This is a genomic window from Haemophilus parainfluenzae (assembly GCF_003252725.1).
In the GTDB taxonomy this organism is placed as follows: domain Bacteria; phylum Pseudomonadota; class Gammaproteobacteria; order Enterobacterales; family Pasteurellaceae; genus Haemophilus_D; species Haemophilus_D parainfluenzae_L.
Map to the genome: position 1 here is coordinate 1 of NZ_QEPO01000007.1, position 57,671 is coordinate 57,671.

The window sequence follows — 57,671 nt, forward strand, 5'->3', positions numbered from 1 at the left end:
ATAGCGGAGCAGAGAGAAATAGAAAAGTTATTAAAGGAATAATCCTGGCGGCGATAGAGCGGTGGTCCCACCTGACCCCATACCGAACTCAGAAGTGAAACGCCGATGCGCCGATGGTAGTGTGGGGTTTCCCCATGTGAGAGTAGGACACCGCCAGGTACTTTTTATTTTGTTAGTTTATTTTTAGAGTAAATTAACAAAATAAAAATTTTGGCAGCAACAGTGCAATGGTCCCACCTGAATCCATATCGAACTCAGAAGTGAAACATTGTTACGCCGATGGTAGTGTGGGGCTTCCCCATGTGAGAGTAGGTCACTGCCAATTATACCTTATTTAGCGGAGTGGTAGTTCAGCTGGTTAGAATACCTGCCTGTCACGCAGGGGGTCGCGGGTTCGAGTCCCGTCCATTCCGCCAATTCTTAATACCAATAGGGGCGTAGTTCAATTGGTAGAGCACCGGTCTCCAAAACCGGGTGTTGGGAGTTCGAGCCTCTCCGCCCCTGCCATTATTCCATATCAAATTATCTCTAATTTTTGTAAGAATATTGTCTATTTTGCTATTCGTTTTATACTAATCGCACTTTTAGTATTTCAGAGATATTCTTATGTATTATTCAATTCAAGATTTTATTCAATTAATTGCGCAATTACGTAATCCTAATGGCGGTTGTCCTTGGGATCTTAAACAAAATTATGAATCAATGATTCCCTGTTTAACCGAAGAAACTTATGAAGTCATTGATGCCATCCAAAAGAAAGACATTGCTAATTTAAGGGAAGAGCTTGGCGATCTTTTATTACAGGTTGTATTTTTTAGTCAGCTTGCTTCTGAAGATGGTTATTTCACATTTGATGATGTCCTTAATGATATTTCTAAAAAGATTGTGCGTCGTCATCCTCACGTGTTTGGAGATGCAACAGCAGGAAATGAAGAAGAGGCATTAGCTCGTTGGAATAGTATCAAAGCACAAGAGAAATCAGTTCAAGAAAAACGTTCTATTTTAGATGATATTCCGAATGCTTTTCCTGCATTGTTAAGAGCACAAAAAATGCAAAAACAATGTTCAAAGATTGGATTTGATTGGGATGATGTTGAACCTGTATTAGCAAAAGTTGAAGAAGAATTGCAAGAAGTAAGGGATGAAATCAATCAAACTCTTCGTAATCAGGAAAAAATAGAAGATGAAATTGGGGATTTATTTTTTGCAACGGTTAATTTATCTCGACATCTCAAATGTAATGCAGAAGAGGCTTTGCGTAAGGCGAATAATAAATTTGAACAACGTTTTCGTAAAGTAGAAGAAAAAGCATTGGAACGAGGTTCATCAGTTAAAGATCTTTCTTTAATTGAAATGGATATCCTATGGGATGAAGTGAAAAGAGAAGAAAAATAATTGAAATGGCAGAGGGAGTTTTCCTCTGCCATTTTTTTATTTTATAGCATGGATAAGTAACATATAGGCACTAATCACCAGTAAAATAATGCCTAATAGTTTTTTGACTAAGTGCGGTGATAATTTACCTCGGATTTTCATTGAGAAAAATCCGGTTACAAAAGCACTTAATACAACAATAATCACAATCGAAAAATTGACATAACCAATTTGCCAACCAAAGTGATAAGTTGAGTTTTTTGAAAGATAGCCATAAAGGCTACCTAGCCCACCAATAAACATCATTGCATTGGTATAAGGGGCAATTTGATGGACTTTAACGGATTTTAACTGACCAATTAAAGGTGCCATAATTGAGCCTCCTCCAATGCCGGTCATGCCAGCAATAAATCCACCTACCGTTGAAAGCCCTATCCCTTTAATCGTTTCATCTTCTGTAGATTGCTGAGTTATTGCGGTTTCTTTACTAAAAATAGTACGAATTGCCAATAGGGAAAGCGTGATAACAAACACACTGATAATAGCAATATCAGGTACATAAAAACTGGATTCGAATCCTAGCTGCACACCAATAATCATACTCACAGACCAAATGAGCATCGCTTTGTAATTAATCGATACTTTTTGTTTGTAAAAATAAATTAAGTTAATAAAGGATGATCCCATGACAATCGTCAATGATGTCGCAGCAATCATTTGTAAGGGAAACTGTGGGAATAAGGTGTAGAGAATAGGCACCATCAATACGCCGCCACCAATGCCAAAAATGGCGGACATAATATTTGTCATCACACCACATAAAATTAAAATAAAAATTAACTGTAAACTCATTTAAAACTCCTTTTTTGTGGGAGTACGGCATTATTATTCTTTTGGATAAATAAATAATTTATGATCTTGCTCATAATTATCTATAAAAACAGACTTTATTTTAATTTTGTGATCCTTCTCACACAATCAGTATGACAATTATCATATGCTCTTTATACACCTAGCAGTAGTCTATAAATGGAATTTAATAATGGCTTCTACAAGGAGGAGCGTATGCTATTAACAGTTTCGAGTTTCCTCATCGTAACGGCTTTAGTGGCCTATGTTTCATGGCTACGTACTAAAAACGATGATTTAACCACCTCGAAAGGTTATTTCTTAGCGGGACGAGGATTAAGCGGTATTGTGATTGGTTGCTCAATGGTGCTGACCTCTCTTTCAACAGAGCAATTGATTGGCGTGAATGCCGTTTCTTATCAAAACAACTTTTCTATTATTGCGTGGACAGTACCAACTGTGATTCCGCTTTGTTTCTTGGCACTTTATATGTTGCCGAAATATTTGCGTAACGGTTATACCACCATTCCAGAATTCTTTGAAAATCGTTTTGACCGACAAACTCGTTTGATTATGTCAGGGTTATTCTTAGTCTTCTATCTTTTAATCGTTATTCCGACCGCACTTTATACCGGAGCGATTGCCTTTAATAAAATCTTCAATCTAGAAACTATTTTCGGATTAAGTTATGCGCAAGCAATTGTCTATACTGTAATTGCTATCGGTGTAGTTGGTGCGATTTATGCGATTTTTGGTGGGTTAAAAGCGGTAGCCGTTTCCGATACTATCAATGCCGTAATTTTAGTGATTGGTGCATTGCTTGTGCCTGTATTTGCATTGCTTTATTTAGGTAATGGTAGCATTTCTGAAGGCTTGAATATTATCACTACCACTCACGTTGAAAAATGGAACGCCATTGGTAGCTCAACAGACTCTACTCCTTGGCCAACAATTTTTACCGGTATTATGGTTGTTCACTTCTTCTATTGGACAACGAACCAAGCTATCGTACAGCGTTGTTTAGGGGCGAAGGATTTAGCATCGGGTCAAAAAGGGATTTTGATTGCTGCACTTTTCCTACTCACATTACCGATTATTCTTAATTTACCGGGTTTATTGAGTTTCCATATTTTAGGTGAAGGCTTAAATCCAATAGATACATCTTATCCATTGTTGGTTAATAAAGTGATGCCGACTGCATTGCAAGGTTTCTTTATTGCGGCACTTTTCGGCGCGATTTTAAGTACCTTTAACTCATTCTTAAACTCTGCAGCGACCATTTATTGTAAAGACTTATTACCATCTATCAGTAAAAAACAACGTACTGATCAAGAATTGATCGTCTATGCGAAAAAAGTCTCTACCATTATGGCGATTGTGACCATGATTATTGGCCCACTTTTGATGTTTGGTACAGATGGTATCTTCTTAATCACTAAACGCTTTGCCGGTTTTGTGAATATTCCAATCGTGGCGCTATTTGCTGTGGGTTTATTTAATAAAACGGTTTCAGGCTTGGCTGCACGTATTGCTTTACTTGTACACGTAGTACTTTATTTCAGTATTGTTTGGGTGTTCAATGTGAAAATCAATTTCGTGTATGTGATGGGCGGATTATTCGTATTTGATGTTGTCTTCATGTTGATTTTAGGTCAATTCTTAAAACGTGAGCCTTATGTAGAAAATACCGTCAATAAAGGCGACGTGGATTTAACCAATTGGAAATACATTAAAGTGACGTCTGTTTCATTAATTCTTGGTTTAATTGCGCTTTATGCATTCTTATCACCAATTGGTATTGCTTCACCAGATGGCAATCCAATGTTAGTGTTGGAAGTGTATGCGGTATTACAACTCATCGTGTTGATTGTCTTTAGACCAAAAAATGAAAAAACAGAACATCAATTACATCTTTCTAACCAACATTAAGAAGTCGGGCGTACATCACGTACGCCCTTAAAATAGATAAGGATTGTGTATGAACATTATCTATATTTTACTCGACCAAGTGCGTAAAGATATGCTGGGTGCTTATGGTCACCAGATCGTTAAAACCCCGAATATCGATCGTCTAGCTAAAGATGGCGTGCGTTTTAATAATGCTTTTACACCAGCTTCCGTTTGTGGACCTGCACGGACATCACTCTTTACTGGTTTAATGCCGTCCACACATGGCATCATTCGTAATGGTGAAAAAGGCGGTACAGGTGAAGTGAGTGAAGCTGCACCAAATATCGGTAAACTAGATGGCTATAACACCTATGTCGTAGGAAAATGGCACGTTGGGACAAAATCCGTACCAGAAGATTACGGCATTAAAGGGCATAACTTTGATGGCTATGGTTATCCAGGCAGTGGCGTGTATAAAAATTTAGTGTTCAACCAACCGCCAACACATTCCAATCGTTATAAAGAATGGTTAGATGAAAAAGGTTATGAGATCCCTGAAGTGAGTCGTGCTTATTTTGGTGATAACCCACATTTACGGGTGCAAGAGCTTTGTGGGTTGCTTTCAGGCACAAAAGAACAAACCATCCCGTATTTCATTATTGATGAGGCGAAAAGCTATATCAGCCAATCGCTCACTGAAAATAAACCGTTCTTCACATGGATTAATTTCTGGGGACCGCATACACCCTGTATCGTGCCAGAACCTTATTATTCTATGTATCGAAAAGAAGATGTGGTACTAGATGAAAGCTTCTTCAAACCACTAGAAGGCAAACCAGGACACTATCGTACTATCTCTAAAATGTGGGGGATGTGGGAGGCGAGTGAAGATCATTGGAAAGAGGTTATCACAAAATTCTGGGGCTATATTACCCTGATTGATGATGCAATTGGTGAGCTCTTTGCTTTCTTAGAAAATAAGGGCATTTATGACCGCACTTTTATTGTGGCAACCGCGGATCATGGTGATGCGATGGGTGCTCATCGAATGATTGAGAAAGGGGAGTTCATGTTCGATACCACCTACAACATCCCGATGATTATCAAAGACCCGAATTCAAATCGTGTTAATCAACAAGATGATAATCTTGTCTATCTCCATGATTTAACCTCTACCGTTTATGATTTGGCTAATCAGCCGATTCCTTCTGCCTTTGAAGGAGAAAGTATTTTGCCGATCGTTCGTCAACATCAAGATAATCAACGCAAAGGGATATTGGCACAGTTAGCGGGGCATTTCGTCTATTTTGAACAACGCATGTGGCACCGTAAAGACTATAAATTAGTGTTTAATGCTTCGGACATTTGTGAGCTTTATGATGTGAAAAATGATCCAACTGAAATGCATAATTTGTTCTACAAACCAGAATATGAAGCGGTCAAAAAAGAGATGCTAGAAGAAATGCGTCAAGAAATGAAACGCTTAAATGATCCATTAGAAAACTGGGTATATCGGATTATCAACGAAGTGTAAAACCAATAAAAAAATGACCGCACTTTTAAGGGACGATTATGGAAAATTGCGCAATCAAGCCTACTGAGTTATCACATTGTCAGCTTACCGAGTTACATCACTTGCCGAAAGGCTCCTTCTTGTATCAACAAGGTGAGGCGGCACATGAGTTTTATTATGTGCAAGCTGGCTTGATTGGCTTATTTCATACCCTTGAAAATGGCAAGGAAAGCTTGGTGCGGTTATATTCCAAAGGGGATTATTTTGGTTTCCGAACCTTATTCTCCATGACGGATAAACACTATCATTGCAATGCTAAAGTCTTAATTGATGCAGAGATTATTCGCATCAAGCCCAATGTAGTAAGTGAGTTTTTTACGCATAATACGGTGATGAGCCAATGTTTATTGCAGATCTTGGCAGATGAACTACGCGAAGCCGAAGAGCGTTTGGCAAAAAGTGCCTATTTACGCACCTTAGATCGTGTGATGGATAGTTTATATTTCCTCAAACAAAACTTTCCTGATTATAATTGGACGTATCGCGAAATTGCAGAATATGCTGGCTGTGAAACGGAAACCGCGATTCGTATTGCAAAAGAACTCAAACAAAATGGCGCATTTGATCGAATATCAGGTCATGAATAATGTTGTAACAAAGGATGGTTGATGTCTGTTTTTCCACCACAAGCTCACTTTCACTTAATGGCGAAACCAAGCAGTTTTCACTGTAACATTCAGTGTGAATATTGCTTCTATTTGGAAAAATCAGAACAGTTTGGGCAACATGCGCCTTTTATGTCAAAAGACACCTTAAAACATTACGTCAAAAACTATATCCAATCTCACGCTGGCAATGTAGTTGAATTTGCTTGGCAAGGTGGCGAACCCACTCTTTTAGGCTTAGATTTTTATCGACAAGCCGTTGAATATCAGCAGGAATTTGCTCAAGGTAAACAGATCTCAAACGCCTTTCAAACCAATGGTATTGCCCTTAATCAGCAATGGGCTGCATTTTTCAAACAGCATCATTTTCTCATTGGGCTTTCTATTGACGGTTTAAGTGCCGTGCATAATCGTTATCGAATTTCGGGTAACGGCAACCCCACTTTTGAAAAAGTCGTAAAAGCATTAAATCTGCTGCAAGAATATGGCGTGGAATTTAATACGCTTACCGTCATTAATGATCAAAACTGGCAAAAAGGAAGAGAAACTTATTTAGCGCTCAAACAGCTTGGCTCGGCTTATATGCAGTTTATTCCTATTGTCGAACGTCATGCACAAACACAATCTGTCACCGATTTTTCAGTACCATCAGAAGGTTATGGACAATTTCTCGTGGATGTCTTTCATGAATGGTATGAGCATGATGTAGGAAAAATTTATGTGTCGCAGTTTGATAATCTGCTTGGACAATGGCTTGGTTATCCTTCTACAACCTGTGTTCATCAACCTACTTGCGGGCAATCGCTTGTCACGGAAGCCAATGGCGATGTGTATGCTTGCGATCATTTTGTGTATCCCGAATACAAGGTCGGAAATTTAACTCAGCAACCTTTAACAGAGATTGTGCTTTCCAGTAAACAGCAACAATTCGGTTTAGAAAAATTACAAAAATTGACCGCACTTTGTCAGCGTTGTGAGTTTCGTAAACTCTGTTATGGAGGCTGCCCGAAACATCGTTTTGTTTCTCTCGAAAATGAACCCAATCCACATAATTATTTATGTGCTTCTTACCGTTATTTCTTTGAACAAACGGCGCCTTATATGCAAGCGATGGCTCGCCAAATTCGGTTACATCCATCAGCCACTTAAGGTAGAATAGCATTTTCTACTTTACGTTTTGATTGATATGAATCCTTGGACATTACTCGCTATTTCGATTTGCCTTGAAATTGTGGCAACGAATTTATTAAAAGTCAGCGATGGCTTTACCAAACTTTTACCTACAATTGGATCATTAACCTTATATGCCATTTCATTTTATTTTGTCTCTCTTGTATTCCGCACCCTTTCCGTGGGCTTGGTTTACGCCATTTGGTCGGGAGTTGGCATTGTTTTGACGGCCATTGTGGCGTATTTCGCTTTTGGTCAGAAAATCGATACCGCTGGGCTGATTGGTATGGCATTGATTATCAGCGGTGTTTTAGTGATTAACTTGTTTTCTCAAACAGGGCATTAATCCTCCAAATGAAATGTGGTCAAGCTCACAAATTTTATTTTTCTTCAAAATAAAATTATGTTGGTAATCAATTCATCGCTATAATTCTCCAGCATTTTTAACCGCACTTTGTGCAACTTTAAAGGAAATTCTATGAAAAAATTACTTTGCTCATTATTTGCGCTTTCTGCAATTAGTACTGCAATGGCGCAAGAAGTGAATATTAAATTATTAGGGACCTCCGATGTTCACGGTCGTATCGTACCTTGGAGCTATGGTGCAGACGTAGAGGACAAATCAGGTTCTTATGCACAAATTGCAACTTATGTGAAAGATGTACGTAAAAATAATAAAAACGTGGTGTTAGTGGAAGTTGGTGATGCGATCCAAGATAACCAAATCGATGTGTTCGCAAAAGATAAAAAATATTACAAAGATCACCCAATTCCAAAAGTATTAAACGAAATGAATTATGATATTTTCGTATTGGGTAACCACGAGTTTAACTTTGGGATGAAAGCATTAGATGAAATCCTAAAAGATATCAAAGCGAAAAAATTAACTGCAAACTTCTATCATAAGAAAAATGACAAACGTTATATCGATGCGACAACCATCATCGAAAAAGATGGCGTGAAGTTAGGGATTATTGGTTTAAGTACCCCAATGTCAGCAAAATTTGAAGAAGACACGGGCAACTTAAAAGACATGAAATTTACTTCACCGACAGAAGAAGCGCGTACACAAGTTGAGAAATTAAAAGCAAAAGGCGTGGATGCGATTATTGCGGTGACCCACATGGGTATCGATAATGAAAACAATATTCCTGATACCGGTATGCGTGATGTGATCAATGCAGTAGATGGTATTGATGTGGTTATTGCAGGTCACATGCACAAAGATGTACCAAGTGAAACCATTAAAAATACACTAATCACTGAGCCACACCGTTACGGTACCGTGGTATCTGAAGTGGATTTAACTTTTGATATCAACGATAAAAAAGAAGTGAAATTAGTGAAGAAAGAATCTAAAACGGTTCCAGTTAAAGCACTTGAAGCAGATAAGAAAATTGTGGAAATCTACAAACCTTATCACGAGAAATTACGTGAATTAAACAACGTAGTAATCGGTCAAACAGCGAATGAAATGGTACCTCAAGAGACTAAACACGGTGTATCTGCTGCATTCTCAAAAGATACTGGTTTATCTTCATTTATTAATGATGTTGAACAATATTACAGCGGTGCAGATGTGGTGACTTTCTCTTTCGACCATCAAAAAGCACGTATGGATAAAGGCGATATCAAGAAAAAAGACATCATCTTTAACTATCGTTATGCTGGCGGCGATGTCACCGTTTATGAAATGACCGGTAAACAGTTGAAAGAATATATGGAATGGTCGGCTAACTACTTCGATACCATCCAACCGGGTGACACCGAATACCGTTACAATGCGGAACGTAAAAAATCAAAATATGTGACTTATGACATTTTTGGTGGCGTAAATTACAAAATTGACTTACGTAATCCACAAGGTAGCAAAATCGTTGATTTAACCCTTGCTGACGGTAAACCGGTAACTGATGATATGAAATTAAAAGTGGGCATGAACTCATATCGTTTCGCTCAATTAAACGGTAAAGGTGGTATTTGGGAAGGCCAACAAATTCCAGTACTTTGGGAATCTAAAGTGGCAATGGGCCGTGAAAAAGGCACGATCCAAAATATGATGATCGATTACATCACCAACGTGAAGAAAGGTAAAATCGATGGTCAATCTCACAACCGTTGGGAAATCATTGGATTAAACTAATCTAAATAAAACACCGAAGGCACAAGCTTTCGGTGTTTTTTTATGCGCTTCCCGAACTTTCGTTTTTCCTGGTAGTCAGACGAACAAGATTTATCAGTAAGGATATTTTAATGAAAAAAGCCACTTTTCTTGCAACCTTTATTGCACTTACACTTTCAACCTCAACACTTGCTATGCCAAATAAACCCGATCCTCTAGCCAATACCCCTTATTTTAATCAAACAGACAAGGGATTCGATCTTAAATTTACCCCAAAAAACTACCGCACTTTAGAGATAAAAGTAGGGGATTCATCAGTTAAATTCCGTGCCTTTGAAAAGATTGTGTACGTGGCAAATCCTATCGAGCCAGATTATCAAACCTTAAATATTTATGTTCCGGAAGCTTATTTTAAGGGTGAAAAAATAAATGGTTATTCAGCTGAAACGGCGCCAATCTTTTTACCTAATGCAGTCGGTGGCTATATGCCGGCTAAAGCGGCAACTTATGATGCTAAAGGTTTTGGCAGTGGCGATAAACCGAATGCCATTGTGACTGCACTTTCTAAAGGATATGTGGTAGCGAGCGTAGGTGCGCGTGGCCGTACTTTAGAAAAAGACGGTAAATACACGGGTAAAGCACCTGCAGCAATTGTTGATTTAAAAGCTGCCGTTCGTTATTTGCACGCGAATGATAACGTGATGCCAGGTGATGCGAAGAAGATTATTTCTAACGGTACCAGTGCGGGTGGCGCATTATCTGCTTTACTAGGTGCAAGTGGTGATAGCAACGATTATGCCGATTATTTAAAACAAGCTGGTGCAGCCGAGGCGAGCGATACTATTTTTGCGGTATCGGCTTATTGTCCTATTACCAATTTAGAGAATGCAGACAGTGCTTATGAGTGGGAATTTAACGGTGTAAATGAATATAGCCGTATGGATATGAGCCGTTTGAATGCCAATAGCTATAATGACCGTTCGCGAGTAGAAAAAGCCAAAATTGAAGGGACATTGTCTGCAGATGAAATCAAGGTTTCTGATCAACTTAAAGCGGCGTTTCCAGCTTACTTAAATAGCTTGAATTTAAAAGATGAAAAAGGCAACGCCTTAACGTTAGATGCACAAGGAAATGGCTCTTTCAAAGATTATATGCGTTCAGTGATTGCTTCATCTGCAGATAAAGCCCATAAAAACGGTGCCTCTTTTGATGGTAAACCTTGGGTGAAAGTCAGTAAAGATGGTGTAAGCGATATTGATTGGGATGGCTATGTTCACTCCGAAAAACGAATGAAATCTCCCCCTGCGTTTGACGCATTGAATTTGAGTTCTGGCGAGAATAATTTATTCGGTACGGAAACGGTAAATAATAAACATTTTACTGCATATTCACTGCAACACAGCACTGAAAAAGGTGAAATGGCGGATAAACAAATCGTGAAACTCATGAATGCTATGAATTATCTCGATCAGAGTAAAACGCAGCATTGGCGCATCCGTGCGGGAACATCAGATCGTGATACATCTCATGCGATTAGTGCGATCTTAGCAGTGAAATTACGCATGAATGGTAAGCAAGTTGACTATCAAACTCCTTGGGGTGTACCTCATTCAGGAGATTATGATCTCGATGAATTATTTCAATGGATTGATAGCATTTCAAAATAACTGAAAAACCAACCGCACTTTGAGGCAATTGAATCAAGTGCGGTTATTTTTTCTTTGTTTTCAGCTAAAACTTGCAAATAATCAAGGTAAAATTGAGTTCAACGTAGTAAACTACAAGCACTTTTATCCTTTAGGAGATGACAAATGAAACCTTATTTAATCGCCCCTTCTATCCTTTCTGCAGATCTTGCTCGTCTTGGTGATGATGTGCAAAACGTATTGAATGCCGGTGCGGATGTAATTCATTTTGATGTAATGGATAATCACTATGTGCCGAATTTAACCTTTGGCCCCGCCGTGTGTAAAGCTTTGCGTGATTACGGTATTAAAGCACCTATTGATGTGCATTTAATGGTGAAACCCGTCGATCGTATCATTCCTGATTTTGCCAAAGCCGGTGCAGATTACATTACATTTCATCCTGAAGCCAGTGAACATATTGACCGCTCTTTACAGCTCATTCGTGATCACGGTTGTAAATCTGGTTTAGTGTTTAATCCAGCGACGCCATTAAGTTATTTGGATTATGTATTAGATAAGGTGGATGTGATTTTGTTAATGTCCGTGAATCCAGGATTTGGTGGTCAATCTTTTTTACCTTCCACATTGAAAAAATTACAACAGGCACGTCGTCTGATTGATGAAAGTGGTTTAGATATCCGTTTAGAAGTTGATGGTGGGGTAAAAGTAGATAATATTGCAGAAATTGCCGCAGCCGGTGCAGATATGTTTGTGGCAGGCTCAGCGATTTTTGGTAAACCAAATTATAAACAAATCATTGATCAAATGCGTACGCAATTAGCGTCAGTAAAATAAAAGGTAGTATTAATGAAGACTCAATTTAAAGTTATCGGTTTTGATTTAGATGGTACGCTCGTGAATAGCTTGCCGGATTTAGCATTATCTGTGAATTCAGCATTAGCGGATTTTGGTTTTGCACCAGCATCAGAAGCACAGGTTTTAACTTGGATTGGTAATGGCGCACCTGTATTAATTGCGCGTGCTTTAAAATGGACGGAAGAGCAAACAGGTAAAACATTCTCTGAGGCTGAAATCGAGCAAGTGAAAGAGCGCTTTAATGTGCATTATGCTGAAAATCTTTGCAATGTGAGTCGTTTATATCCAAATGTAAAAGAAACATTGGAAACTTTGAAAGCTCGTGGTTATACCTTAGCTGTAGTAACGAACAAACCAACTCGTCACGTTCAGCCTGTATTGGCGGCATTTGGTATCGATCATTTATTCAGTGAAATGCTTGGTGGACAATCATTACCGGCGATTAAACCACATCCAGGCCCATTGTATTATTTGTGCGGTAAATTTGGCGTAGAACCTCGCCAAGTATTGTTTGTAGGTGACTCTCGAAATGACATTCTCGCGGCACATTCAGCAGGTTGTCCGGTTGTGGGGTTAACTTACGGATACAATTACAACATTCCGATTGCTGAATCAAACCCAGATTGGGTGTTTGATGACTTTGCGAAGTTATTAGAGATTCTTTAATCTATCTTAAAGCGTAAAATGCGGTCAAAAATGACCGCATTTTTTCTTAAACCTCCCACCAAATCAACGCCCATTTACGTTGTCCGTGTTTTATCGGTTCATTGGTTATTTGTTTTTGTTGATAGAATTTTGCTAAATCTTGTTTTTCTTTTTCAGTGAGATTGCCGAGAGAAAACTCCACAGAATTTAATAAATCCTCAAAGGTTTCACCTTGGAAATGGCCTGATTCGGTTTCAATAAAACTCACATTCGCGTGAATGCCTTTTTGGTAAAGGCGATTAACTAAATAAATATAAGTCGGAAAGCCCACATCATCACGACCAATGGCTTCAAATACGCCTTCATCGAGAAAATGACGTTGTGTCACCGAGGTTAAAAAGACGCGTTTTTTCGCCTTACTTTGCAGCTTTTCAATCATGTCATCCAAATCATCCACAAGCGTCGAGCGAGAGGCGAGTATCACATCCGCTTGAGGCACATCATCCCAGTTATCCGACCATGATTTATGTAGAAGGGTAATATTATTCAGTTGATGCTTCTCTTTATATTGCTGCACCATATCCAACATTCCTTGGCTGTAATCGAGGGCATACACAGCTTGGCATTGTTGGGCTAAAGGAATCACAAAGGTGCCGGGGCCACAGCCGATATCTAATACGGTTTCATTGGGTTGCACATTCATGGCTTTAAGTAAGGTCTCGTTATAACGACTTGGTTTGCCTACTAAATTCTCAGCCATTTTAGGGGCTTTTTTATCCCACTTTGTGGACGGAAGATTATAGTGATTACAGTCTTTCAGATGTTGTTGATAGAGATCGTTGAAATTGATGTCATTGATGATCATAGTGACGCCCCAAAGTGCGGTTAGTTTTAGGATTGTTTTAAATTGCTTGATGATTATATGCTTTCTCCCATTTAAAATCATTTGAAAATGATTGACGCAAACGTTTTCGTTTTGGTGTTTTTCCTTTATAATAGCCCGCGATTTTTACCTCAAACACAACTCAAAGGTACCCGTATGTTTCAAACTTTTCGTGGCTCACCCGCCCTTTCTGAATTCCGTATCCAAGGCTTAATGCAAAAATTCCAACAAAATCAATTACCGGTGAAATCGGTTTATGCTGAATATTTGCATTTTGTGGAATTAAATCGACCGCTTGTTAGCGAGCAGGAAGCTAAGTTAAAAGCATTGTTACATTACGGCCCAACCTTGGCTGAACACGATGCCAAAGGCGAAACTTTTATCGTGATTCCACGCGTTGGCACGATTTCTTCTTGGTCTTCTAAAGCGACCGATATTGCGCATAACTGTGGTTTAAGTGAAGTGGAGCGTATTGAGCGTGGTTTGGCGTATTATTTTGAGTTAAGCCAACCGCTTGATGAAAAAACAACAGAAAAATTGACCGCACTTTTACATGACCGAATGATGGAAACGGTGGTGCGCAATCCGCAAGATGCGGAAATTTTATTCCGTCATCAAGATCCGAAACCGTTTAAAACGGTCGATATTTTAAAAGGTGGACGTGAAGCCTTGGCCACAGCCAACGTAGAATTAGGTTTGGCACTGGCAGAAGATGAAATTGATTATTTGGTGGAAAACTTCACCCAATTAGGGCGCAATCCGCACGATATTGAACTTTATATGTTCGCACAAGCCAACTCTGAGCACTGCCGCCATAAAATCTTTAATGCGGATTGGATTATCGACGGCAAAAAACAGGGTAAATCCCTGTTTAAGATGATTAAAAATACCTTTGAGAAAACCCCTGATTTCGTGCTTTCAGCCTATAAAGATAATGCTGCAGTAATGGAAGGCTCAAAAGTCGGCCGTTTCTTTGCTGACCAAGATGGGCAATATCGCTATCACAATGAAGATGCACATATCTTAATGAAAGTGGAAACCCACAACCATCCAACGGCGATTTCGCCATTTCCAGGTGCGGCAACAGGTTCAGGCGGTGAAATTCGTGATGAAGGTGCAACAGGTCGTGGTGCAAAACCTAAAGCAGGTTTAACCGGTTTCTCTGTATCAAACTTAGTCATTCCAAACTTTGAGCAACCTTGGGAAAATCCACTTTCCAAACCAAACCGTATTGCTTCAGCCTTAGATATTATGATTGAAGGCCCATTAGGTGGCGCAGCATTTAACAATGAATTTGGTCGCCCTGCGTTATTGGGTTATTTCCGTACCTATGAAGAGAAAGTCAACAGCTTCAACGGCGAAGAAGTGCGTGGTTATCACAAACCGATTATGTTAGCGGGCGGTATCGGTAATATTCGTGGCGAACATGTTCAAAAAGGCGAAATTCCAGTCGGTGCGAAATTGATCGTATTAGGTGGCCCAGCAATGAACATCGGCTTAGGCGGTGGGGCAGCTTCTTCCATGGACAGCGGGAAATCAAAAGAAGATTTAGATTTTGCCTCTGTTCAACGTGAAAACCCAGAAATGGAACGCCGCTGCCAAGAGGTGATTGACCGCTGCTGGCAATTAGGTGATGAAAACCCAATTCTCTTTATTCACGATGTGGGTGCTGGCGGTTTATCCAATGCGATGCCTGAATTGGTGCACGATGGCGAACGTGGCGGTAAATTTGATTTACGCTCCATCCTTTGCGATGAAAAAGGCATGTCACCATTGGAAATTTGGTGTAACGAATCGCAAGAACGTTATGTCTTAGCGGTTGCGCCAGAAAAACTCGAATTATTTACCGCACTTTGTGAACGTGAGCGTGCGCCGTTTGCGGTCATTGGCGAGGCAACTGAAGAAAAACATTTAACCTTACACGATAGCCATTTCGACAATAATCCAATTGATTTGCCAATGAATGTGTTATTAGGTAAAACCCCGAAAATGACGCGTGAGGTTTCGTCAAAAACTGTCGAAAATCGACCGCTTGCAACGGAAAATATTCAATTAAAAGAAGCCTTCCATCGCGTATTACGCTTACCGGTGGTGGCAGAAAAAACTTTCTTAATTACTATTGGCGACCGTTCGGTAACGGGTATGGTGGCGCGTGATCAAATGGTCGGTCCGTGGCAAATTCCCGTGTCTGATGTGGCTGTCACAACTGCATCATTAGACAGCTATCACGGTGAAGCCATGGCAATGGGCGAACGTGCACCCGTGGCATTATTAGACTTCGGGGCTTCTGCACGTTTAGCGGTAGCAGAATCCATTACTAACATTGCTGGCACCAACATTGGCGATATTAAACGTATCAAACTTTCTGCAAACTGGATGTCGGCAGCGGGTCACGGTGGTGAAGATGCCGGCTTATATGAAGCCGTAAAAGCGGTGGGTGAAGAACTTTGCCCAGCATTAGGTATTACCATTCCAGTGGGTAAAGACTCTATGTCGATGAAAACAACTTGGGAAGAAAATGGTGAGAAAAAATCAGTAACAGCTCCGCTTTCTCTAGTGATTTCATCTTTTGCCCGCGTGGAAGATGTCCGCAAAACCGTGACACCTCAATTACGCACAGACAAAGGCGCAAGCCGTCTATTGTTAATTGATTTAGGCGAAAGAAAAAATCGCTTAGGCGCGACTGCACTTGCGCAAGTGTATAAACAATTAGGTGACAAACCAGCCGATGTGGTGAACGTAGCCAAACTGAAAAACTTCTTTGATGCAATGCAAGCATTGGTGGCAGAACGTAAATTATTGGCTTACCACGACCGTTCAGACGGTGGTTTAATTACTACGCTTGTAGAAATGGCATTTGCGGGTAACTGTGGCGTGGATGTGGATATTTCTGCATTAGGCGACAATGATTTAGCCGTGTTATTCAATGAAGAATTAGGTGCGGTGATCCAAGTATCAGAAAGTGAATTAAGCGCCGTGCGTGAGGTATTAAAAGCCCATGACTTGCTTGGCTTAACTTATGAACTCGGTTCTGTAAGCTCAGAAGATCGTTTTGAAATCACGCGCGGTAGCAAAAAACTATTAAGTGAAAAACGTTCTGAATTACGCGGTATTTGGGCAGAACTCACTCACCAAATGCAACGCTTACGTGATAACCCAGAATGTGCTGACCAAGAATTTGAAGCGAAAAAAACAACGGACAACAAAGGCTTATCCGCTCATTTAACTTATGATGTGAATGAAGATATTGCCGCGCCGTACATCAGCAAAGGCGTGAAACCGAAAGTAGCCGTATTGCGTGAACAAGGCGTAAACAGTCATGTTGAAATGGCAGCCGCTTTTGACCGTGCAGGCTTTGCGGCGATTGATGTTCACATGAGCGATTTAATGGTAGGCCGTTACAACTTAAACGACTTCAACGCGATGGTGGCTTGTGGTGGCTTCTCTTACGGTGACGTATTAGGCGCTGGCGGCGGTTGGGCGAAATCCATTTTATTTAACCCACAATTACGCGATCAATTCAGCCAATTCTTCGCCAATGAAAACACCCTTTCATTAGGTGTATGTAACGGTTGTCAATTTATCTCCACCCTGGCGGAAATTATCCCTGGTGCAGAAAACTGGCCACGTTTCGTGCGTAATAAATCAGAACGTTTTGAAGCCCGTGCTGCGATGGTGAAAATCAACGACACCAACTCATTGTGGTTTAAAGGCATGGCAGGTTCACATATGCCGATTGCAGTTGCTCATGGTGAGGGGCGCGTAGAATTCAAAACGCCTGAGAATTTGACCGCACTTCAAGCGCAAAACTTGATTGTGGCGCAATATATCGACAGCCATTTAAACGTGACTGAAACCTATCCGGCTAACCCGAACGGTTCGGCATTAGGTATTACCGCAATTTCTAACGTGGACGGTCGTATTGCCGCGATGATGCCACACCCAGAACGTGTATTCCGTGCCGTGAGCAATTCATGGTATCCAGAAGATTGGTCTGAAGATGGTGCTTGGATGCGAATTTTTAGAAATGCGAGAGTGAATTTCAAATAATGTGAAATTGATCACGGAAAATTAATTAAAAATAAGAGATACTAAGAAATTGGTATCTCTTTTTTTATTGCATAAATCTGATCAATAAAAAATACCAACAATATTAGCGAGTAATATTGTTAATGATTTATATAAATATTTTATATAAAAATTCTTGGACATTACGTCCGTTATATCAATTGAACTATATAAGGAGTTCTGAATGAGTAGTTTAGTTACATTGCTAGCTAATATTGTTGCGCCATTGCAACGTCAATTTATTAACTTTATCCGCATTGCCATTTGTGTTGTGATGGTTTGGATTGGTGGTTTAAAAGTTTGCCAATATGAGGCAGATGGTATCGCACACTTTGTGTCAAATAGTCCTTTCTTAAGCTTCCTTTACAAAAACGGTGCAAATGAAGTAACAAATGATAAGGGTGTTTTAGTAAAAGAATATACCTTATATAAAAACCCTGAAGGCAAAATGGTCGCAAAAAATATTGAGTGGCATAAAGCCAACGGCACCTATACCGCTTCTTATATTATTGGTGCAATCATTGTGACAATTGGTATTTTAGTATTAGCGGGCATTTGGTCTCCAACATTAGGTTTATTCGGAGGCTTACTCACCTTTGGTATGTCGATAGTCACGCTGTCGTTCCTGATATTTACGCCAGAAACCTGGGTACCTAATTTAGGCGGGGACTTCCCAACGCCTAATTATGGCTTCCCATATCTCTCAGGTGCTGGCCGACTCGTGATTAAAGATATTATTATGATGGCGGGTGGCTTAGTTGCTGCAGCAGAATGTGCGAAACGTTATTTAGAGAATAAAAAGCAGTTTGCTTAATAGCTAGATTTTAAAAGGCTTGCTGGGATAAATGGCAAGTCTTTTTTGTTATTAAGGAATAAAATTGAATAATAAAGAATGGTTTAATCGCATTCTCAAGCTAATCATTGTGATAATATCTCACCAATGTGTTCATAGTGGGTTATGAGTAATTCATGGTATCTACTAGATAAATTTTGAAAGGGGATCTAGATGCAGATTTTTAGAAATGTTAGAGTCAGTTTAAGTAGATAAATAAAAATAGCATATAATTCATCTACTATTTTTATATTTTCTTATAATTTTAAAATTGAGTTTATTATGTTCAGTTATCGTCATTTTAAGAAGTATGTTAAGAGATTTTTCCGTGAGCTTCCTAAGATAGCATTTATTTCATCTATTTTTGGATTTGTATTTTTTTGGGTTTATTTAAAAAATATATCTATGCTAGATGTATTTATGAAAATTGATATTTCAGCATATGGATTAGTTTGTGTCTTCATATTTTTTATGATGTTCTTTATCGTGCTTCTTTTACCTTTTTATAGTTTGGATATATTTTTTAGCGATAGAGATAGTTTTAATCTTGATAATAGGTTCGTTTACTCTATTAGCCAATCAATGATGATGTTGCTTCTACTCATTTTTTTATTTTCAATCACTTATGATTATCATAGTATAGGTTTTATTATTGTTGCTTTTGAGGCGTTGTTTTTTTCTTTGTTTATGGCTTTAATATCAATTTATATTAATTCTAGTATTGAAAATAGATATGAGATTTGTGATTTTATAAAAAGATATTTTTTATCTGGATTCTTGATTTTTCCTATTTTACTTTTTGTTTCAGATCTATCAGATAGAAATAATCAATTATTTTTATTTGTAACCTTATATTTTTTATGCCTCATTGTTAATGACTCTTTATCTTTAAAGTACTTTAAAAAAAGCGGTATTGGGTATTGTAAGTTTGCTGCGAGAGCCATATGTGTTTTCTTTATTCTTATAGTGAGTATTAATGGATTCAAAATACAGAGATTGGTACTGAAGTCATCTGGTTTAGCTCAGAAGCCAGAACAGGCAGGATGGTATTTAGTAAAAAATAAAGATATTTTAGATTTCTTTAATGCTGATTATTCTATTAAACTTCATAAAAATATAGCTGGTATAGAAAATTATTATATCAATGGATATCTTATATTTAATATTGGGAATGTAAGAGTAATCTGTCCAGATAATTTTGAAAAGATAGATGATAGAAGTTCTAATAATCAAGAATTGGATTTTTCTAAATGCTTAAATTTGACATCTGAAGATATCAAATTTATGGGAAAAGAAGCTCCTTTTGAGCTATAGGTTAAATGAAAAAAAGCGGTCAAAAATCACAACGAATTTTGACCGCTCTTTTTATTACTTTTACTTACGTATTATTTTTGTTTTTTCAAAAACTCAACGCCAGTATCTGGGAAGTCGGTGAATACACCGGTTGCACCAGATTTATTTAATAATGCATCGTACATTTGATTTACGTCAGTGAAGAATTCAGGTAACGCATCTTTACGCACGGTGTATGGGTGTAATTCCACTTTGTATTGTGCGAGTTCTTTCACTAATGGAGTGTACACGATGTTGCCTGGTTTAGATTTTTCTTTATCCACTAACATGTACCAGCCTGGGCCAACGCCATCCGCATATTTCACGACTTCTGCCATTGCACCTGGTTTGAACATCCAATCGTAATCGTAGTTCACCCATTTGCCTTTCGCGTCTTTTTCTTCAGTTTCATGCCAGTCGGTGTATGCCACTAATTGAACAAGTTTTAAATCCATGCCCATTTTTGGTAGCAATTCATTTTTGATACGTTTTAACTCATTGAAGTCGAAGGTTTGTAAGTAAACCATGTCAGATTTTTTGTCGTAACCGTATTTTTTCAACACTTTAAGGGTTTCAACTGAAATGTCTTTGCCGTTTTGGTGGTGGAACCAAGGTGCTTTGATTTCAGGATAGATACCCACTTTTTTACCAGTAGATTTTTCTAAACCTTGGATGAATTCTAGCTCATCTTCAAAAGTATGGATTTTGAAGTGGGATTTCCAAAGTGGGAAACGGCCTGGATATACTGCAACTTGTTTACCATCTTTGGTTTCAAAGTTTTCAGTCATATTTAAACTTTGAATTTCTTTCAAGGTGAAATCGATTACGTAGTAACGACCATCTTTACGATGACGATTTGGGAATTTTTTCGCCACGTCAGTTAAGCCGTCTAAGAAGTGGTCATGGATAACCACTAAACGACCATCTTTTGTCATCGCTAAGTCTTGTTCTAAGTAGTCTGCATGTTGTGCGAATGCAAGCGCTTTAGACTCAAGTGTATGCTCTGGTAAGTAACCACTTGCACCACGGTGAGCAATGATAATTTTGTCTGATTTCATAGTGTCCACAGAAGAGTGTGCGCTACATCCTGCAAGTACGCCTGCAGCTAATAAAGAAAGCGCTAAAGTTTTGAGTTTCATGGTGTGTTCTCCTTGATTTACTTATTACATCTTGGTTTCATGTCGTAAAAATAGATTTCACTAATTTCACGGTCATATCCTGGATAAAATCCTTTTGGCATCCCTAACACAATTTGTTTGCCTCGGTTTGCATGGACAAGTAGTTGTTTCGTTTTTGGATTAACATTCAAGCCTTCGACTTCGCCGACATCTCGAATGTCATTCAATGTTTTTTCTAAAACAACGCGAGCTTCATTATTTTTATCTGAAATTTCTACACGATAAATATGATCGGGTTCTTTTTCATCTGCCGTACCATCATCAGATGTGACGTAGAGATCTCCGTTATAGGCATAAACCCCTTGAATCCATTGTGGAACAGGTTGTAAATGCACTTTACGTTTATATTTACCGGTTGAAAGATCATATTCATATAAATAACGGCCACTTTCCTCACCAACCCAAGATGCCATCCAAACTGAATTGTGAACGGTATCTACGGTGATGCCGGAAACTTCGACTTGACCTGACTCAGGATTAAAATCAACTGATCTTTTTAATGCGAGGGTTTCGGGATCGTGAATCGCAATTTGAATATTTTTACCTACGCCGGCATCAAACCATTCGGAGGAAACATAAAGTTCATTGTTGTAGATATCAATGTCGCCAATGTGATTGGCTTCTTTTTGATAGCCGACAAAAGGATCTTTATTTTCTTTAATCAGTTTTCCATCCATATCGTATTTGGTGAGCGTTTTACTGCCCGATACATATAAATATTGACCATCAGTGGTAATGCCTTGACGTCCATTGACTTCAAGTACTTTGTCTAATTTATACGTATAAGCGGGGAGTGCTGAACGATAGGGCGCTTCACAAGTTTGATTTGCGAATGCTGCATTTGCCATAACTGCCGCGCCTAACATAATGGTTAATTTATTCAATTTCATTACATTATCTCCTTTTAAAGTGCGGTTAAAAATTCAGTTGTTTTTGTAATAAAAAAGGCGGCAAGCCTTCGCCTGTCGCCTTTAATTTATAGATTATTTACCGTAGGTATCACCTAATTTAGCTTTATGTTTACCTTCTTCAACCATTACGATGAAGAGTAATAACACCGCTAAGACACCACCACCGATCATGACGTAGAAACCGCCGTCCCAGCCATAGTGTTGTGCTGCCCAACCGATAACAGCTGATGCTGATACTGTACCGCCTAAGTAACCGAATAAACCGGTGAAACCTGCTGCTGTACCAGCTGCTTTTTTCGGTGCAAGCTCAAGCGCGTGTAAGCCGATTAACATTACAGGACCGTAGATTAAGAAACCGATTAAGGTCATTAATACGAAGTCAGTTAATTGATATGGGTTTTCATACCAAGCTGAGTAGTTTGCAAGCTCAGCTTCTGGTGTAGCTGGGTTCATCCAGTATGCTACAACCGCTGCTGTAGTTAAGATCATGAAGATGAAACCGGTTAAACCACGTTTACCTTTGAAGACTTTATCTGATACCCAACCACATAATAATGTACCTGGAACTGCTGCTAATTCATAGATTGTGTATGCCCATGCGGTACCTTTGATGTTGAAGTGTTTTACTTCACTCAAGTAAACAGGAGACCATTTCAATACGCCGTAGCGGATTAAGTATACGAATACGTTAGCAATCGCGATGTACCATAACAATTTGTTTTTCAATACATAAGTGACGAAGATTTCTTTTGTGCTTAAATCGTTTTCGTAGGTTTTTTCGTTATAGTCATCTGGGTAGTCATTACGCCATTTTTCGATTGATGGTAAACCACAAGATTGTGGAGTATCACGCATCACGAAGTAAACTGGAATTGCACAGATCATTGCCGCAATACCCGGATAGTAGAGGGATTGTTGCCAAATGTCTTTTGCTTGTGCTTCGATACCATGAGTGCTGAAGAATACGGCACTTGCTAATAGCACCATTGCACCCGGCATCATACCACCGATGTTGTGCGCGGTATTCCAGATAGATACGATAGTACCGCGTTCTGATTTAGACCACCAGTGTACCATTGTACGACCACATGGAGGCCAACCCATACCTTGGAACCAACCATTTAAGAAGATCATTACCCACATAATGGCAATGCCTGAAGTTGCCCATGGGAATAAACCCATCATGGTCATACAAAGACCAGAAAGCAATAAACCAAATGGTAAGAATACACGAGGGTTCGAACGGTCAGACATACCTGCCATGACGAACTTAGATAAACCATAGGCAAGACCGGCAGCTGAGCCGATAACACCTAATTCCGCTTTTGAGTACAAGCCGGCTTGAATTAAACCAGGTTGTGCCAAGTCAAAGTTTGCACGTACAAAATAGTAAGCGGCATAACCAAAGAAGATCCCTGCAAACACTTGCCAACGTAAGCGTTTATACGTGGAATCAATTTTCTCCGCTGGAAGTTCCGCAATATGCGGAGCGGGTTTAAATGGTCCAAACATAATTTCTCTCCAAAATCATTTTAATTATGAGTCCACCCCCATGATGGGGATAGCGTGCATGATAAAATAAAAATAGAAATTAAAAAGAGAAATAATTCAAAAATGTGATGTATTTCACAAAATATTTTTTAACAAATGAGCGAATTCGAAAATTGTGTGATCTATCTCACAAAATAGCTTTCTTTTTCGCTCAGAATGTTGTGAATTTAACCGCTCTCCCATACAATAGCCATGGAATTTGTAACAGTTTTTACGTTTCTTTTTATTAATATTTTGGCTTTGGGGGTAACAATGGGATTATCGCCTAATATGTATCGTGATGTGGGTGATTTTTCACCTATCTCGACGGATGTGATTATCATTGGTGGCGGTGCAACAGGAGCGGGGATTGCTCGTGACTGTGCATTGCGTGGAATTAACTGTATTTTATTAGAGCGTCGTGATATTGCGACAGGCGCAACAGGCCGTAACCACGGTTTGTTACATAGTGGTGCGCGTTATGCCGTAAACGATCAGGAATCAGCAGAAGAATGTATTAAAGAAAATAAAATTCTGCGCAATATCGCTCGTCACTGTGTGGATGAAACAGAAGGTTTATTTATTACCTTACCTGAAGATTCCCTTGATTATCAAAAAACCTTCATCGAAAGTTGTACCAAATCCGGTATTGAAGCTGTCGCCATTGATCCTAAACTAGCCCAAATTATGGAACCATCGGTAAACCCAGATTTAGTGGGTGCCGTTGTAGTGCCAGATGGTTCAATCGATCCTTTCCGTTTAACGGCTTCTAACGTGATGGATGCCACCGAAAATGGTGCGAAAATGTTCACTTATTGCGAAGTGAAAAGCTTAATTCGCGAAGGTGGCAAAGTAATCGGTGTGGATGTTTACGATCACAAAAATCGCGTAAACCGTAAATTCTTTGCGCCATTAGTCGTCAATGCTGGTGGTATTTGGGGACAAGGCATCGCAGAATATGCGGATCTCAAAATCAAAATGTTCCCGGCAAAAGGTGCATTACTTGTCATGGGGCATCGTATCAACAAAATGGTGATTAACCGTTGCCGTAAACCGGCAGATGCGGATATTCTTGTACCGGGTGATACTATTTGCGTTATCGGTACAACCTCTAGCCGTATTCCTTACGATCAAATTGACAACATGGAAGTGACTCCGGAAGAAGTGGATATCTTATTCCGTGAAGGGGAAAAACTCGCGCCGAGCTTGCGTCATACTCGTGTATTACGTGCTTATGCGGGCGTACGTCCGTTAGTAGCGTCTGATGATGACCCATCTGGTCGTAATGTGAGTCGTGGTATTGTGTTACTTGACCACGCAGAACGTGACGGCTTAGACGGCTTTATCACTATCACTGGCGGTAAATTAATGACTTACCGTTTAATGGCAGAATGGGCAACGGATCTCGTTTGTAAAAAACTCAACAAAACAGCACGTTGTACGACAGCTGAACGTCCATTGCCAGGTTCAAGCGAAAGCCGTGCAGAAACCAATCAGAAAGTCATTTCACTTCCAAGTACGATTCGTTATTCAGCCGTATATCGTCATGGTTCCCGTGCTACTCGTTTATTAGATAAAGAACGTCTCGATCGTTCAATGGTGTGCGAATGTGAAGCCGTGACAGCGGGTGAAGTCCGTTATGCCGTTGATGAATTAAATGTGAATAACTTAGTGGATTTACGTCGTCGTACTCGTGTGGGTATGGGGACTTGCCAAGCTGAGCTTTGCGCATGCCGTGCGGCGGGTTTAATGAACCGTTTTGAAGTGGCAACACCTCGCCAATCTACCATACAATTAACCTCTTTCATGGAAGAGCGTTGGCGCGGTATCGAGCCTATTGCATGGGGTGAAGCGATTCGTGAAGCCGAATTTACTTCGTGGATGTATGGCAGTGTGTTGGGCTTAAACGATGTTCAACCGCTTGAAACAGACAAACAGCAAGGGACGGATAACAATGAATTTTGATGTAGTGATTATTGGTGGTGGTCTTGCAGGTTTAACTTGCGGCATCGCCCTACAAGAACAAGGCAAACGTTGTGTCATTATTAATAACGGCCAAGCGGCGATTGATTTTGCATCTGGTTCATTGGATTTATTAAGCCGTTTACTAAATGGTGAGTTTGTTAAAAATATTCCTGAAAATTTGACCGCACTTGCAGCTCAATTACCGCAACATCCATACAGCATTATGGGTGCAGAACGCGTATTAGCGAAAGCGCAAGATTTTGAAAAATTGGCTGAGTCATTAAATTTGGATTTAATTGGCTCAAGTGCAGAAAATCATCTTCGAGTAACGGGTTTAGGTAGCTTACGTGGTGCATGGCTTTCACCAAATAGTGTGCCAACTGTACAAGGCGAAACACCATTCCCGTATAAAAAAATTGCAGTTTTAGGCATTGAAGGCTATCACGATTTCCAACCAGAATTATTGGCAGATAACCTTACACTCAATCCACAATTTGCTCATTGTGAAGTGAAAACAGGCTTTTTAAATATTCCTGAATTGGATCAGTTACGTGCAAATTCGCGCGAATTCCGCAGTGTAAATATTGCACAAGTTTTAGAATATAAACTGAAATTTGATGATCTTGTGGCTGAAATGAAAGAAGCCGCGAAAGGCACCGAAGCGATTTTCTTACCCGCTTGTTTCGGTTTAGAAAATCAAGAGTTTATGGAATCACTTCGCAAAGCAACTGGCTTGCCATTATTTGAATTACCAACCTTGCCGCCTTCTTTATTAGGTATGCGTCAACGTATTCAATTACGTCATCGTTTTGAGAAATTAGGCGGACTCATGATGAATGGTGATAGCGCATTAAAAGCACATTTTCATGGCAACAAAGTTCGTGCTATTCAAACGCGTTTGCACGAAGAGGAAGAAATCACGGCTGAGCATTTCGTCTTAGCTTCCGGCAGCTTCTTCAGTAAAGGTTTAGTCTCTGAATTCGATAAAATCTACGAGCCCGTATTCCATTCAGACATCATTGGTGTGGAAGGCTTTAAAGATACGGATCGTTTTACCTGGACAGATCATCGATTCTCAAATCCACAACCGTATCAATCTGCAGGTGTAGCGATTAATGCGCAATGCCAAGTCCAAAAGGGCGGTCAATTTTTAACGAATTTATATGCAGTGGGTAATGTGATTGGTGGTTTCAATGCACTGGAACTCGGTTGTGGTTCAGGCGTGGCAGTGGTAACAGCGCTTGCTGTTGCTGATGAAATTCTTCACAACACACATTAAGGAGGCGTTATGAACATTCAACAATTAATTGAAAATGCAAAACAATCCCTTAATGCACCACAACACCATCATGCCTTTGATGAGAGTTTTGAAAGTTGTATTAAATGTACGGCATGTACAGCAGTGTGTCCGGTTTCTCGTCAAAATCCAAACTACCCAGGTCCAAAACAATCGGGGCCGGATGGTGAGCGTTTACGCTTAAAATCAGCTGAGCTTTATGATGAAGCATTGAAATACTGTACTAACTGTAAACGTTGTGAAATTGCGTGTCCGTCTGATGTAAAAATTGGTGACATTATTGTTCGTGCAAGAAATAAATACCTTGCTCAACAACACAAGCCAGCCGTGCAAAAATTACGTGATGCGATTTTAAGTAACACCGATATTATGGGTTCACTTAATACACCGCTAGCACCGATTGTTAATACCATCACTGGTTTGAAAGCGACAAAATTTGTGTTGGAAAAAGCGTTAAAAATCAGCCGTCATCGTACGTTACCAAAATATTCCTTTGGTACGTTCCGCAGTTGGTATATGAAGAAAATGGTGGAAAGCCAACAAAAATTTGAACGCAAAGTGGCGTATTATCACGGTTGTTATGTGAACTACAATAATCCACAATTGGGTAAAGAATTTATTCAAGTGTTCAATGCTATGGATATTGGTGTGGTCTTATTGGAAAAAGAAAAATGCTGTGGCTTGCCATTAAGCGTCAACCAATTCCCAGAACGTGCGAAGAAAATCGCACAATTTAACACCGATTACATCAGCAAAATGGTGGATGAAAATGGCTTGGATGTGATCAGTGAAGCATCAAGTTGCTCCCTAAATTTACGTGATGAATATCATCATATTTTAGGTATCGACAATGCAAAAGTTCGTCCGCATATTCACATGGTGACACCATTCTTATATCAACTCTTTAAAGAAGGTAAAACTTTACCGCTAAAACCATTGAAATTGCGAGTGGCTTATCACACCGCATGTCACGTGGATAAAGCGGGGTGGGCACCATACACCTTGGAAGTGTTAAAACAAATTCCAGGCTTAGAAGTGGTGATGTTGCCATCACAATGTTGCGGTATTGCAGGGACATACGGTTTCAAAGAAGAAAACTACGAGGTTTCCCAATCTATCGGTAAAAACTTATTCGATAATATCAATGCAGGCGGATTTGATTACGTGATCTCTGAATGCCAAACTTGCAAATGGCAGATCGATATGTCATCTAATGTGACTTGTATCCATCCATTGACGTTATTGTGCATGTCTATGAATCAAGCTTAGTGAAAAGAGCGGAAACTGATAAAAAAGTGACCGCTCTTTTTGTTATTCAATCCAATATGGAGAATTAATTATGCAAAAAATCTTCAAGGTTTCCTTACTTGCTGTGCTTTCATCTCTTGCAGTAAACAGCTTTGCCAGCACGGCAGAAGTGAAAGTACTTGAGCCTCAATTAAACTATCAACAACTTCTTACTCAAAGACAGGTTGTGGATGAGTTGCTTGAACAAGCGGTGAAAATCCAAAACTCGCCAGCTCGTGTTTCAAATGCAGGTTTTACCGCGAAACTTCCTTCCAATATGGAGCGTATTGCGGATCTTTTATTAGAAGCGTATAAGCTTGAGCCTTATCGTGTAGATTTTTTGTTTGGTGCAGCGAATGCCAATATTTATAACGGCAATACAGATAAAGCCATTGAGCTTTACCAAAAAGTGCTTGATGTGGCGCCAGATGATGTGAAAGCACATACTTACTTGGCTGCATGGAATCGTTTTAAAGGCAACCAAGCGGAAGCGACAAAATATTTAGAGCGCTTAAAACAACTTTCCCCAGAAAGCGCAAGCAAATTAGAAAAAGTCTTTGCTGTGATTGATAAAGCGGCTAATCAGCCAATTACCGATAAACTCGAAACCAAGTTGCCGGCGCAATCGGCGATTATTACGTTGGGTTACGCTTTAAATCCAGATGGCAGCATGCATGATATTTTAGTGCAACGTTTAGATAAAACCTTAGAAATTGCGAATCAAAATCCAGATGCGTTAATTATTGTGACAGGCGGTGTGCCACAAAACAATAAAACAGAAGGGGATTTGATGAAGCAATGGTTGATTGAGAAAGGCGTTGATGCAAGCCGTATTTATTCGGATAACTATGCACGTTCAACAGTCGAAAATGCGCTTTTCTCTCGTTACTCTTTAGCGAAACACAAAATCAAACATGCCGTGTTGATTAGTTCAGGTAGTCATGTTCGTCGTGGACAAGCGTTATTTGAAATTGCGACGCAAGAATCCGGTCCACAAGGTCTTGTGATTGAAACAGTCGCTGCGTTAGATAAACCGTTAGATGAGTTACAAAAAATTACGGAGAAAGACTTGTTGGGTATTTATCGCGACAGCTTAAAAACAATGGGATTACCAATGTTTAACAGTGGTGCATTACAAGATTAATTAATTTCCTAAAAACAAAAGTGCGGTGAAATTTCACCGCACTTTTTATTTTCTCTTTCGATTAAAGAATATGTTGATATTGTTCTAACATTTCTTTTGGCCATACGCTTGATTGCACTTCACCAATGTGTTTTTTGTGAAGTAAAAGCATTGCCAGACGAGATTGACCGATACCACCACCGATGGTGAGAGGTAATTTGCCGTTTAATAAATCTTGGTGCCAATCCATTTTTAAGCGATCTTCATCACCGGTTAAACCAACTTGTAAACGTAATGCAGATTCATCCACACGAATACCCATTGAAGAAAGTTCAAACGCTTTACCTAACTCAGCGTTCCATACCAAAATATCGCCGTTTAAACCTTTGTAGCCGTTTTCTGATTCAGTTGTCCAGTCATCGTAGTCTGGTGCACGACCATCATGTGGTTTACCGTCTGATAATTCGCCACCGATACCAATTAAGAACACGGCACCATATTCTTTACAAATGGCGTTTTCACGCTCTTTGCTTGAAAGATCTGGGTAGCGTTTCACTAAATCTTCACTGTGAATGAAGGTGATTTCTTTCGGTAAGCTTGATGGAATGTCAAAGCGAGCTTCTACCGCTAATTCAGTTAAACGGATTGCACGATAAATAGAACGTACCGTTTCTTTTAAATAAGCAAAGTTACGACGACCTTCAGGAATGACTTTTTCCCAGTCCCATTGGTCCACATAAACAGAGTGAGTTTGATCCAATGAATCTTCATCTGGACGTAATGCTTTCATATGAACAAATAAGCCTTCACCTTCTTTAAAGTGGAAACGAGCGAGAGTATGGCGTTTCCATTTAGCCAATGAGTGAACCACTTCATAAACCGCATTTGGGATACATTTCACGTTTACTTGAACCGCTTTCTCAATGCCTGATAAGTTATCTTGCATACCGTTGCCAACTTCACTAAGGATTGGACCTTGTACTTCGATAATACCAAGTTGTTCAATCAAGTTTTGAGTAAAGGTGTTCTTCACAAAGCTAATTTCTTGTTGTTGTAAAATAAACGTCTTTTTCATATTTATCCTTCTTTTTATAATAACTGGTAAGATTTGTTGCGCATTATTCAATGAAATGACAAATTATTTCAAGTAATTTCTTTACATTGTTTTAAATGTTGAATATTATCAAAAATAAAGAAGATATTTTGAAAAAGATCTAATAAGGAGTGTTTTATGAACAATATCGATACACTTGATCGCCAAATTCTCCGTGTGCTGACTAAAGATGCACGTACACCTTATGCCGAAATGGCGAAAAGCTTTGGCGTGAGCCCAGGTACGATTCATGTTCGCGTAGAGAAAATGCGTCAGTCTGGTTTGATTGAAGGCACAAAAGCGATTATTGATGAGCGTAAACTGGGTTATGATGTGTGCTGCTTTATTGGCATTATTTTGAAAAGCGCAAAAGATTACGAAAAAGTGATTAAAAAGCTCGATACCTTTGATGAAGTGGTGGAAGCCTATTACACCACGGGGAATTATTCGATTTTTATTAAAGTAATGACACACACGATTGCGGAATTACATTCCGTGCTGGCGACTAAGATCCAGTTAATTGATGAAATTCAATCAACGGAAACCTTGATTTCCATGCAAAATCCTATTTTACGAGACATTAAACCTTAAATGTCATCGAAACAATAAAGGCGTGTTTGATACACGCCTTTGCTTTTTTTGATTAACGATAACGATCGAGGAATTTGTAATAGAGTACGCCGATCTTGGTGGCTAAGTTTTTGAGGGATTTTCCACCGTAAAACGAAGGCACTTTCAATCCTTCAAAAATTCTCAAACGTTCGTCATTACCTAAAATTGCTTCTGCAATAATGCGTCCAGCAAGTCCAGTGAGTGCGACACCGTGTCCAGAATAGCCTTGAGCAAAATAAATGTGCGGTGAGATACGGCCAAAATGCGGGCTTGCGTTGAGTGTCATATCAATCGGTCCTGCCCAGCCATAGTCAATTTGGACGTTTTCCAATTGAGGGAAAACATGCAACATATTACTGCGCATAATCTGCACCATATCTTTTTCAGAACTCGAGTCACTACCAAATAACAAACGGTTATCCGCACTCAAACGATAGTAATCGAGCAAAATATTATTATCGCAAACCGACATGCCATTATTGATTACGGAATCAGCCGTGGCTTGATCTAAGGGTTCGGTTGCAATAATAAAGCTTTCTACTGGCAAAATTTTACGATTAATGCCGTGATGAATGGATTTTGGTAGCGCATCAATATAAGCGTTGGTGGCTAAAATAACGTCTTGAGAAATGACCGCACTTTTATCGGTTTTAACTTCAATACAACCTGATTTTTCGACTAAATCCACAACGGGCGATTGTTCGTAAATCTGTACGCCTAAATCCAAGCAGGCTTTTGCTAAGCCTAAGCAATAGTTTAATGGGTGTAAATGACCAGAATTGCTATCGTATAAGCCGCCTACATAAATATCGCTGCCTAGATGTTGTTTTAGTTTGGCTTTATCCCAAAGTTGCATTTTGTCATAGCCAAAAGTCGCATGGCTGGCTTTTTCCATTTCAATGAGATCGTCCATACGACGTTCATTTAACGCCAATGTGGCATAGCCTTTTTTCCAATCACATTGAATACCATATTTCGCAATGCGTTCATCAATAATATCAATGGCTTCTAGCGACATATCCCAAAGTTTTTTCGCTTTATCAAAGCCCACTTGAGCAATATATTCATCAATGCCTTCTTCAAAACCATTGATAGCTTGACCGCCACTTCTGCCGGATGCGCCAAATCCTACTCTTGCGCCTTCTAATACAATGACTTTCTTGCCTTTTTCTGCTAATTCAAGGGCGGCTGATAAACCGAAGAAACCCGCACCAATAACACAAACATCCGCTTCTTCTTGCTGAGTGAGAGGCGGCAATTCGAAGGCTTGGTTTCGGCTGTCGAAATAATAAGATTTGATATGTTCTTGATGAGCGAATTCGAGCATGATTGATGCCTAATTTATTAACATAAAATTGAAATTGAGGGAATCTTACCCTGATGGGAAAATATGTCAAACCTTTTGCTAAAAAGGTGCTATACTCCCCCAAGTTTATACAAGTAAACGATTACTTAAGGTTTATTTTGATTGTCCTGAGGAGGTCAATAAATTGAAAAAAAATGCTGTTCAATACATCAAATCACTTTGTCTTTCTGCCGTTGCATTTGTAGCAACCTCTGCAGCATTCGCTGCTGAAAAACTTTATGTTTACAACTGGACTGACTATGTGCCATCTAATTTGGTTGCGGAATTTACCAAAGAAACCGGCATTGAAGTGATTTATTCGACATTTGAAAGTAATGAAGAAATGTATGCTAAATTGAAGCTGACCTCTAGTACAGGTAGTGGCTATGATTTAGTTTTCCCATCAAGCTATTACGTCAATAAAATGGCGAAAGAAAATATGTTACAAGAGCTTGATCACAGCAAATTAAGTAATTTTAAACAAATTCCAGCAAATTTATTAAACAAGGAGTTTGACCCAAATAACAAATATTCTCTGCCTTATGTTTATGGTTTAACCGGTATCGGCGTGAATGCGGATGATATTGACCCAAGCAAAATTACAAGTTGGGCTGATTTATGGAATCCAGAATTTAAAGGTAAGGTATTATTAACCAGTGATGCGCGTGAAGTCTTCCACATTGCATTACTTTTAGATGGTAAATCACCAAATACCACGAATGAAGAAGATATTAAAGCGGCTTATGAGCGTTTAGTGAAATTGTTACCAAATGTGGTGACCTTTAACTCTGACTCGCCAGAAGTTCCGTTTGTTCAAGGTGAGGCCTCTATCGGGATGTTATGGAATGGTTCGGCTTATTTAGCACACAAAGAAAATCCAAGTATCCAATTTGTATATCCAAAAGAAGGCGCGATTTTCTGGATGGATAACTACGCGATACCAAAAGGTGCGAACAATGTTGAAGGAGCTTATAAATTTATCGACTTCTTACTTCGCCCTGAAAATGCAAAATTAGTTGTTGAAAAAATGGGTTTCTCTATGCCAAATGAAGGCGTGAAAGCATTACTTTCACCAGAAATGGCGAATAACCCAACCTTGTTCCCATCAGCTGAAAATATTGAAAAAGGCATTATGCAAGGCGATGTGGGTGAAGCAGTGGATATTTACGAAAAATATTGGAATAAATTAAAAACCAATTAATCAAATATTGATGAAAAGTGCGGTGAATTTGACCGCACTTTTTCTTTGTAAAGGATGACAAATGAGTTTTCTTGAGCGACTTTTTCACGCAATCTTGTTTGAAACCACGGTTGTGTTGCTTTCCGTTTTCGCTTTGTATTTCTTTACAGAAGAAAGTGTGTCTATTCTCTTTGGTTCCATGGTGTTGGTTTCCTTAACAGCCATGTTATGGAATCTCATCTTTAATTATTTCCTTGATAAAGTATTTACGGGGCCGCGAGAAAAGCGAGGCGTCATATTTCGTACTTTACATGCCATTTCATTTGAAGGTGGTTTGCTTATTTTCACTGTGCCGATCATTGCTTACTTTTTAAAAGTGGATTGGATTACAGCTTTTATGATGGATTTCAGTTTAACGGTGATGGTGACAGTTTACACCTTTATTTTTAATTGGGTGTATGATCACGCACGATTGCTATTTATTAAGCGTGAATGATGAAATGGGAAATAGTAAAAAAGAATAAAAAGTGCGGTCAAAATCTCTAGTGTTTTTGACCGCACTTTGATTTTTTAGGGCATAAAAAGATGCTCTTTTATTTATTAAAGTTTTTCTACTAACTCTATGGCTGCACCGATGTAGGTGGCAGGGGTAAGTTGTTGTAAACGTGCTTTTTCATCAGCTGGAATATCCAGTTTTTCGATGAATTCACGCATTGCTTTTTCATCAACGCGTTTACCACGAGTGAGCTCTTTTAATTTTTCGTATGGTTTTTCAATACCATAGCGACGCATCACTGTTTGAATTGGCTCAGCTAAAACTTCCCAGTTGTGGTTGAGTTCATCACGGAGATGTTGTTCGTTCACTTCTAATTTGCTGATACCTTTACGCGTTGCAGCATACGCAATTAAACAATAACCTAAACCCACACCTAAGTTACGTAATACAGTAGAGTCGGTTAAGTCACGCTGCCAGCGAGAAATTGGTAATTTTTGACCAAGGTGAGTCATCACAGCATTGGCTAAACCTAAGTTACCTTCTGAGTTTTCGAAGTCAATTGGATTCACTTTATGCGGCATGGTAGATGAACCAATTTCCCCCGCAATAGTGCGCTGTTTAAAGTGATTTAACGCAATGTAGCCCCATAAGTCACGGTCGAAGTCGATGATGATGGTATTAAAACGTACCACGGCATCAAAGTATTCAGCAATGTAATCATGTGGTTCAATTTGAGTGGTATACGGGTTCCAATCTAAACCTAATGAAGTGACAAATTCTTCACTGAATTTGTGCCAGTTGATGTTTGGATAGGCCGATAAATGCGCATTGTAGTTACCCACAGCACCATTAATTTTCCCCAAGATTTCATTTTGTTGGAGTTGTTTGAATTGGCGTTTTAAACGGTAAACCACGTTCGCCATTTCTTTACCCACCGTACTTGGTGAGGCAGGTTGGCCGTGTGTACGAGAAAGTAATGGAATGGTTTTGTATTCGTTTGCTAAACGGGTGATTTCATCAATCAGTTTTTGCCATTCAGGTAAGATTACTTCTTCACGTGCTGTTTTTAACATTAAAGCGTGAGAAAGGTTGTTAATATCTTCAGAGGTACAAGCAAAGTGAATAAATTCAGAGACTTTGGCTAATTCTGGTAAAGCTTCACTTTTTTCTTTTAAGAAATATTCAACCGCTTTGACGTCATGATTCGTGGTGCGCTCAATTTCTTTGATACGTTCAGCATCTTGAAGACTGAATTCTTCCACAATTTTATTAAGGTAATCGTTTGCTTCTTTAGACAAAGAAGAAACTTCTTGGATTTCAGCGGTCGCCGCCAATTTTTGTAACCAACGTACTTCCACGGTGACACGGAATTTGAGCAAGCCAAATTCACTGAAAATACCACGTAATGCGGTGGCTTTATCTTGATAACGACCGTCAATCGGGGAAAGAGCGGTTAATGCGGAAAGTTGCATAAGAGTTCTCCAAGGATTAATTTAAAGTTGAGTAGAGTTGTCGTGCTGCTTGCACTAATTTTTTACGATGAAATAACAGTTGCCATTTGCTGCCACCTACTTGACGCCACAAAACGGCAGAACGAATGCCGGCAAGCAAACACGCACGAATTTTGTCTTGTACATTTTGTTGCTGTAAATGATATGCCGAACCAATAATATGAATGCGTTTGCCTAAAGGACTAATTGTATCGACATAAATGTTTGCCATGATTGAAAACATCTCATCATCAAATTGATTGTCGTGATAAGAAAGTTGTTCTGGTAAACGGGCAATTCGGCGGCCAAGTTCTTGTTTGATTTCAGGTCGCTTGTTTAATTTACTCTCTAACGCTAACAAGCTGCCCCAATAATTCAACAAATTTTTGTCGTTTAATTGAGTGAGTTGCTCAATAAGTGTGTTTAATCCCACTTTAAGATGTTGAACATCACCGCCAAATACGGCTAATGTATCTTCAGGTTGAGTGATGAGAAGAGAATGAATGGTGGTTTGGAATGCATCTTGATGATCAACTTCGCCTTTTTGTGCTAATTGACTGATTAATAAGACAGATTGACAAACACCGGCAAGTGCCAGAGCCATATCATTATAATTTTTCATTGGGATTATAAATTGTGAGCTGCAGAAATTTTTGGCGTAATATAGCATTTTTACACATTGTTTTGAACTCAATCATTAAAAAACGCCCTATCTTTTGTTATCATAGCGCCAATTCAGTTTACAGAATAAAAGGATAACCAATGACAAAACCAATTGTATTCAGTGGCGTGCAGCCTTCCGGCGAATTAACTATCGGGAATTATTTAGGTGCACTTCGCAACTGGGTGAAAATGCAAGAAGATTATGAGTGTATTTTCTGCGTAGTGGATTTACACGCCATCACGGTACGTCAAGATCCTGCAGCACTTCGCAAAGCAACGCTTGATGTACTTGCCCTTTACTTGGCTTGTGGTATTGATCCGAATAAAAGCACAATCTTCGTGCAATCTCATGTACCAGAGCATACTCAACTAAGCTGGGTGTTGAACTGTTACACCTATTTCGGCGAGATGAGCCGTATGACTCAATTCAAAGATAAATCAGCACGTTATGCCGAAAATATTAACGTGGGTTTATTTGATTATCCAGTTTTAATGGCAGCAGATATCTTACTTTACCAAGCAAAAAGCGTACCGGTGGGGGATGACCAAAAACAACATTTAGAAATCACTCGTGATATTGCGGCTCGTTTTAATGCCCTTTATGGTGATATTTTCACGATTCCTGAAATTTTCTTAGGCAAAGCAGGCGCGCGTATTATGTCTTTGCAAGATCCTGATAAAAAAATGTCAAAATCAGATGATAACCGCAATAACGTGGTGACCTTGCTTGAAGATCCAAAATCGGTCGCGAAAAAAATCAAACGTGCGGTAACAGACTCTGATGAACCACCTGTTGTACGTTATGACGTAAAAAACAAAGCGGGTGTGTCTAACTTATTAGATATCCTTTCTGCAGTAACCGATAAATCTGTGGCAGAACTTGAAAAAGAATTTGAAGGCAAAATGTACGGCCACTTAAAAACAGCCGTTGCAGACGAAGTGTCAAACTTACTTGCGGGTTTACAAGAACGTTTCTATCAATATCGTAACGATGAAGCACTTTTAGACGAGATTTTACGTCAAGGTGCGGAAAAAGCCCGTGCAAGAGCAAAAGCAACCCTTGATAAAGTGTACGAAGCCGTCGGCTTTGTTGCAGCAAAATAATTTTAAACTTAATAAGCCGTGTTCTATCACGGCTTTTTTAGATAAGGAGAAAAATATGGCCATTCAAACTGAAAAACCAATTGAATGTGTAGGTTGTAATACTTTCGATATGAAATCATTGTTTGATAACAGCGATTGTAGTTTACCTATCGAACAGTTTTACGCCACTCGTCAAGATGCAGAAGGTGCATTGGAATATTTCACGTTAAAAGCACGTGATATCGAAAGTGAACCTTGTCAAATTCAGTCTGAAATTCAACAGGTTGAAGATGGATACTTGCTTAAAGCAGTTTTCACATTCTGCTGCCAAGCGGAATTAGTGATTTTCCAAATGAAACTTTCGTAAGTGATGACTTACTCTAGAAAACAGCGTTTTTTGTGACCGCACTTTCAGATATTTATGTTCCCCTGCATCGTATTATTCCTTTTTCTAATGTAGAAGGGCAGGGGAATCGTACCAGTATTTTCTTACAAGGCTGTAAGCTAAACTGCCTTTATTGCCATAATCCAGAAACTATTCCTCGTTATGCAGAAGGGGCTCATCAAGTCAGTCTGCAGTATTTGTATGAGCAAGTAATGGATGCAGTACCTTTCATTCGTGGCGTGACGGTTTCTGGTGGGGAACCCACCATTCACCATAAAAAGCTCGTACCATTGTTCCAAAAACTACGTGAGGAAGAGCTAACTTGCTATTTAGATAGCAGTGGTTTTTTTGAATTTGAAGCAATTCGACCTTTAATTGATGTCACTGATAAATTTCTCTTTGACCTGAAAGGAGATGGGCTTGGCTTACAAAGTTTGTGCTTTGATAGACAAAATCGCCAAGGCATTGTCCCTAAAAATATCATTCCTACTCATCAACATATCAAGCAAGAAAATTTAGATCGCAATTTGAAGAACTTGGCGCAATTATTGCCATTAAATAAAGTGGAAGAAGTGCGGTTAGTTTATGTGGCGAATTTTTTTGATGCAGAAAAGTTGGTGGAAAAAGTCGCTTCCTTATTGAAAGATTATCCGGATGTTTTATTCAAAATTATCCGAATGCACACAAAAGGTGCACGAGATGCTGAAGGGCTCAGCCCTTATGTCCCAACTGTTGAGCAGACCCAAGAACTTGAAAACTATGCGAAATTTTGTGGTCTGACCAAAATTGTGACCATTTTATAAGCAAACATATCGAAAAGTAGCAAAAATATTCCGACTTTTTACCGAAAAACAAGTAGAATAGGACAATTTTATTCACTTACTTATCTAACCAACCTAGGGGAAAAAAATGGGTATTTTAGGTAGCGTTTTAGGCATTGTCGTATTACTGGTCATTGCCGTATTATTTTCAAATAATCGTAAGGCGATTAATTTACGTACTGTATTAGGGGCTTTGGCGATCCAAATCGGATTTGCGGCCCTTATTTTGTATGTGCCGTATGGCCGTGATGCATTACAAGCGACAGCAAATGGAGTGTCAAATGTTATTGCGTATGGTAACGAAGGGATTAATTTCGTCTTTGGTGGATTAGCAGATCCTTCAAATGCCGGCTTTATCTTTGCGGTGAAAGTGTTACCAATCATCGTCTTTTTCTCTGGTTTAATTTCTGTGCTTTATTACTTAGGCATTATGCAAGTTGTCATCAAAGTGATTGGTGGTGCATTGCAAGCGGCGTTAGGTACATCTAAAGCAGAATCAATGTCTGCAGCAGCGAATATCTTCGTTGGTCAAACTGAAGCACCTTTAGTGGTTCGTCCTTACATTAAAAATATGACCCAATCTGAATTGTTCGCTATTATGGCGGGTGGTACAGCTTCTATCGCGGGCTCAGTCATGGCAGGTTATGCAGGAATGGGCGTGCCGTTGACTTACTTAATCGCAGCATCTTTCATGGCTGCACCAGCAGGTTTATTATTTGCGAAAATTTTATTCCCACAAACTGAACAATTTAACGATAAACAACCTGAAACGGATGATAGCGAAAAACCAACCAACGTGCTTGAGGCCATGGCGGGTGGTGCTAGTGCCGGTATGCAATTAGCGTTAAACGTAGGTGCGATGTTAATCGCGTTCGTGGGTTTAATTGCTTTAGTTAATGGTATTTTAGGTGGTGTAGGCGGCTGGTTCGGTTACGGTGATTTAACATTACAATCAATCTTTGGTTGGATCTTCAAACCATTAGCCTACTTAATTGGTGTATCTTGGGATGAATCTGCAATCGCGGGTCAAATGATTGGTATGAAATTAGCCGTAAATGAATTCGTGGGTTACTTAGAGTTCGCGAAATACTTACAACCAGATACAGCAGTTGTATTAAGTGAAAAAACTAAAGCCATCATTACTTTCGCATTATGTGGTTTTGCTAACTTCAGCTCTATCGCAATCTTAATCGGTGGTATCGGTGGTATGGCACCAAATCGTCGTGGTGATGTTGCGCGCTTAGGTTTAAAAGCAGTTGTAGCGGGTACATTAGCTAACTTAATGAGTGCGACTATCGCAGGTTTATTCATCGAGTTAAGCGGCGTAGCAATGTAATTAAAATGTGGTGAATTTTGACCGCACTTTATCTCTCAACACCACGAATCATTCGTGGTGTTGTACTTTAAAGCAAGCGAAAACGTTTGCTTAAATGACTTTTTATTTATCAACAAGAGGAAAAAACAATGACTCCACATATTAACGCTCCTGAAGGCGCATTTGCAGATGTTGTGTTAATGCCAGGCGATCCGCTTCGTGCAAAATATATTGCTGAAACATTCTTAGAAGATGCGAAAGAAGTGACTAACGTTCGCAATATGTTGGGTTATACCGGTACTTATAAAGGTCGTCGTATCTCTGTTATGGGTCACGGTATGGGTATCCCATCTTGCTCAATTTATGCGAAAGAATTAATTACTGAATACGGCGTGAAAAAAATCATCCGTGTTGGTTCTTGTGGTGCCGTACGTATGGACGTTAAAGTACGTGATGTTATCATCGGCCTTGGAGCATGTACTGATTCAAAAGTAAACCGTATCCGTTTCAAAGATAACGATTTTGCTGCAATTGCTGATTTTGATATGGCACAAGCAGCGGTTCAAGCTGCGAAAGAAAAAGGTAAGCAAGTTCGCGTAGGGAATCTTTTCTCTGCAGACCTATTCTACACGCCAGATTTCGAAATGTTTGATGTGATGGAAAAATACGGCATCTTAGGCGTAGAAATGGAAGCGGCTGGTATCTATGGCGTAGCAGCAGAATATGGTGCAAAAGCACTTTGTATCTGTACCGTTTCAGACCATATTCGTACACACGAACAAACTACAGCAGAAGAACGCCAATTAACCTTCAATGATATGATTGAAATTGCGTTAGAGTCTGTATTAATTGGTGATAAAGCATAATTTATCCGATTGATAGAATAAAAAAGAGCGGTCAATTTGACCGCTCTTTTGTTTTCTATGCTTGCTATTTTTCATACCAAATTCGGTTTACATAGAGCACGACTTTGCCAGAGGGTGTTTCCACATGGATTTCATCGTCAACGCCTTTCCCGATTAAAGCACGTGCGACGGGAGAATCAATGGAGATCCAGTTTTTAGCGGGATCGAATTCATCGCAGCCGACAAGGCGATATTGCTTCACTTCACCCTCTTCATCTTCTAGCTCAACCCATGCACCGAAAAATACTTTGCCTTCTTGTTTTGGGCTGTAATCCACGATTTGTAGTACTTCTAATCGCTTGGAAAGAAAACGCACACGGCGATCAATTTCACGTAAGCGACGTTTGCCGTAAATATATTCCGCATTTTCACTGCGGTCACCAAGCGCGGCGGCATCTGAAACCGCTTGGGTAACTTTTGGGCGTTCTTCTTTCCACAAAAATTTCAGTTCTTGGCCAAGCGCAAGCCAGCCTTGACGGGTAATGTAATTTGATTTTGCCATAATAAAAATAAAAGAAATTTTTTTGAATTATATTTGAGCCTGTTGTCTAAAACCAGTATTCTATTTCCGTTTTTATCGAATCCTTTAATAACAAAGAAGTATGACAATGTTAAATCAACAAATTAGCCAAATTATTGCGGCAGAATTAACCGTTCAACCCCAACAAATCCTCGCGGCCATTCAATTATTAGATGATGGCAACACCATTCCATTTATCGCCCGTTATCGTAAAGAAGCCACTGGTGGCCTGGATGACACCCAACTTCGTCATTTTGAAACCCGTTTAATTTATTTACGAGAATTAGAAGATCGTCGTCAAACCATTTTGAAATCTATTGAAGAGCAAGGGAAATTGACCGATGAATTGCGTGACAAAATCCATGCGACACAAAGCAAAACCGAATTAGAAGATTTATATTTGCCATACAAACCAAAACGTCGTACAAAAGGGCAAATTGCGATTGAAGCTGGTCTTGAGCCATTGGCTGATTTACTTTGGAATGAGCCGAAAAATGATCCTGAAACGGCTGCCGCGGAATTTGTGAATGCAGATAAAGGCGTAACAGATACTAAGGTAGCGCTTGATGGTGCACGCTATATTTTAATGGAACGGTTTGCTGAAGATGCAGGTTTATTAGCGAAAGTCCGTGATTATTTAGCAAAAAATGCCGTTATCGTATCTAAAGTGATCGAAGGCAAAGAAACGGAAGGCGCAAAATTCCAAGATTATTTTGACCACCAAGAATTGTTGAAAAATGTGCCTTCTCACCGTGCATTGGCCATGTTCCGCGGACGTAATGAGGGCATTTTACAATTAAGCTTAAATGCTGATCCTGATGCGGAAGAGGGAAGTCGCCAAAGCTATTGTGAAGAGATTATTCGTGATTATTTAGATGTACGTTTTACTGGTCAGCCTGCGGATAAATGGCGTGAGCAAGTGATTGCGTGGACATGGAAAATCAAAGTGTCGTTGCATTTAGAAACGGAATTAATGGCAAGTTTACGTGAAAAAGCGGAAGAAGAAGCCATTGATGTTTTCGCTCGAAATCTGACCGCACTTTTAATGGCGGCACCCGCTGGCGCGAAAAGCACTATGGGCTTGGACCCGGGCTTACGTACGGGGGTTAAAGTCGCGGTGGTGGATAACACAGGTAAATTATTAGACACTACCACCATTTATCCACATACGGGGCGTGAAGCTGAAGCACAAGTGGCGATTTTCAGCTTAATCCGCAAACATAACGTGGAATTAATTGCCATTGGTAACGGTACAGCTTCTCGTGAAACAGAACGTTTTGCAAAAGAAGTCATTAAAGAAATTAAAGAAAATAAACCGCAAACCGTTGTGGTGAGCGAAGCGGGCGCATCCGTTTATTCAGCTTCTGAATTTGCGGCAAATGAATTCCCGAATTTAGATGTCTCTTTACGTGGTGCGGTATCTATCGCCCGTCGTTTACAAGATCCATTGGCAGAATTAGTGAAAATCGAACCGAAAGCCATTGGTGTTGGGCAATATCAACACGATGTAAACCAAACCCAACTTGCGCGTAAACTTGATGCGGTGGTGGAAGACTGTGTAAACGCGGTGGGTGTGGATTTGAATACAGCATCCGCGCCATTGCTTGCTCGCGTGGCGGGAATGACGAAAACTTTAGCGCAAAATATTGTGGAATACCGAGATGAAAATGGTCGTTTTGAAAGCCGTAGCGAATTGAAAAAAGTGCCGCGTTTAGGGCCAAAAGCTTTTGAGCAATGTGCGGGCTTTATGCGTATTGCAGGCGGGAAAAATCCACTTGATGCTTCGGGTGTTCACCCAGAAGCTTATCCTGTGGTTGAAAAAATCTTGCAAGCGACGGCACAATCTATCCAAGATTTAATGGGCAATGCCGGTGTAGTACGTCAGCTTGATGCAAAACAATTCATTGATGAGCAATTTGGTTTACCAACCGTTCAAGATATTTTCAAAGAGTTGGAAAAACCGGGGCGCGATCCGCGTGGTGAATTTAAAACTGCAGTATTCGCAGAAGGCGTGGAAGAAATCACTGATTTAAAACCAGGTATGATTTTAGAAGGTACCGTCACCAATGTGACTAACTTCGGTGCATTTGTGGATATTGGTGTTCACCAAGACGGTTTAGTACATATTTCATCATTAAGCGATAAATTCGTAGAAGATCCACATCAAGTGGTGAAAACGGGCGATATCGTGAAAGTGAAAGTGTTGGAAGTGGATGTACCGCGTAAACGTATTGCGTTGACGATGCGATTAGATGAAAGTGCGGTCAAAAATGACGGCAAATCTGACCGCACTTTAAGTGCAAAACCAAGAAGTAATGCACCTCGCCAAGATCGTCATCCAAGAGGAAATAGTGCAATGGGTAATGCCTTTGCCGATGCGTTGAAAAATTGGAAAAAATAATTTCGTCATTTAGATGAACATTGTGGCCAAATAGGCGTACAATGAAGGGGATTTGGTCAATCATCCAATCCCCTTTTTTATTTCAACGAAAGGAATATTCTTATGGAAAAAGGTATTCTTGGGCCGCATGAAGGCAAGGAGCTGGAATTAATGTTAAGGGGCGAAAAGCAAGTGGCATTATTCAATCAGGAGCTTGGTATTCCTGATGCCTTTCTCCCTTATCTTGAGCTAGGAATGCTTCATTCAAAAACAGTACAACGTCATGTAAATGATGTTTGCTTAACTGATTTTATTGTCTATTTACCTCAATCTCTTGCACTCGCTGAACAGATGGAAGTGTTACTTCCTGCAAGCACTGTGAATGGTTTTGATCCTAAAGTTGAACGTGAAATCGGTCGAATTCTTGGCTACCGAGAAAAAGATATCGAGTACTATATTCAGCATTTTCAAGATAATTTAGAGAAGTATCGGCAGCAGTATAGTTGATAGATTTAAATCCAAGTGTGAACAATAATTTTAAATATTAAAAAATATTCTCCTGGATGACGTTATATTTCTATAAAATATGGCTGTTTTATTATTTTCTATAAATTTATATTTAAGGTAAAAGATGATAGCAAAGAATAAGTATCTCATATCTTTATTTATAATTATTTATCTTGGAATACTTGCTTATGGAGTTTTGTCAGGAGGAATTTCTAAAAACTATACTAGAAAACAAGAGGGAGAGCGTCTTTATACGGCAATAAACCTTCAATTTAAAGATAAAATTCAATATCAAAATGTAGACTTCAGGTATGTTAAGGTTAGTTTGCATCTGCTCGGTGAGTTAAGTGATTATAAGGATTTTGTGTCTAAACGAGGTTATTCCGAAATTAGAGAAAATGTTTACTGTAAAAATGGTAATTTGATTACATTACACCACAATTTTCCTAATATTGAATTTCATTATGAATATGATTCTTCAGTATGTAAGTGATGTTTTAAGCGAGTTAATACTCACGTAAAAATTAAAATGTAGTACTTTTCAAATAAAAGTGCGGTCAAAAACATAAGAAATTTTGACCGCACTTTTGTTTCCAAAGATGATTATTCTAAGTAAACCTTATAATTTCACATTCACTTTTCTGTAGAAATATCACTATAGATAGAATAACAAGTCAAAGTGGTAAATTAGGTAATTGTTTAATGTATACTAGATCGAAAGGAACTAATATTATTGTTAATAAGGTAAATTGATATGACCAAACCTAAAGCTGCTTTTGTTAGAATTAATAAAGATTTCTTATTAGTTACCTCTTTTATTAGAGGAATGATTGCAATGACAGATCCAGATCAAGATTTTATTTTTAATGAAGTTGATATTTCTGATTTAGATCTAGGAAAGTTAATTAAAGAAAAGCTTAATGAAAGTAAAGAAATTTCGTTCGAAGAGTTTCAGGCTATCTTTAATTCTGAAAAAATGAAAGGATTACAAAAAAATCTCGAAGAGGAGATGAAAAAACGCTATGGATACAAAAATAAAAAATCGATCTATAAGGATATGTCTTTTTTATCTTTAGAACAAGAAGCTAGTTTTATAATTATAGCGCCACTTCACCAGGATTCTCTTGGTGGGTATTCAGGAATTTCACTTCCTGATAATTCACCATTAGAATTTAAATATGACAAGAATATTTCAGATGAAGAATTAGGAAAAGCTGTAAGAGAAGCCCTGACGTATTGTACGAGTATTTATCGGTAATATATTTCCTCAAAATATAAAGTGCGGTCAATTTCCAAAGAGTTTTTAAACCTCTCAAAAACTGACCGCACTTTCGTATTTTCAACGATGCTTATGTTAAGTGAATCAACTATTATAGCAGGTGTAGATAAATCAAATGGTAAAGTTGTGTTATTACCAGTTAGAGTTCCTAATAATAATTAGTCGTAAGAGGTGTAAATATGGAAAAGTATAAAGTTTTTTTAGGTAGTGATATTGCAAAGACTTACAGTGATGCAAAGAAATTCACTTTGGATAGGGTTGAAGAATATGTAGAATTTGACAATAAAAAATTGAAACTAGTATTGAGTCATATAGAAGAGTTCAATGGAAATGTATTTTCATTGATATTTTGGCTGAAAGATTATCATGTAGCATTAGCCTCTAAGCATTTATTAGAAAATGATATTTTAGGATTTAAAGAAAATGCTTCTATTGCGGGTTTCTTAGGTATTTTGTCTGAATATGATTTTCAATGGGCGTACAACGGAATTAATACAAATTTCTTTTTTATGAGTTTGCTTTCAGATAATCAAAAGTTGATTGATTATTTAATTAAACATCGTGATGAAATTGTGGATATTTCAGTCCCCTATAAACGAACTGATACGAGACCTTTTTTTAATGCGAACACTTTATTGGCATTAAGTGGCGATTGGCAATTATTAAAAGAACGCGCACTCACATTCTTAAATGATGAGAAAAAAGCCCGTGGTGATTTAAAGCGCATTCCTGATCATGAATTTTATGTGGCACTAGCAGATAAAAATATAAAAGGAATGCAAGAGGCTTTAGATAAATTACTCGAACTTAAGCTTGCTAAACGAGCAGCAAAAGACACCCTTTTACATTTTGATTTTTACTTGCAACCGCAAGTTTTAATGTATGCCAAAATCGCAGCAATCCACGGTTTTGATTTGGGTATTGATAGCCCTATAGCACCCAAAGAATTGATTGATATAAATCCATTAGCAGAATATAAAATTCCTTATGATTTTATGAAATTATTTGATTTTGATGCGCCCCATCAAGTTTGGGTAAATTATGTCAAACAAAGAATGGAAGAAGCGAAGCAAAAGAAAGTTGAAAATAAAAAAGGATTTTGGGCTTCATTATTTGGTCGATAGACAAGGAAAGGAATATCATGAAAGTAACTTCTGTAGAGCATTGGAGTTGGTTGCATAAAGCCTTAGTGTTAAATATTTAGAGATGATATGAGTCCAAAAGTTAGAAGATATATTGAAGTATATAGTAATGAAACAGATGAGTTGCTTTATTCTTATAAAATAACAATTCCTGATCATCTAGTTATTGAGATAGTTTCACCTGATGAGGATGATGAATTTGCATTTTTTTCATATATTCTGACTCAGGAAAAAGTTATTTCTCTAGGCGGTAAACATATTATAGATGAATATCATAACAAAGATGTTGGATATTATGTTGCCTGTTATCAAGCATAGGATATATAGATACCAAATAAAAGTGCGGTCAAAAACACAAGCGATTTTGACCGCTCTTTATTATTGGCTAGAAAGGATTATTCCGCGTCTTCTTTTGCCCATTCTAATGAGCGTTTAACGGCTTTTTTCCAACCTTTATAACGACGTTCACGTTTTTCTTCATCATTATCTGGTGTAAAGGTTCGTTCTACACGTGCTTTGTCGTGAAGCTCGTCTAAATCTTTCCAGAAACCAACTGCAAGACCAGCAAGGTAAGCTGCACCAAGTGCAGTCACTTCTTTCACCACTGGACGCTCTACGTTCACATCCAAAATATCCGCTTGGAATTGCATTAAGAAGTTATTGTTGGTTGCGCCGCCATCGACACGTAAATATTGTAAGCGTTGTCCAGAGTCAGATTGCATTGCTTCTAATACGTCACGGGTTTGGTAAGCAATAGATTCAAGGGTTGCGCGTACAATATGGTTACGGTTAGAACCACGAGAAAGACCGAAAATTGCACCGCGTGCATACGGATCCCAATATGGTGCACCTAAACCAGTGAAGGCTGGTACAACATATACCCCATTGCTATCTGGGACTTTTTGTGCGAAGTATTCGGAGTCGTGGCTGTCATGAACGATTTTGAGTTCATCACGTAACCATTGGATTGAAGCGCCTGCAATAAATACCGAACCTTCGAGTGCGTATTCAGGTTCACCTTTGGCGTTACAAGCGATGGTGGTTAATAGACCATTTTTAGAGGTAATAGCTTTATCACCGGTGTGAAGCAACATAAAGCAGCCTGTACCATAGGTATTTTTCGCTTGGCCTGCGCGTGTGCATAGATGGCCGTAAAGTGCCGCTTGTTGGTCACCCGCAATACCCGCAACAGGAATACGTACGCCACCTTTACCCCCGATGTTGGTTTGGCCATACACTTCGGACGAATTACGTACTTCAGGTAGCATAGAGCGTGGAATATTTAATAATTCCAACATTTTGTCATCCCATTTTTTCGTATGGATGTTAAATAACATGGTACGGGATGCGTTGGTGTAATCCGTTACGTGAACACGGCCTTGGGTTAATTTCCACACAAGCCAAGTATCTACAGTACCAAATAGAAGTTCGCCGCGTTCCGCTTTTTCACGTGCACCTTCTACATTATCCAAAATCCATTTCACTTTTGTACCCGAGAAATAGGGGTCTACTACTAAACCTGTGGTATTGCGGATATAGTCTTCATGACCATCTGCTTTAAGTTTGTCCGTAATATCTGCAGTACGACGACATTGCCACACAATCGCATTATAAATCGGTGTGCCGGTTGCTTTTTCCCACACAATGGTGGTTTCACGTTGGTTAGTAATACCAATTGCCGCGATTTCGTCAGAGGTAATGCCTGCTTTTGCAACGACTTCGTTTAATGTTGAACTTTGTGTAGCCCAAATTTCCATTGGATTATGTTCCACCCAGCCTGCGCGTGGATAAATTTGTGTAAATTCACGTTGGGCGATTTCGACAACATTCGCATTGTGATCTAATAATACTGCACGAGAACTTGTGGTACCTTGGTCCAAAGCGATGATGTATTTTTTGTCTGTCATGGTTCTATTCCTTAGAGTGCTTGGCACTCTCATTAAATGAATGAAGAAATTTTGAGCTTAAACGAACAAATTGCGAGCCTAACTTAATTGAATTCGAATCTAATTGGAACAAGCAATGTTTTGTTTTGTGATAGCTGTCACAGATTTCGCCCTGAAAATATATAAACGATTGCGTTAACGCACAAAATAATGTGATCGCTCTCTCATTTTTAGAAAATGGATCGGTTTTATCTATTGAATTAATTGGTTAAAACTAGATAATGAAACCACTCACTTTGAGTATCTCAATATTTGATCAAACAACGAAACGAATTGCAAATCAAGATTTCTTTAATGAAATCATTAAGTTAATCATTATTTGGAGATTCTCTTATGAATGCCTATTTTGCAGAATTTTTTGGCACAGCACTTTTAATCCTGTTAGGTAACGGTGTGGTAGCCAACGTATGTTTAAATAAAACGAAAGGGCAAAGTTCTGGTTGGATTGTGATTACTACCGCGTGGGCATTTGCAGTGTATGTGGCCGTCGTTGTGACAGGTCCTTACAGTGGGGCACACTTAAATCCAGCGGTAACACTTGGTGTGGCAATGAAAGGTGTATTTGCTTGGGAACTGGTCCCTGGCTACATCGCGGCACAAGTTGTGGGGGGCATGGTAGGTGCGTTGTTGGTTTACATTATGTATAAAGATCACTTTGCAGCGACCGAAGAAGAGGGCTTAAAACGCGCTTGTTTCTGTACTGAACCCGCAATTCGTAACTATCCAATCAACTTAGTGAACGAAATTGTTGGTACCTTCGTACTTGTCTTCGTAATTTTCTACCTTGCAGGGGCAAATATTACGTTACCTGGCACAGCAGAAAGTACGCCAATTGGTTTAGGTTCTATCGGAGCATTACCTGTAGCCATTCTAGTGTGGGCAATTGGTTTAAGCTTAGGTGGCACAACCGGTTATGCGATCAACCCAGCTCGAGATCTTGGACCACGTTTAACCTTGGGTCTTTTCCTTGGGGGCACATTAAAGGCCAAAGCAGACTGGGGATACAGTTGGGTTCCTGTTGTAGGTCCATTTATCGGTGCGGCTTTAGCTGCAGTATTCTACAACGCCATTATGTAATTCATTCGAATAGAAAGAGCAGTCAAAATTCATGGTGTTTTTTGACCGCTCTTTTTATATTTAGAAGTTTGATTAAATACAATAATCTTCGAATTCCATTGGCATTTTAGCTTGCAATAGGAATTGTTTGGTGCGATCTTGCTGTGGACGACTGAAGAATTCAACCGCGGTATTTTGTTCAACAACTTGACCATTTTCCATGAGAATCATGCGATCTGCTACGTCTTTGGCAAAGTTCAACTCATGGGTGACGATAATCATAGTCCAACCTTCTTGTGCGAGCATTTTGAGTGCCTGTAACACTTCACCAACGAGCTCTGGATCGAGGGCAGAAGTGGGCTCATCTAATAAGATAATATCGGGTTTAACTGCTAAAGCTCGGGCGATCCCGACACGTTGCTGTTGACCACCAGACAGTTGAGAGGGATATAAATCCGCTTTTGCTTTTAAACCAACTTTTTCCAATAATGCCAAGGCTTTTTCACGTGCAGTCTCTTTCGGTTGTTTTTGCACAACCACCATGCCCTCCATCACATTTTCGAGTGCAGTGCGATGGGGAAATAGATTGTATTGTTGGAACACCATTGAGGAACGTCGACGCAATTTTAGTTCATCGGATTTGCTGATCTTTTTGCTGAAATCAATAGTTAAGCTTCCATCAGTAAATGCTAATACCCCTTTTTCCGGGCGTTCGAGTAAATTTAAACAGCGTAAAAAAGTTGTCTTGCCTGAACCTGATGGACCCAGAATGGCAACCACTTCACCTTTATTAATTTCAAAATCAATGCCTTTTAATACATGGTGGCCATTAAAACTTTTCTGAATATTCGTGACTTTTAACATAACCAGTCCTTATAAATGGCGAGAAAGGCGTTTTTCTAAACGGGTTTGCCCCATCGACAGCACAAAACAGAATACCCAATAAATGAGAGCTGCTTCACTATAAATTAAAATAAACTCATAGTTTTCAGCCGTGATGTTTTGCGCCACACGGAATAACTCCGCAATCCAAACGAGTGAAGCCAGAGACGTATCTTTCACTGTGCTAATGAATGTGTTTGATAGTGAAGGGACGGAAATGCGTAAAGCTTGCGGCATAATGGTACGCACGAAAGCTTGTGTATAATTCATTCCTATCGCATAAGAGGCTTCCCATTGACCTTTAGGAATCGCAAGAATGGAGGCTCTCACGGTTTCTGCTGCATAAGCACCAATATTAATGGAGAAGGCAATAATTGCAGTTGGGAAAGGCTCAAGTTTGATGCCAACTTCAGGTAAACCGTAGAAAATAATGAAGATCTGTACCAACATTGGCGTGCCGCGAATAATTGAAATATAAGTGCGACAGATGCTCTGTAGAATTTTCGTCATTAAATTGGGATGCGGCAATGTGCAAATTACAGCCACGATGACAGCAATGAATAAACCGCAAAAGAAAGAAATGACCGCTAGGGGAATCGTATATAAAATTGCCCCTTCCATCATAGGCCAAAACGAGCTGATTACATAATCAGCTCGTTCTGCGGTCATAAATGGAAGGCTTGCTAACCAATTATTGAGTAATGTCATCGCCAAACCATTTGATTGAAAGTTGTTTTAAAGTTCCGTCTTTGCGTAGTTCTTCAAGTGCTTGGTTCACTTTCGCAATAAGCGGTTCTTCACCTTTCAAGAAAGCAAAACCGGTCGGGATTTTTTTATCACTTTCTACGGCAATTTTTAAACCTGCATTAGGTTGTTTTTTAAAATAATCTAATACTGCGAGTTTATCGTTTACTGTTGCATCAACACGGCCTTGTTTTACTGCTTCAAGGTTTTGTGCCAAGCTATCAACAGTCACAATAATTGCACCATTATCACGTGCATCTTTGCTCCAGTTACTGGTTGCAGATTGTGCAGATTTTTTACCTTTTAAATCAGGGAATGATTTAATGCTATCGTTATCGACTTTCGTCACGATGACGCCAGCAGAGTAGTTATAAGGTGCACTGTAATCATATTTTTTTAAACGTTCTGGGCTTGGATTGGTTTGGTTCGCAATAACATCAAAGCGTTTTGCATTTAAACCAGCATACATGCCATCCCAAGCGGTTTCTTTAAATTCAACTTTCCAACCTAATTTTTGCGCAACTTTTTCGATAATTTCCACATCGAAACCGGTTAACTTGCCATCTTTGTCGTGGAAAGTGAATGGTGCGTAAGTTCCCTCAGTACCGACTAATAAGGTTTTAGTTTGTTCAACGCGATCAGCAATTTCACCTGCGTTAGCAAAAGTAGAAAGAGCTAATCCAGCCGCTAAAAGTGCGGTGCTAAAAAATGATTTTTTCATAAGTATTCCTTTTTTAGATAAATAACGAAAGTGAAATGAATTATAAGAAGCGGAAAAGAAAAGAAAAGTATTATTTATTTATGAATTATTTCCTTTAGTTATATTAAATAGAAATTGTTTAATTAATAAACAAAAAAGGTCTGTAAAAACAGACCTTAGATAAAATGAATTCAATCAATAGATTAAGCCTCAATTCCTTCAAATAACGCCGTACTTAAATAACGTTCTGAAGCCGAAGGTAAGATCGCGACGATTAATTTATCTTGGAATTCTGGTAGTTTTGCTAAGCGGTCAGCCGCTGCCACAGCCGCACCAGAAGAAATACCCGCAAGAATACCTTCTTCAGCCATTAAGCGACGAGCAGTCGCAATTGCCGTATCGCTATCTACAGTTTCCACGCGATCAATTAATGATAAATCTAAGTTTTTCGGAATGAAGCCCGCACCGATACCTTGAATTTTGTGTGGACCTGGCTTCACTTCTTGGCCTGCAAGGGTTTGGCTAATAACAGGTGATTCTGCTGGTTCAACCGCCACAGAGGTGATTTTTTTACCGTGATCTAATTTGATCGCACGAGAAATACCGGTAATTGTACCGCCGGTACCGACACCAGCCACTACGACATCAACTTTACCTTCCGTATCTTTCCAGATTTCTTCACCAGTAGTTTGACGGTGAATGTCCGGGTTAGCCGGGTTTTCAAATTGTTTTAGCATCACATAATGATTTGGGTTAGACGCCACAATTTCTTCTGCTTTGGCAATCGCACCTTTCATCCCTTTTGAACCTTCAGTAAGCACAAGATTGACGCCCAAACCACGTAATAAACGTTTACGTTCAAGACTCATGGTTTCAGGCATGGTTAAGGTGATTTTATAACCACGTGCAGCAGCTACATAAGCTAAAGCAATACCGGTGTTACCGCTGGTTGCATCCACAATTTCTTTACCTGCCGTTAAAATGCCATCTTTTTCTGCTTGCCAAATCATATTGGCACCAATACGGCATTTCACGCTAAAGCTTGGGTTGCGACCTTCAATTTTTACGACAACGTTGCCATTGTGTCCGAAGTGTTTTAAACGAACTAATGGCGTATTACCGATTGAGTATGAGTTATCTGCATAAATTGTCATTTTACTGTCCTTTTATATTTGTGAATGAGTTGATGCAGTAGTTATAACACCGGTTTTTATATAAAAAAAATAGTTAATAGCTATATTTTATAACTAAATGCTATTTATTCACGATGCTATTTCCTGAAGGCTTAATTTCAGTACTACTAGAATGTGTCACAATTTGTGTTGAACCCGAAGTGCGGTCAAAATTCATATCAAATTTTAATTGTGAGCGATAATTTTCGACCCACATTACGGTCGCGCCACAGACTGCAACGGGAATAACGACTAAATTAACAATCGGTAATGCGGTACAAAGGGTGATTAATGCTCCGAATGTCAGGCTTTGTGTGCGTCTTTCGCCTAATGCATTTTTCATGATGCCAAAGGAAATCTTGTGGTTATCAAACGGATAGTCACAATATTGAATTGCCATCATCCAACAGGTAAATAAGAATGTCAGCACAGGAATAATGGTTTGTCCGATAACAGGGATAAAACTCAATAAGAACAAGCCTACAAATTTCGGTAAGCTGTACCATAGTTTTTGCCATTCACGATTTAGCATACGTGGCACATCTTTCATAATTTCGGCAAAACCATCATCATTAACTGCTTCTCCAGTTAGCATTTTTTCGACTTTTTCTGCTAACAATCCATTAAACGGCGCGGCAATAAAGCCTGAAAGCGTTGTAAAGGCAAAATAGAAAAATAAGAGAATTGAGCCAATAGACAACACAAGCAAAATCACGCTTAAAAAGCTTAGCCAATCTGGAATAAAGCTCATCACCCAGTCAATCATCGTGGAGATTTGTGAGACAAATAGCCAGAATAAGCCTGTAAGTAGAACGACGTTAAGTAAAATTGGCATAATCACAAAACGGCGTAGGCCTTTTTGTGTAATAAAATGCCAACCCATCACGAAATGATTGAAAGCAGATTTTATTTCATTTTGATCGATCATCATTGTTCCTTTAAATTGAAAAGTAAAAAATACAAAATGTCACAGAAAGACAATATTTTTTGAGAAAAATTCCATCTCATCCCTTTTAATCTCTTGTTTGCTTTCCTATTTTTTCACCTGTGGAAATGTGATAGGATTAGCAAAAATCATTGCGTTAAGGAGCAACAAGAATGGACTTAAATACCATTTTGATTATTTTAGGGGTAATTGCTTTAATTGCCTTAGTGGTACACGGATTATGGTCAAATCGCCGTGAGAAATCAAAATATTTTAAAAGCGCGAACACATTTAACCGCACTTCTAAAAACGGTGAGGTCAATCCTTTTTCGCAAGCTGCTGATCCTAATGCGGATATTCGTTTAACACATCGTGCTCAAGCGGCGCAGCCTGTACAACAACATGTTCAACCTAAAGTGGCACCACAGGCGACAAGCCAACAGCAATTTAATTTTGATGAGCAACGTGCTCAAGTGGATGCGCGTCAAATAGAAAAAAGCGTGGATGATATTAAAATCTCCTTACCAAATCAGCCGGTTTATGAGATGAATACAACGCAACCTGCTCCTGCGCCAGCTCCACAACCAGAACCCGTGGTTTATCCTGAAACGAATGTACAACCAAAACCGCGTGTAGCAGAAATGACAATCGAAGAATTAGAAGCACAAAGCAATGATTTTGACGGTGTGAATTCTTCTTCACCTGAATTGCGTGAGCAATTAGCTGAGATGTCATTAAATCCAACTCAAGAACCTACTCATGAGAACGTGCATTTTAACTATCACGAACCAGTACCAGTAGAAGTAGAAAAACCAAAACAAACCACCGGTTTTGTTCAACTTTATGTGATTTCGAATCAAAATCGTGAATTCTATGGTCCACAATTATCTCAATCTTTAGAAAACCTCGGTTTTATTTTTGGCGAGCGTCAAATGTATCACCGCCATTTTGATTTAAGTGTGGCAAGCCCAGTGTTATTTAGCGTGGCAAACATTGAACAACCAGGTACGTTTGATTATTACAATATGGCCGAGTTTTCAACCATGGGTGTAGTGCTCTTTATGCAGTTGCCATCTCCAGGTAATAATTTGGCTAACTTACGTATGATGATTCGCGCAGCGAAAACCATCGCAGAAGATTTAGGTGGTGTGGTATTGACTGATCAGCAAGAGATTTTTGATGATATGGCTGAGCAGGATTACTTATCTCGCATCGCATAAAAAGCATGAAAAAATAACCGCACTTTGGGCGAGCCGATGGTTCGCCCATTTTAATTCAATGAGTAAACCGTTAGAGAACATTATGAGCCTTCAGCAACAAATTGATACATTACGTCAGGATCTTCGTCGTTATGAATATGAATATCATGTATTGGATAACCCAACGATTCCTGACGCGGAATATGACCGTTTATTTCATCAACTTAAAGCCTTAGAAGCCGCCCATCCGGAACTCATTACGGCAGATTCACCTACTCAACGTGTGGGCGCCAAACCGCTTTCTGGTTTTGCACAAATTCGTCATGAAATTCCAATGCTGTCTTTGGATAATGCCTTTTCAGACGAGGAATTTTATGCATTCGTAAAACGTATTGAAGATCGTCTTATTCGTTTGCCTGAACCACTCACTTTCTGCTGTGAGCCGAAATTAGATGGTTTAGCGGTGAGTATTTTGTATGTAAATGGCGTACTGACTCAAGCCGCAACCCGTGGTGATGGGACAACAGGGGAGGATATTACAGCGAATATCCGTACAATTCGAAATATTCCCTTGCAGCTTTTAATGGACAATCCACCTGCACGTTTAGAAGTGCGTGGCGAAGTGTTTATGCCACATGAAGGCTTTGAGCGTTTAAATCAACAGGCTTTAGAGAAAGGCGAGAAAACCTTTGCTAACCCACGTAATGCTGCAGCAGGTTCGTTGCGCCAGCTTGATCCAAAAATTACGAGTAAGCGTCCATTGGTATTGAATGCTTATGGTATTGGTATTGCCGAAGGGGTAGATTTGCCGAATACGCATTATGATCGTTTGCAATGGTTGAAGTCTATTGGAATTCCGGTAAACCCAGAAATCCGTTTATGTAACGGCACAGATGAAGTGTTGGATTTTTATCGTGATATTCAAAATAAACGTAGTGCTCTTGGCTACGATATTGATGGTACCGTGTTGAAAATCAATGATATTGCGTTACAAGAGAAATTAGGTTTTATTTCCAAAGCGCCCCGTTGGGCGATTGCTTATAAATTCCCTGCACAAGAAGAATTAACTCGCCTAAATGATGTGGAATTCCAAGTGGGCAGAACGGGGGCTATTACACCTGTAGCCAAATTAGAGCCTGTATTTGTGGCAGGGGTAACGGTAAGTAATGCCACATTACATAACGGCGATGAAATTGAACGCTTGGATATTGCGATTGGCGATACGGTGGTGATTCGCCGTGCGGGAGATGTGATTCCACAAATTATCGGCGTATTACACGACCGTCGCCCAGCAGATGCGAGACCGATCATTTTCCCTAAAACTTGTCCTGTATGTGATTCGGCCATTGTTCGTATTGAAGGTGAAGCGGTAGCGCGTTGTACGGGCGGTTTGTTCTGTGCAGCACAGCGTAAAGAAGCGCTTAAACATTTCGTTTCTCGCAAGGCCATGGATATTGATGGCGTAGGGGGTAAATTAATCGAACAGTTGGTGGATCGTGAATTAATTCATACGCCAGCCGATTTATTCAAGTTAGATTTAACCACACTGACTCGTTTAGATAGAATGGGTGCAAAATCGGCTGAAAATGCCTTAGCCAGCCTTGAAAAAGCGAAAAATACGACGTTAGCACGTTTTATTTTTGCTTTAGGAATCCGTGAAGTGGGGGAGGCGACAGCATTGAATTTAGCAAATCATTTCAAAACCCTAGAAGCGTTGCAAAATGCAGATTTAGAAGCCTTACAGCAAGTGCCTGACGTGGGTGAAGTGGTGGCAAATCGTATTTTGGCGTTTTGGCATGAACCACATAATGTCGCGGTGGTGAATGATTTAATCGCTCAAGGCGTACATTGGGAAACCGTGGAAACCAAAGAAGTGACAGAAAACCGCTTTAAAGGCAAAACGGTGGTGTTAACCGGAACCTTAACTCAAATGGGACGTAATGAAGCTAAAGCCTTATTACAAGACATGGGCGCGAAAGTGAGCGGCTCGGTTTCAGCGAAAACGGATTTTGTGATTGCTGGTGATGCAGCCGGTTCTAAACTGACAAAAGCGCAAGAATTAGGTGTGGCTGTTTTAACGGAAGAAGAATTTCTGGCTCAGATTTAATCGTCTCAATCGAAAAAATACTAAAAAAATGACCGCACTTCATCTCATCTCAAGATTAAGTGCGGTTTAACTTTTCTTCTTAATAAACGATAGCAGACATTTTAAGCTCTTAATTTACTGGCTCCGCGTTCCAGTTGTTTTGCCAAGCATTCTTTTGAAGCAATAATCTGTTTACCAAAGCGTTTATATAAACGTTGTTTTAATTTTGCCAACCCTTTCACTTTAGCACTTTTTTCTGCCCCAAATAACTGCTTAATATGGAGTGTCACCTGACCAATTTCTTGTAAGGCAATACCTGTTTTGGCTTTTAATTCGTTTAATTGGAACGTGATTTTTTCCTGTACATTCTGTTCTAATCGTTGTGTTAATTCTGCCGTATCGGCGGTTTCATTTTGACACAACTGTTCAAATTCGGCGATTTCTGTACTGAAATCTAGCTGTAACCCTTGTTCCAGTTCAATTAATACTGCAGTGCCGTATTCCAATTGTGATGTTAATTGCTGTTGGCTCTGAACTAATTGATTTTGAATGGCTTCACTTTGCTCAATACATTCATTTAATGATTGTTTCATTTCTGTTTGTTGCT

Annotated in this window: 51 protein-coding genes, 2 tRNA genes and 2 rRNA genes (1 of these 55 running past the window's edge); 38 read left to right on the top strand and 17 right to left on the bottom strand. The window is 39.3% G+C overall.

What is annotated here, in order from left to right; genetic code table 11:
* Positions 1-43: 43 nt before the first annotated feature.
* The 5 genes from rrf (DPV85_RS08010) to mazG all read left to right on the top strand — a co-directional run bounded on the left by rrf (DPV85_RS08010) (position 44) and on the right by mazG (position 1,395).
* Positions 44-159 (top strand): 5S ribosomal RNA (rrf, locus tag DPV85_RS08010).
* A 50-nt stretch (positions 160-209) separates the two neighbouring features.
* Positions 210-325: ribosomal RNA gene (gene rrf / locus DPV85_RS08015) — 5S ribosomal RNA — on the top strand.
* Positions 326-339: 14 nt separating this feature from the next.
* A tRNA-Asp gene (locus DPV85_RS08020) sits at positions 340-416 on the top strand.
* A gap of 15 nt (positions 417-431) precedes the next feature.
* Positions 432-507, top strand: a tRNA-Trp gene (locus DPV85_RS08025).
* A gap of 99 nt (positions 508-606) precedes the next feature.
* Positions 607-1,395, top strand: coding sequence for a nucleoside triphosphate pyrophosphohydrolase (gene mazG, locus DPV85_RS08030; RefSeq protein ID WP_111327663.1), 789 nt, complete (start codon positions 607-609; stop codon positions 1,393-1,395).
* 36 nt (positions 1,396-1,431) lie between these two features.
* On the opposite strand, the gene DPV85_RS08035 is transcribed toward mazG, so the two are convergent.
* On the bottom strand, positions 1,432-2,226 hold the full coding sequence (locus tag DPV85_RS08035) for a sulfite exporter TauE/SafE family protein (RefSeq protein ID WP_111327664.1): 795 nt from the start codon (positions 2,224-2,226) through the stop codon (positions 1,432-1,434).
* A 213-nt stretch (positions 2,227-2,439) separates the two neighbouring features.
* Here DPV85_RS08035 and DPV85_RS08040 point away from each other — a divergent pair, with 213 nt between their 5' ends.
* The 9 genes from DPV85_RS08040 to DPV85_RS08080 all read left to right on the top strand — a co-directional run bounded on the left by DPV85_RS08040 (position 2,440) and on the right by DPV85_RS08080 (position 12,753).
* Positions 2,440-4,152: a solute:sodium symporter family transporter gene (locus DPV85_RS08040; protein WP_111327665.1), complete on the top strand. Its 1,713-nt coding sequence runs from the start codon at positions 2,440-2,442 to the stop codon at positions 4,150-4,152.
* A gap of 49 nt (positions 4,153-4,201) precedes the next feature.
* Entirely contained in the window at positions 4,202-5,647 is a 1,446-nt protein-coding gene (locus DPV85_RS08045; RefSeq protein ID WP_111327666.1) for a sulfatase family protein, read from the top strand.
* 38 nt (positions 5,648-5,685) lie between these two features.
* Positions 5,686-6,273 carry a Crp/Fnr family transcriptional regulator gene (locus tag DPV85_RS08050; protein ID WP_111327667.1) on the top strand — a complete coding sequence of 196 codons (588 nt, stop codon included), beginning with the start codon at positions 5,686-5,688 and terminating at the stop codon, positions 6,271-6,273.
* 21 nt (positions 6,274-6,294) lie between these two features.
* The gene (locus DPV85_RS08055) at positions 6,295-7,440 is read left to right on the top strand and encodes an anaerobic sulfatase maturase (RefSeq protein ID WP_111327668.1); all 1,146 of its coding nucleotides are present in this window, start codon (positions 6,295-6,297) and stop codon (positions 7,438-7,440) included.
* Between the two features lie 37 nt (positions 7,441-7,477).
* Positions 7,478-7,807 (top strand): DMT family transporter, encoded by a 330-nt coding sequence (locus DPV85_RS08060; protein ID WP_014064309.1) that lies wholly within the window; start codon positions 7,478-7,480, stop codon positions 7,805-7,807.
* Positions 7,808-7,939: 132 nt separating this feature from the next.
* Positions 7,940-9,604, top strand: a complete 1,665-nt coding sequence (locus DPV85_RS08065) for a bifunctional metallophosphatase/5'-nucleotidase (RefSeq protein ID WP_111327669.1) — start codon at positions 7,940-7,942, stop codon at positions 9,602-9,604.
* A gap of 110 nt (positions 9,605-9,714) precedes the next feature.
* Positions 9,715-11,250, top strand: coding sequence for a subtype B tannase (locus DPV85_RS08070; RefSeq protein ID WP_111327670.1), 1,536 nt, complete (start codon positions 9,715-9,717; stop codon positions 11,248-11,250).
* A 144-nt stretch (positions 11,251-11,394) separates the two neighbouring features.
* Positions 11,395-12,066: a ribulose-phosphate 3-epimerase gene (rpe, locus tag DPV85_RS08075; RefSeq protein ID WP_111327671.1), complete on the top strand. Its 672-nt coding sequence runs from the start codon at positions 11,395-11,397 to the stop codon at positions 12,064-12,066.
* Positions 12,067-12,078: 12 nt separating this feature from the next.
* The gene (locus DPV85_RS08080) at positions 12,079-12,753 is read left to right on the top strand and encodes a phosphoglycolate phosphatase (protein WP_032822351.1); all 675 of its coding nucleotides are present in this window, start codon (positions 12,079-12,081) and stop codon (positions 12,751-12,753) included.
* Positions 12,754-12,799: 46 nt separating this feature from the next.
* Here the strand turns inward: DPV85_RS08080 and DPV85_RS08085 are convergent, their stop codons facing one another.
* The gene (locus tag DPV85_RS08085; RefSeq protein ID WP_111327672.1) at positions 12,800-13,597 is read right to left on the bottom strand and encodes an SAM-dependent methyltransferase; all 798 of its coding nucleotides are present in this window, start codon (positions 13,595-13,597) and stop codon (positions 12,800-12,802) included.
* 174 nt (positions 13,598-13,771) lie between these two features.
* Here DPV85_RS08085 and purL point away from each other — a divergent pair, with 174 nt between their 5' ends.
* From purL to DPV85_RS08100, 3 genes are all read left to right on the top strand, one after another.
* The gene (gene purL / locus DPV85_RS08090; protein ID WP_111327673.1) at positions 13,772-17,665 is read left to right on the top strand and encodes a phosphoribosylformylglycinamidine synthase; all 3,894 of its coding nucleotides are present in this window, start codon (positions 13,772-13,774) and stop codon (positions 17,663-17,665) included.
* Between the two features lie 202 nt (positions 17,666-17,867).
* Positions 17,868-18,497, top strand: a complete 630-nt coding sequence (locus tag DPV85_RS08095; protein WP_005646193.1) for a YkgB family protein — start codon at positions 17,868-17,870, stop codon at positions 18,495-18,497.
* A gap of 300 nt (positions 18,498-18,797) precedes the next feature.
* Positions 18,798-19,829 (top strand): hypothetical protein, encoded by a 1,032-nt coding sequence (locus DPV85_RS08100; protein WP_111327674.1) that lies wholly within the window; start codon positions 18,798-18,800, stop codon positions 19,827-19,829.
* A gap of 71 nt (positions 19,830-19,900) precedes the next feature.
* Here the strand turns inward: DPV85_RS08100 and glpQ are convergent, their stop codons facing one another.
* The 3 genes from glpQ to glpT form a co-directional block, all read right to left on the bottom strand.
* Entirely contained in the window at positions 19,901-20,986 is a 1,086-nt protein-coding gene (gene glpQ, locus DPV85_RS08105) for a glycerophosphodiester phosphodiesterase (protein WP_111327675.1), read from the bottom strand.
* Between the two features lie 17 nt (positions 20,987-21,003).
* On the bottom strand, positions 21,004-21,915 hold the full coding sequence (locus tag DPV85_RS08110; protein WP_111327676.1) for a hypothetical protein: 912 nt from the start codon (positions 21,913-21,915) through the stop codon (positions 21,004-21,006).
* A 93-nt stretch (positions 21,916-22,008) separates the two neighbouring features.
* Complete coding sequence (gene glpT, locus DPV85_RS08115) at positions 22,009-23,448, bottom strand: glycerol-3-phosphate transporter (protein WP_070592571.1); 1,440 nt, start codon at positions 23,446-23,448, stop codon at positions 22,009-22,011.
* A gap of 291 nt (positions 23,449-23,739) precedes the next feature.
* Between glpT and glpA the strand changes: the two genes are divergently transcribed.
* The 4 genes from glpA (at position 23,740) to DPV85_RS08135 (ending at position 29,159) form a co-directional block, all read left to right on the top strand.
* The gene (gene glpA, locus DPV85_RS08120; protein WP_111327677.1) at positions 23,740-25,431 is read left to right on the top strand and encodes an anaerobic glycerol-3-phosphate dehydrogenase subunit A; all 1,692 of its coding nucleotides are present in this window, start codon (positions 23,740-23,742) and stop codon (positions 25,429-25,431) included.
* Positions 25,421-26,710 (top strand): glycerol-3-phosphate dehydrogenase subunit GlpB, encoded by a 1,290-nt coding sequence (gene glpB, locus DPV85_RS08125; RefSeq protein ID WP_111327678.1) that lies wholly within the window; start codon positions 25,421-25,423, stop codon positions 26,708-26,710. Before glpA ends, glpB begins: the two co-directional genes overlap by 11 nt.
* 9 nt (positions 26,711-26,719) lie before the next feature.
* Positions 26,720-27,997 carry an anaerobic glycerol-3-phosphate dehydrogenase subunit GlpC gene (gene glpC / locus DPV85_RS08130; RefSeq protein WP_054420328.1) on the top strand — a complete coding sequence of 426 codons (1,278 nt, stop codon included), beginning with the start codon at positions 26,720-26,722 and terminating at the stop codon, positions 27,995-27,997.
* A 70-nt stretch (positions 27,998-28,067) separates the two neighbouring features.
* Positions 28,068-29,159 carry an ElyC/SanA/YdcF family protein gene (locus DPV85_RS08135; RefSeq protein ID WP_111327679.1) on the top strand — a complete coding sequence of 364 codons (1,092 nt, stop codon included), beginning with the start codon at positions 28,068-28,070 and terminating at the stop codon, positions 29,157-29,159.
* Positions 29,160-29,220: 61 nt separating this feature from the next.
* Here DPV85_RS08135 and asnA read toward each other — a convergent pair whose 3' ends face one another.
* On the bottom strand, positions 29,221-30,213 hold the full coding sequence (gene asnA, locus DPV85_RS08140; RefSeq protein ID WP_111327680.1) for an aspartate--ammonia ligase: 993 nt from the start codon (positions 30,211-30,213) through the stop codon (positions 29,221-29,223).
* Positions 30,214-30,369: 156 nt separating this feature from the next.
* On the opposite strand from asnA, the gene asnC reads away from it, so the two are divergent.
* Positions 30,370-30,822 (top strand): transcriptional regulator AsnC, encoded by a 453-nt coding sequence (asnC, locus tag DPV85_RS08145; RefSeq protein ID WP_049367595.1) that lies wholly within the window; start codon positions 30,370-30,372, stop codon positions 30,820-30,822.
* Between the two features lie 52 nt (positions 30,823-30,874).
* Here asnC and DPV85_RS08150 read toward each other — a convergent pair whose 3' ends face one another.
* Positions 30,875-32,170, bottom strand: a complete 1,296-nt coding sequence (locus DPV85_RS08150; protein WP_111327681.1) for an NAD(P)/FAD-dependent oxidoreductase — start codon at positions 32,168-32,170, stop codon at positions 30,875-30,877.
* 163 nt (positions 32,171-32,333) lie between these two features.
* On the opposite strand from DPV85_RS08150, the gene DPV85_RS08155 reads away from it, so the two are divergent.
* Both DPV85_RS08155 and DPV85_RS08160 read left to right on the top strand, forming a co-directional pair.
* Positions 32,334-33,389, top strand: coding sequence for an extracellular solute-binding protein (locus tag DPV85_RS08155; protein ID WP_111327682.1), 1,056 nt, complete (start codon positions 32,334-32,336; stop codon positions 33,387-33,389).
* Positions 33,390-33,450: 61 nt separating this feature from the next.
* Positions 33,451-33,864 (top strand): PACE efflux transporter, encoded by a 414-nt coding sequence (locus tag DPV85_RS08160; protein WP_014064625.1) that lies wholly within the window; start codon positions 33,451-33,453, stop codon positions 33,862-33,864.
* Positions 33,865-33,968: 104 nt separating this feature from the next.
* Here the strand turns inward: DPV85_RS08160 and purB are convergent, their stop codons facing one another.
* Both purB and hflD read right to left on the bottom strand, forming a co-directional pair.
* A complete protein-coding gene (purB, locus tag DPV85_RS08165) occupies positions 33,969-35,336 on the bottom strand; it encodes an adenylosuccinate lyase (RefSeq protein ID WP_111327683.1) in 1,368 nt (455 codons plus the stop codon).
* 16 nt (positions 35,337-35,352) lie between these two features.
* Positions 35,353-35,976, bottom strand: coding sequence for a high frequency lysogenization protein HflD (gene hflD, locus DPV85_RS08170; RefSeq protein WP_111327684.1), 624 nt, complete (start codon positions 35,974-35,976; stop codon positions 35,353-35,355).
* A gap of 140 nt (positions 35,977-36,116) precedes the next feature.
* On the opposite strand from hflD, the gene trpS reads away from it, so the two are divergent.
* The 5 genes from trpS (at position 36,117) to deoD (ending at position 40,487) form a co-directional block, all read left to right on the top strand.
* A complete protein-coding gene (trpS, locus tag DPV85_RS08175; RefSeq protein WP_065243612.1) occupies positions 36,117-37,121 on the top strand; it encodes a tryptophan--tRNA ligase in 1,005 nt (334 codons plus the stop codon).
* Between the two features lie 55 nt (positions 37,122-37,176).
* The gene (locus DPV85_RS08180) at positions 37,177-37,467 is read left to right on the top strand and encodes a YfcZ/YiiS family protein (RefSeq protein ID WP_014064629.1); all 291 of its coding nucleotides are present in this window, start codon (positions 37,177-37,179) and stop codon (positions 37,465-37,467) included.
* Positions 37,468-37,499: 32 nt separating this feature from the next.
* Positions 37,500-38,288, top strand: coding sequence for a 4Fe-4S cluster-binding domain-containing protein (locus DPV85_RS08185; RefSeq protein ID WP_111327685.1), 789 nt, complete (start codon positions 37,500-37,502; stop codon positions 38,286-38,288).
* Positions 38,289-38,394: 106 nt separating this feature from the next.
* Positions 38,395-39,642, top strand: a complete 1,248-nt coding sequence (locus tag DPV85_RS08190) for a NupC/NupG family nucleoside CNT transporter (protein WP_111327686.1) — start codon at positions 38,395-38,397, stop codon at positions 39,640-39,642.
* A gap of 128 nt (positions 39,643-39,770) precedes the next feature.
* Positions 39,771-40,487 (top strand): purine-nucleoside phosphorylase, encoded by a 717-nt coding sequence (gene deoD / locus DPV85_RS08195; RefSeq protein ID WP_005697435.1) that lies wholly within the window; start codon positions 39,771-39,773, stop codon positions 40,485-40,487.
* A gap of 64 nt (positions 40,488-40,551) precedes the next feature.
* Here the strand turns inward: deoD and greB are convergent, their stop codons facing one another.
* On the bottom strand, positions 40,552-41,028 hold the full coding sequence (gene greB / locus DPV85_RS08200; RefSeq protein WP_111327687.1) for a transcription elongation factor GreB: 477 nt from the start codon (positions 41,026-41,028) through the stop codon (positions 40,552-40,554).
* Positions 41,029-41,134: 106 nt separating this feature from the next.
* On the opposite strand from greB, the gene DPV85_RS08205 reads away from it, so the two are divergent.
* The 6 genes from DPV85_RS08205 (at position 41,135) to DPV85_RS08230 (ending at position 46,672) form a co-directional block, all read left to right on the top strand.
* Entirely contained in the window at positions 41,135-43,447 is a 2,313-nt protein-coding gene (locus tag DPV85_RS08205) for a Tex family protein (protein ID WP_111327688.1), read from the top strand.
* Between the two features lie 102 nt (positions 43,448-43,549).
* Positions 43,550-43,933, top strand: a complete 384-nt coding sequence (locus DPV85_RS08210) for a hypothetical protein (protein WP_005694761.1) — start codon at positions 43,550-43,552, stop codon at positions 43,931-43,933.
* Positions 43,934-44,057: 124 nt separating this feature from the next.
* A complete protein-coding gene (locus DPV85_RS08215) occupies positions 44,058-44,426 on the top strand; it encodes a hypothetical protein (protein ID WP_049367587.1) in 369 nt (122 codons plus the stop codon).
* Positions 44,427-44,687: 261 nt separating this feature from the next.
* Positions 44,688-45,191 (top strand): contact-dependent growth inhibition system immunity protein, encoded by a 504-nt coding sequence (locus tag DPV85_RS08220; RefSeq protein WP_049373798.1) that lies wholly within the window; start codon positions 44,688-44,690, stop codon positions 45,189-45,191.
* A gap of 200 nt (positions 45,192-45,391) precedes the next feature.
* Positions 45,392-46,336 (top strand): Imm49 family immunity protein, encoded by a 945-nt coding sequence (locus tag DPV85_RS08225; RefSeq protein WP_111327689.1) that lies wholly within the window; start codon positions 45,392-45,394, stop codon positions 46,334-46,336.
* An 87-nt stretch (positions 46,337-46,423) separates the two neighbouring features.
* On the top strand, positions 46,424-46,672 hold the full coding sequence (locus tag DPV85_RS08230; RefSeq protein ID WP_049369604.1) for a DUF7683 domain-containing protein: 249 nt from the start codon (positions 46,424-46,426) through the stop codon (positions 46,670-46,672).
* A 77-nt stretch (positions 46,673-46,749) separates the two neighbouring features.
* Here the strand turns inward: DPV85_RS08230 and glpK are convergent, their stop codons facing one another.
* Entirely contained in the window at positions 46,750-48,261 is a 1,512-nt protein-coding gene (glpK, locus tag DPV85_RS08235; RefSeq protein ID WP_049374892.1) for a glycerol kinase GlpK, read from the bottom strand.
* A gap of 372 nt (positions 48,262-48,633) precedes the next feature.
* Between glpK and DPV85_RS08240 the strand changes: the two genes are divergently transcribed.
* A complete protein-coding gene (locus DPV85_RS08240; protein WP_111327690.1) occupies positions 48,634-49,377 on the top strand; it encodes an MIP/aquaporin family protein in 744 nt (247 codons plus the stop codon).
* Positions 49,378-49,449: 72 nt separating this feature from the next.
* On the opposite strand, the gene DPV85_RS08245 is transcribed toward DPV85_RS08240, so the two are convergent.
* The 5 genes from DPV85_RS08245 to cysZ form a co-directional block, all read right to left on the bottom strand.
* A complete protein-coding gene (locus DPV85_RS08245; RefSeq protein WP_111327691.1) occupies positions 49,450-50,220 on the bottom strand; it encodes an amino acid ABC transporter ATP-binding protein in 771 nt (256 codons plus the stop codon).
* A gap of 9 nt (positions 50,221-50,229) precedes the next feature.
* Positions 50,230-50,946, bottom strand: a complete 717-nt coding sequence (locus DPV85_RS08250; RefSeq protein ID WP_111327692.1) for an amino acid ABC transporter permease — start codon at positions 50,944-50,946, stop codon at positions 50,230-50,232.
* Positions 50,930-51,703: an amino acid ABC transporter substrate-binding protein gene (locus tag DPV85_RS08255; RefSeq protein ID WP_111327693.1), complete on the bottom strand. Its 774-nt coding sequence runs from the start codon at positions 51,701-51,703 to the stop codon at positions 50,930-50,932. Before DPV85_RS08255 ends, DPV85_RS08250 begins: the two co-directional genes overlap by 17 nt.
* 182 nt (positions 51,704-51,885) lie before the next feature.
* Complete coding sequence (gene cysK, locus DPV85_RS08260; protein WP_111327694.1) at positions 51,886-52,836, bottom strand: cysteine synthase A; 951 nt, start codon at positions 52,834-52,836, stop codon at positions 51,886-51,888.
* A gap of 100 nt (positions 52,837-52,936) precedes the next feature.
* Entirely contained in the window at positions 52,937-53,782 is an 846-nt protein-coding gene (cysZ, locus tag DPV85_RS08265; protein WP_111327695.1) for a sulfate transporter CysZ, read from the bottom strand.
* A gap of 170 nt (positions 53,783-53,952) precedes the next feature.
* Between cysZ and zipA the strand changes: the two genes are divergently transcribed.
* Both zipA and ligA read left to right on the top strand, forming a co-directional pair.
* Complete coding sequence (gene zipA, locus DPV85_RS08270) at positions 53,953-54,999, top strand: cell division protein ZipA (protein ID WP_111327696.1); 1,047 nt, start codon at positions 53,953-53,955, stop codon at positions 54,997-54,999.
* Positions 55,000-55,081: 82 nt separating this feature from the next.
* Entirely contained in the window at positions 55,082-57,085 is a 2,004-nt protein-coding gene (ligA, locus tag DPV85_RS08275) for an NAD-dependent DNA ligase LigA (protein ID WP_207798043.1), read from the top strand.
* Between the two features lie 101 nt (positions 57,086-57,186).
* Here the strand turns inward: ligA and DPV85_RS08280 are convergent, their stop codons facing one another.
* Positions 57,187-57,671, bottom strand: partial view of a hypothetical protein gene (locus DPV85_RS08280; protein WP_054420346.1) — the 3' portion only. Its footprint extends 79 nt past the window's final position; 485 of the gene's 564 nt are visible here — the last part of the coding sequence; its start codon lies beyond the right edge, outside the window; its stop codon occupies positions 57,187-57,189.

Excerpts from the sequence above, each read along its gene's own strand:
- DPV85_RS08240 (WP_111327690.1), top strand. The coding sequence starts at position 48,634 with ATGAATGCCTATTTTGCAGAATTTTTTGGCACAGCACTTTTAATCCTG.
- deoD (WP_005697435.1), top strand. The coding sequence starts at position 39,771 with ATGACTCCACATATTAACGCTCCTGAAGGCGCATTTGCAGATGTTGTG.
- DPV85_RS08255 (WP_111327693.1), bottom strand. The coding sequence starts at position 51,703 with ATGAAAAAATCATTTTTTAGCACCGCACTTTTAGCGGCTGGATTAGCT.
- cysZ (WP_111327695.1), bottom strand. The coding sequence starts at position 53,782 with ATGATCGATCAAAATGAAATAAAATCTGCTTTCAATCATTTCGTGATG.
- DPV85_RS08210 (WP_005694761.1), top strand. The coding sequence starts at position 43,550 with ATGGAAAAAGGTATTCTTGGGCCGCATGAAGGCAAGGAGCTGGAATTA.
- DPV85_RS08070 (WP_111327670.1), top strand. The coding sequence starts at position 9,715 with ATGAAAAAAGCCACTTTTCTTGCAACCTTTATTGCACTTACACTTTCA.
- DPV85_RS08220 (WP_049373798.1), top strand. The coding sequence starts at position 44,688 with ATGACCAAACCTAAAGCTGCTTTTGTTAGAATTAATAAAGATTTCTTA.
- hflD (WP_111327684.1), bottom strand. The coding sequence starts at position 35,976 with ATGAAAAATTATAATGATATGGCTCTGGCACTTGCCGGTGTTTGTCAA.
- purL (WP_111327673.1), top strand. The coding sequence starts at position 13,772 with ATGTTTCAAACTTTTCGTGGCTCACCCGCCCTTTCTGAATTCCGTATC.
- DPV85_RS08230 (WP_049369604.1), top strand. The coding sequence starts at position 46,424 with ATGAGTCCAAAAGTTAGAAGATATATTGAAGTATATAGTAATGAAACA.
- asnA (WP_111327680.1), bottom strand. The coding sequence starts at position 30,213 with ATGAAAAAGACGTTTATTTTACAACAACAAGAAATTAGCTTTGTGAAG.
- DPV85_RS08180 (WP_014064629.1), top strand. The coding sequence starts at position 37,177 with ATGGCCATTCAAACTGAAAAACCAATTGAATGTGTAGGTTGTAATACT.
- DPV85_RS08160 (WP_014064625.1), top strand. The coding sequence starts at position 33,451 with ATGAGTTTTCTTGAGCGACTTTTTCACGCAATCTTGTTTGAAACCACG.
- DPV85_RS08055 (WP_111327668.1), top strand. The coding sequence starts at position 6,295 with ATGTCTGTTTTTCCACCACAAGCTCACTTTCACTTAATGGCGAAACCA.
- purB (WP_111327683.1), bottom strand. The coding sequence starts at position 35,336 with ATGCAACTTTCCGCATTAACCGCTCTTTCCCCGATTGACGGTCGTTAT.
- DPV85_RS08110 (WP_111327676.1), bottom strand. The coding sequence starts at position 21,915 with ATGAAATTGAATAAATTAACCATTATGTTAGGCGCGGCAGTTATGGCA.
- asnC (WP_049367595.1), top strand. The coding sequence starts at position 30,370 with ATGAACAATATCGATACACTTGATCGCCAAATTCTCCGTGTGCTGACT.
- DPV85_RS08060 (WP_014064309.1), top strand. The coding sequence starts at position 7,478 with ATGAATCCTTGGACATTACTCGCTATTTCGATTTGCCTTGAAATTGTG.
- DPV85_RS08190 (WP_111327686.1), top strand. The coding sequence starts at position 38,395 with ATGGGTATTTTAGGTAGCGTTTTAGGCATTGTCGTATTACTGGTCATT.
- DPV85_RS08045 (WP_111327666.1), top strand. The coding sequence starts at position 4,202 with ATGAACATTATCTATATTTTACTCGACCAAGTGCGTAAAGATATGCTG.
- DPV85_RS08085 (WP_111327672.1), bottom strand. The coding sequence starts at position 13,597 with ATGATCATCAATGACATCAATTTCAACGATCTCTATCAACAACATCTG.
- DPV85_RS08205 (WP_111327688.1), top strand. The coding sequence starts at position 41,135 with ATGTTAAATCAACAAATTAGCCAAATTATTGCGGCAGAATTAACCGTT.
- DPV85_RS08080 (WP_032822351.1), top strand. The coding sequence starts at position 12,079 with ATGAAGACTCAATTTAAAGTTATCGGTTTTGATTTAGATGGTACGCTC.
- glpB (WP_111327678.1), top strand. The coding sequence starts at position 25,421 with ATGAATTTTGATGTAGTGATTATTGGTGGTGGTCTTGCAGGTTTAACT.
- ligA (WP_207798043.1), top strand. The coding sequence starts at position 55,082 with ATGAGCCTTCAGCAACAAATTGATACATTACGTCAGGATCTTCGTCGT.
- DPV85_RS08135 (WP_111327679.1), top strand. The coding sequence starts at position 28,068 with ATGCAAAAAATCTTCAAGGTTTCCTTACTTGCTGTGCTTTCATCTCTT.
- DPV85_RS08065 (WP_111327669.1), top strand. The coding sequence starts at position 7,940 with ATGAAAAAATTACTTTGCTCATTATTTGCGCTTTCTGCAATTAGTACT.
- DPV85_RS08095 (WP_005646193.1), top strand. The coding sequence starts at position 17,868 with ATGAGTAGTTTAGTTACATTGCTAGCTAATATTGTTGCGCCATTGCAA.
- mazG (WP_111327663.1), top strand. The coding sequence starts at position 607 with ATGTATTATTCAATTCAAGATTTTATTCAATTAATTGCGCAATTACGT.
- DPV85_RS08035 (WP_111327664.1), bottom strand. The coding sequence starts at position 2,226 with ATGAGTTTACAGTTAATTTTTATTTTAATTTTATGTGGTGTGATGACA.
- DPV85_RS08250 (WP_111327692.1), bottom strand. The coding sequence starts at position 50,946 with ATGACATTACTCAATAATTGGTTAGCAAGCCTTCCATTTATGACCGCA.
- DPV85_RS08040 (WP_111327665.1), top strand. The coding sequence starts at position 2,440 with ATGCTATTAACAGTTTCGAGTTTCCTCATCGTAACGGCTTTAGTGGCC.
- rpe (WP_111327671.1), top strand. The coding sequence starts at position 11,395 with ATGAAACCTTATTTAATCGCCCCTTCTATCCTTTCTGCAGATCTTGCT.
- cysK (WP_111327694.1), bottom strand. The coding sequence starts at position 52,836 with ATGACAATTTATGCAGATAACTCATACTCAATCGGTAATACGCCATTA.
- DPV85_RS08215 (WP_049367587.1), top strand. The coding sequence starts at position 44,058 with ATGATAGCAAAGAATAAGTATCTCATATCTTTATTTATAATTATTTAT.
- glpK (WP_049374892.1), bottom strand. The coding sequence starts at position 48,261 with ATGACAGACAAAAAATACATCATCGCTTTGGACCAAGGTACCACAAGT.
- zipA (WP_111327696.1), top strand. The coding sequence starts at position 53,953 with ATGGACTTAAATACCATTTTGATTATTTTAGGGGTAATTGCTTTAATT.
- glpC (WP_054420328.1), top strand. The coding sequence starts at position 26,720 with ATGAACATTCAACAATTAATTGAAAATGCAAAACAATCCCTTAATGCA.
- DPV85_RS08225 (WP_111327689.1), top strand. The coding sequence starts at position 45,392 with ATGGAAAAGTATAAAGTTTTTTTAGGTAGTGATATTGCAAAGACTTAC.
- DPV85_RS08050 (WP_111327667.1), top strand. The coding sequence starts at position 5,686 with ATGGAAAATTGCGCAATCAAGCCTACTGAGTTATCACATTGTCAGCTT.
- greB (WP_111327687.1), bottom strand. The coding sequence starts at position 41,028 with ATGGCAAAATCAAATTACATTACCCGTCAAGGCTGGCTTGCGCTTGGC.
- trpS (WP_065243612.1), top strand. The coding sequence starts at position 36,117 with ATGACAAAACCAATTGTATTCAGTGGCGTGCAGCCTTCCGGCGAATTA.
- glpA (WP_111327677.1), top strand. The coding sequence starts at position 23,740 with ATGGGATTATCGCCTAATATGTATCGTGATGTGGGTGATTTTTCACCT.
- DPV85_RS08245 (WP_111327691.1), bottom strand. The coding sequence starts at position 50,220 with ATGTTAAAAGTCACGAATATTCAGAAAAGTTTTAATGGCCACCATGTA.
- DPV85_RS08100 (WP_111327674.1), top strand. The coding sequence starts at position 18,798 with ATGTTCAGTTATCGTCATTTTAAGAAGTATGTTAAGAGATTTTTCCGT.
- glpT (WP_070592571.1), bottom strand. The coding sequence starts at position 23,448 with ATGTTTGGACCATTTAAACCCGCTCCGCATATTGCGGAACTTCCAGCG.
- DPV85_RS08150 (WP_111327681.1), bottom strand. The coding sequence starts at position 32,170 with ATGCTCGAATTCGCTCATCAAGAACATATCAAATCTTATTATTTCGAC.
- glpQ (WP_111327675.1), bottom strand. The coding sequence starts at position 20,986 with ATGAAACTCAAAACTTTAGCGCTTTCTTTATTAGCTGCAGGCGTACTT.